This is a genomic window from Streptococcus sp. sy010 (genome assembly GCF_007859175.1).
Classification (GTDB): Bacteria; Bacillota; Bacilli; order Lactobacillales; family Streptococcaceae; genus Streptococcus.
In genome coordinates, this window is sequence record NZ_VOHO01000003.1 from 1 (window position 1) to 57,671 (window position 57,671).

53 protein-coding genes and 1 other RNA gene (1 of these 54 running past the window's edge) are annotated in these 57,671 nt (G+C 40.0%); 45 read left to right on the forward strand and 9 right to left on the reverse strand.

Going from position 1 to position 57,671, the window contains the following annotated elements; genetic code table 11:
• Both FRX51_RS03370 and manA read left to right on the forward strand, forming a co-directional pair.
• Positions 1-459 (forward strand): sigma-70 family RNA polymerase sigma factor (locus FRX51_RS03370; RefSeq protein WP_146495848.1); only part of this gene is annotated, 459 nt, incomplete at its 5' end.
• A gap of 116 nt (positions 460-575) precedes the next feature.
• Positions 576-1,523 carry a mannose-6-phosphate isomerase, class I gene (gene manA, locus FRX51_RS03375; RefSeq protein ID WP_146495850.1) on the forward strand — a complete coding sequence of 316 codons (948 nt, stop codon included), beginning with the start codon at positions 576-578 and terminating at the stop codon, positions 1,521-1,523.
• Positions 1,524-1,556: 33 nt separating this feature from the next.
• Here the strand turns inward: manA and FRX51_RS03380 are convergent, their stop codons facing one another.
• Together FRX51_RS03380 and FRX51_RS03385 are read right to left on the reverse strand one after the other, a co-directional pair.
• Positions 1,557-2,285: a pseudouridine synthase gene (locus FRX51_RS03380; RefSeq protein WP_146495852.1), complete on the reverse strand. Its 729-nt coding sequence runs from the start codon at positions 2,283-2,285 to the stop codon at positions 1,557-1,559.
• 1 nt (position 2,286) lies between these two features.
• The gene (locus FRX51_RS03385; protein ID WP_146495854.1) at positions 2,287-3,447 is read right to left on the reverse strand and encodes an MFS transporter; all 1,161 of its coding nucleotides are present in this window, start codon (positions 3,445-3,447) and stop codon (positions 2,287-2,289) included.
• A 184-nt stretch (positions 3,448-3,631) separates the two neighbouring features.
• Here FRX51_RS03385 and secA point away from each other — a divergent pair, with 184 nt between their 5' ends.
• The 6 genes from secA (at position 3,632) to FRX51_RS03415 (ending at position 10,539) form a co-directional block, all read left to right on the forward strand.
• A complete protein-coding gene (gene secA / locus FRX51_RS03390; protein ID WP_146495856.1) occupies positions 3,632-6,160 on the forward strand; it encodes a preprotein translocase subunit SecA in 2,529 nt (842 codons plus the stop codon).
• A gap of 52 nt (positions 6,161-6,212) precedes the next feature.
• On the forward strand, positions 6,213-6,578 hold the full coding sequence (gene acpS, locus FRX51_RS03395; protein ID WP_146496109.1) for a holo-ACP synthase: 366 nt from the start codon (positions 6,213-6,215) through the stop codon (positions 6,576-6,578).
• Positions 6,565-7,698, forward strand: a complete 1,134-nt coding sequence (gene alr / locus FRX51_RS03400; RefSeq protein WP_146495858.1) for an alanine racemase — start codon at positions 6,565-6,567, stop codon at positions 7,696-7,698. Before acpS ends, alr begins: the two co-directional genes overlap by 14 nt.
• Positions 7,685-9,700: an ATP-dependent DNA helicase RecG gene (gene recG / locus FRX51_RS03405; protein WP_146495860.1), complete on the forward strand. Its 2,016-nt coding sequence runs from the start codon at positions 7,685-7,687 to the stop codon at positions 9,698-9,700. The genes alr and recG overlap by 14 nt, the downstream gene beginning before the upstream one ends.
• A gap of 159 nt (positions 9,701-9,859) precedes the next feature.
• Positions 9,860-10,321 carry a hypothetical protein gene (locus tag FRX51_RS03410; RefSeq protein ID WP_146495862.1) on the forward strand — a complete coding sequence of 154 codons (462 nt, stop codon included), beginning with the start codon at positions 9,860-9,862 and terminating at the stop codon, positions 10,319-10,321.
• 8 nt (positions 10,322-10,329) lie between these two features.
• Positions 10,330-10,539 carry a helix-turn-helix transcriptional regulator gene (locus tag FRX51_RS03415; RefSeq protein WP_146495864.1) on the forward strand — a complete coding sequence of 70 codons (210 nt, stop codon included), beginning with the start codon at positions 10,330-10,332 and terminating at the stop codon, positions 10,537-10,539.
• A 65-nt stretch (positions 10,540-10,604) separates the two neighbouring features.
• Here FRX51_RS03415 and FRX51_RS03420 read toward each other — a convergent pair whose 3' ends face one another.
• On the reverse strand, positions 10,605-11,564 hold the full coding sequence (locus FRX51_RS03420; RefSeq protein ID WP_146495866.1) for an asparaginase: 960 nt from the start codon (positions 11,562-11,564) through the stop codon (positions 10,605-10,607).
• A gap of 84 nt (positions 11,565-11,648) precedes the next feature.
• Between FRX51_RS03420 and FRX51_RS03425 the strand changes: the two genes are divergently transcribed.
• From FRX51_RS03425 to traF, 9 genes are all read left to right on the forward strand, one after another.
• On the forward strand, positions 11,649-13,046 hold the full coding sequence (locus tag FRX51_RS03425; RefSeq protein ID WP_146495868.1) for a Cof-type HAD-IIB family hydrolase: 1,398 nt from the start codon (positions 11,649-11,651) through the stop codon (positions 13,044-13,046).
• A gap of 91 nt (positions 13,047-13,137) precedes the next feature.
• Entirely contained in the window at positions 13,138-13,698 is a 561-nt protein-coding gene (gene efp / locus FRX51_RS03430; protein ID WP_146461710.1) for an elongation factor P, read from the forward strand.
• 55 nt (positions 13,699-13,753) lie between these two features.
• Positions 13,754-14,143: an Asp23/Gls24 family envelope stress response protein gene (locus FRX51_RS03435; protein ID WP_146461713.1), complete on the forward strand. Its 390-nt coding sequence runs from the start codon at positions 13,754-13,756 to the stop codon at positions 14,141-14,143.
• Entirely contained in the window at positions 14,136-14,570 is a 435-nt protein-coding gene (gene nusB, locus FRX51_RS03440; protein ID WP_146495870.1) for a transcription antitermination factor NusB, read from the forward strand. The genes FRX51_RS03435 and nusB overlap by 8 nt, the downstream gene beginning before the upstream one ends.
• Before the next feature lie 105 nt (positions 14,571-14,675).
• A complete protein-coding gene (locus FRX51_RS03445) occupies positions 14,676-15,122 on the forward strand; it encodes a zinc-dependent MarR family transcriptional regulator (protein ID WP_146495872.1) in 447 nt (148 codons plus the stop codon).
• A complete protein-coding gene (locus FRX51_RS03450; RefSeq protein ID WP_146461718.1) occupies positions 15,119-15,805 on the forward strand; it encodes a metal ABC transporter ATP-binding protein in 687 nt (228 codons plus the stop codon). The genes FRX51_RS03445 and FRX51_RS03450 overlap by 4 nt, the downstream gene beginning before the upstream one ends.
• An 11-nt stretch (positions 15,806-15,816) precedes the next feature.
• A complete protein-coding gene (locus FRX51_RS03455) occupies positions 15,817-16,626 on the forward strand; it encodes a metal ABC transporter permease (protein ID WP_146495874.1) in 810 nt (269 codons plus the stop codon).
• A 75-nt stretch (positions 16,627-16,701) separates the two neighbouring features.
• Positions 16,702-17,703 (forward strand): UDP-glucose 4-epimerase GalE, encoded by a 1,002-nt coding sequence (galE, locus tag FRX51_RS03460; RefSeq protein WP_146495876.1) that lies wholly within the window; start codon positions 16,702-16,704, stop codon positions 17,701-17,703.
• Between the two features lie 14 nt (positions 17,704-17,717).
• The gene (traF, locus tag FRX51_RS03465; RefSeq protein ID WP_146461723.1) at positions 17,718-18,062 is read left to right on the forward strand and encodes a conjugal transfer protein TraF; all 345 of its coding nucleotides are present in this window, start codon (positions 17,718-17,720) and stop codon (positions 18,060-18,062) included.
• Positions 18,063-18,136: 74 nt separating this feature from the next.
• Here traF and FRX51_RS03470 read toward each other — a convergent pair whose 3' ends face one another.
• Together FRX51_RS03470 and FRX51_RS03475 are read right to left on the reverse strand one after the other, a co-directional pair.
• Positions 18,137-19,171 carry a M42 family metallopeptidase gene (locus tag FRX51_RS03470; RefSeq protein WP_146495878.1) on the reverse strand — a complete coding sequence of 345 codons (1,035 nt, stop codon included), beginning with the start codon at positions 19,169-19,171 and terminating at the stop codon, positions 18,137-18,139.
• A complete protein-coding gene (locus tag FRX51_RS03475; protein WP_146495880.1) occupies positions 19,168-21,690 on the reverse strand; it encodes a bifunctional 2',3'-cyclic-nucleotide 2'-phosphodiesterase/3'-nucleotidase in 2,523 nt (840 codons plus the stop codon). The genes FRX51_RS03470 and FRX51_RS03475 overlap by 4 nt, the downstream gene beginning before the upstream one ends.
• A gap of 198 nt (positions 21,691-21,888) precedes the next feature.
• Here FRX51_RS03475 and FRX51_RS03480 point away from each other — a divergent pair, with 198 nt between their 5' ends.
• Together FRX51_RS03480 and dtd are read left to right on the forward strand one after the other, a co-directional pair.
• On the forward strand, positions 21,889-24,108 hold the full coding sequence (locus FRX51_RS03480) for a bifunctional (p)ppGpp synthetase/guanosine-3',5'-bis(diphosphate) 3'-pyrophosphohydrolase (protein ID WP_146495882.1): 2,220 nt from the start codon (positions 21,889-21,891) through the stop codon (positions 24,106-24,108).
• Positions 24,109-24,113: 5 nt separating this feature from the next.
• On the forward strand, positions 24,114-24,557 hold the full coding sequence (dtd, locus tag FRX51_RS03485; protein WP_146495884.1) for a D-aminoacyl-tRNA deacylase: 444 nt from the start codon (positions 24,114-24,116) through the stop codon (positions 24,555-24,557).
• A gap of 15 nt (positions 24,558-24,572) precedes the next feature.
• On the opposite strand, the gene treR is transcribed toward dtd, so the two are convergent.
• Positions 24,573-25,283, reverse strand: a complete 711-nt coding sequence (gene treR, locus FRX51_RS03490) for a trehalose operon repressor (RefSeq protein ID WP_146495886.1) — start codon at positions 25,281-25,283, stop codon at positions 24,573-24,575.
• 176 nt (positions 25,284-25,459) lie between these two features.
• Between treR and treP the strand changes: the two genes are divergently transcribed.
• The 13 genes from treP (at position 25,460) to FRX51_RS03555 (ending at position 40,942) form a co-directional block, all read left to right on the forward strand.
• On the forward strand, positions 25,460-27,421 hold the full coding sequence (gene treP / locus FRX51_RS03495; RefSeq protein WP_146495888.1) for a PTS system trehalose-specific EIIBC component: 1,962 nt from the start codon (positions 25,460-25,462) through the stop codon (positions 27,419-27,421).
• Between the two features lie 102 nt (positions 27,422-27,523).
• The gene (gene treC / locus FRX51_RS03500) at positions 27,524-29,146 is read left to right on the forward strand and encodes an alpha,alpha-phosphotrehalase (RefSeq protein ID WP_146495890.1); all 1,623 of its coding nucleotides are present in this window, start codon (positions 27,524-27,526) and stop codon (positions 29,144-29,146) included.
• A gap of 61 nt (positions 29,147-29,207) precedes the next feature.
• Positions 29,208-31,106 (forward strand): M13 family metallopeptidase, encoded by a 1,899-nt coding sequence (locus FRX51_RS03505; protein ID WP_146495892.1) that lies wholly within the window; start codon positions 29,208-29,210, stop codon positions 31,104-31,106.
• Between the two features lie 528 nt (positions 31,107-31,634).
• On the forward strand, positions 31,635-32,978 hold the full coding sequence (locus FRX51_RS03510; protein ID WP_146495894.1) for a DEAD/DEAH box helicase: 1,344 nt from the start codon (positions 31,635-31,637) through the stop codon (positions 32,976-32,978).
• Positions 32,979-33,090: 112 nt separating this feature from the next.
• Complete coding sequence (locus FRX51_RS03515) at positions 33,091-33,903, forward strand: transporter substrate-binding domain-containing protein (RefSeq protein WP_146495896.1); 813 nt, start codon at positions 33,091-33,093, stop codon at positions 33,901-33,903.
• Positions 33,904-33,912: 9 nt separating this feature from the next.
• Entirely contained in the window at positions 33,913-34,701 is a 789-nt protein-coding gene (locus FRX51_RS03520; protein ID WP_146495898.1) for an amino acid ABC transporter permease, read from the forward strand.
• Entirely contained in the window at positions 34,694-35,437 is a 744-nt protein-coding gene (locus tag FRX51_RS03525; protein WP_146495900.1) for an amino acid ABC transporter ATP-binding protein, read from the forward strand. The genes FRX51_RS03520 and FRX51_RS03525 overlap by 8 nt, the downstream gene beginning before the upstream one ends.
• A 7-nt stretch (positions 35,438-35,444) precedes the next feature.
• Positions 35,445-35,669, forward strand: coding sequence for a DUF4059 family protein (locus FRX51_RS03530; RefSeq protein ID WP_146461751.1), 225 nt, complete (start codon positions 35,445-35,447; stop codon positions 35,667-35,669).
• Between the two features lie 25 nt (positions 35,670-35,694).
• A complete protein-coding gene (gene trxB / locus FRX51_RS03535) occupies positions 35,695-36,609 on the forward strand; it encodes a thioredoxin-disulfide reductase (protein WP_146495902.1) in 915 nt (304 codons plus the stop codon).
• Positions 36,610-36,733: 124 nt separating this feature from the next.
• Complete coding sequence (locus FRX51_RS03540; protein WP_146495904.1) at positions 36,734-37,411, forward strand: hypothetical protein; 678 nt, start codon at positions 36,734-36,736, stop codon at positions 37,409-37,411.
• 63 nt (positions 37,412-37,474) lie between these two features.
• Positions 37,475-38,935 (forward strand): nicotinate phosphoribosyltransferase, encoded by a 1,461-nt coding sequence (locus FRX51_RS03545; RefSeq protein WP_146496111.1) that lies wholly within the window; start codon positions 37,475-37,477, stop codon positions 38,933-38,935.
• Positions 38,935-39,759 carry an ammonia-dependent NAD(+) synthetase gene (gene nadE / locus FRX51_RS03550; RefSeq protein WP_146495906.1) on the forward strand — a complete coding sequence of 275 codons (825 nt, stop codon included), beginning with the start codon at positions 38,935-38,937 and terminating at the stop codon, positions 39,757-39,759. The genes FRX51_RS03545 and nadE overlap by 1 nt, the downstream gene beginning before the upstream one ends.
• A 127-nt stretch (positions 39,760-39,886) precedes the next feature.
• On the forward strand, positions 39,887-40,942 hold the full coding sequence (locus FRX51_RS03555) for a zinc-dependent alcohol dehydrogenase family protein (RefSeq protein WP_146495908.1): 1,056 nt from the start codon (positions 39,887-39,889) through the stop codon (positions 40,940-40,942).
• A 44-nt stretch (positions 40,943-40,986) separates the two neighbouring features.
• On the opposite strand, the gene pbp1a is transcribed toward FRX51_RS03555, so the two are convergent.
• Together pbp1a and recU are read right to left on the reverse strand one after the other, a co-directional pair.
• Complete coding sequence (pbp1a, locus tag FRX51_RS03560) at positions 40,987-43,278, reverse strand: penicillin-binding protein PBP1A (RefSeq protein WP_146495910.1); 2,292 nt, start codon at positions 43,276-43,278, stop codon at positions 40,987-40,989.
• Between the two features lie 3 nt (positions 43,279-43,281).
• A complete protein-coding gene (gene recU, locus FRX51_RS03565; RefSeq protein WP_146461765.1) occupies positions 43,282-43,869 on the reverse strand; it encodes a Holliday junction resolvase RecU in 588 nt (195 codons plus the stop codon).
• Positions 43,870-43,943: 74 nt separating this feature from the next.
• Between recU and FRX51_RS03570 the strand changes: the two genes are divergently transcribed.
• From FRX51_RS03570 to FRX51_RS03590, 5 genes are all read left to right on the forward strand, one after another.
• Positions 43,944-44,468, forward strand: coding sequence for a DUF1273 domain-containing protein (locus tag FRX51_RS03570; RefSeq protein ID WP_146495912.1), 525 nt, complete (start codon positions 43,944-43,946; stop codon positions 44,466-44,468).
• 95 nt (positions 44,469-44,563) lie between these two features.
• On the forward strand, positions 44,564-44,896 hold the full coding sequence (gene gpsB / locus FRX51_RS03575; protein ID WP_146495914.1) for a cell division regulator GpsB: 333 nt from the start codon (positions 44,564-44,566) through the stop codon (positions 44,894-44,896).
• Positions 44,897-44,907: 11 nt separating this feature from the next.
• An RNA gene (rnpB, locus tag FRX51_RS03580) (RNase P RNA component class B) lies at positions 44,908-45,288 on the forward strand.
• 59 nt (positions 45,289-45,347) lie between these two features.
• Positions 45,348-46,508 carry a class I SAM-dependent RNA methyltransferase gene (locus tag FRX51_RS03585; RefSeq protein ID WP_146495915.1) on the forward strand — a complete coding sequence of 387 codons (1,161 nt, stop codon included), beginning with the start codon at positions 45,348-45,350 and terminating at the stop codon, positions 46,506-46,508.
• A 13-nt stretch (positions 46,509-46,521) separates the two neighbouring features.
• On the forward strand, positions 46,522-48,063 hold the full coding sequence (locus tag FRX51_RS03590; protein ID WP_146495917.1) for a cell division site-positioning protein MapZ family protein: 1,542 nt from the start codon (positions 46,522-46,524) through the stop codon (positions 48,061-48,063).
• Positions 48,064-48,087: 24 nt separating this feature from the next.
• Here FRX51_RS03590 and FRX51_RS03595 read toward each other — a convergent pair whose 3' ends face one another.
• Complete coding sequence (locus tag FRX51_RS03595; protein ID WP_146495919.1) at positions 48,088-48,570, reverse strand: S-ribosylhomocysteine lyase; 483 nt, start codon at positions 48,568-48,570, stop codon at positions 48,088-48,090.
• Between the two features lie 134 nt (positions 48,571-48,704).
• Between FRX51_RS03595 and FRX51_RS03600 the strand changes: the two genes are divergently transcribed.
• The 8 genes from FRX51_RS03600 to pknB all read left to right on the forward strand — a co-directional run.
• Positions 48,705-50,312: a ribonuclease Y gene (locus tag FRX51_RS03600; protein WP_146495921.1), complete on the forward strand. Its 1,608-nt coding sequence runs from the start codon at positions 48,705-48,707 to the stop codon at positions 50,310-50,312.
• A 134-nt stretch (positions 50,313-50,446) separates the two neighbouring features.
• On the forward strand, positions 50,447-51,073 hold the full coding sequence (gmk, locus tag FRX51_RS03605; protein WP_146495923.1) for a guanylate kinase: 627 nt from the start codon (positions 50,447-50,449) through the stop codon (positions 51,071-51,073).
• Between the two features lie 20 nt (positions 51,074-51,093).
• Entirely contained in the window at positions 51,094-51,411 is a 318-nt protein-coding gene (rpoZ, locus tag FRX51_RS03610; protein WP_186603346.1) for a DNA-directed RNA polymerase subunit omega, read from the forward strand.
• A gap of 39 nt (positions 51,412-51,450) precedes the next feature.
• The gene (locus FRX51_RS03615) at positions 51,451-53,835 is read left to right on the forward strand and encodes a primosomal protein N' (RefSeq protein ID WP_146495925.1); all 2,385 of its coding nucleotides are present in this window, start codon (positions 51,451-51,453) and stop codon (positions 53,833-53,835) included.
• A gap of 84 nt (positions 53,836-53,919) precedes the next feature.
• The gene (fmt, locus tag FRX51_RS03620; protein ID WP_146495927.1) at positions 53,920-54,855 is read left to right on the forward strand and encodes a methionyl-tRNA formyltransferase; all 936 of its coding nucleotides are present in this window, start codon (positions 53,920-53,922) and stop codon (positions 54,853-54,855) included.
• Positions 54,845-56,167: a 16S rRNA (cytosine(967)-C(5))-methyltransferase RsmB gene (gene rsmB / locus FRX51_RS03625; protein WP_146495929.1), complete on the forward strand. Its 1,323-nt coding sequence runs from the start codon at positions 54,845-54,847 to the stop codon at positions 56,165-56,167. The genes fmt and rsmB overlap by 11 nt, the downstream gene beginning before the upstream one ends.
• 35 nt (positions 56,168-56,202) lie before the next feature.
• A complete protein-coding gene (locus tag FRX51_RS03630) occupies positions 56,203-56,940 on the forward strand; it encodes a Stp1/IreP family PP2C-type Ser/Thr phosphatase (RefSeq protein WP_146495931.1) in 738 nt (245 codons plus the stop codon).
• Positions 56,940-57,671, forward strand: partial view of a Stk1 family PASTA domain-containing Ser/Thr kinase gene (gene pknB, locus FRX51_RS03635; protein ID WP_146495933.1) — the beginning only. Its footprint extends 1,221 nt past the window's final position; the window shows 732 of its 1,953 coding nt (coding positions 1-732); it begins with the start codon at positions 56,940-56,942; its stop codon lies off the right edge, out of view. The genes FRX51_RS03630 and pknB overlap by 1 nt, the downstream gene beginning before the upstream one ends.

Below are 57,671 nucleotides of genomic sequence, written 5' to 3' on the forward strand. Positions count from 1 at the left end.
GAGGAATTATATGATAAAGTGAAGCCGATAGTGACTAAGTTGGAGAGAACTTATCAGATAAGAATTTGGCTGCATGATGATTGGGAGCAAGAAGCGATGATTAGTCTGTATCATTTGTGTCAATCTTGCCCTCAAGTCTTGTGGGATGAACATTGTTTACGAATTTATTTCAAGACGAAATTTTCTAATCATGTGAAGGATGTTTTACGCAAACAATGTAGTGTGAAGCGCCAGTTTAATCAAATGACTTATGAGGAAATTGGTGAAGTTGGTCATGCAGTGAGAGCAGAAGGTATGTTATTGGAAGATTATGTGAGCTTTAAATCTTGGTTAGAAGTAATTAGAGAGAATTTAAGTATCAAAGAACAAGTGCAATTGGATAGGTTAATTAGGGGAGAACGTTTTGCGGGGAGAAAAGCCTTACTTAAACAACTTAAAGAACGTTTAGTAGAAGAATAAAAAGTAGATTAGGTAACTAATCTACTTTTAGCTATTAGAGAGAGAAAAGATTAAGTATTGCAGAAGAGAGTGTTGTGGTGTTATAATGAAACTGAATTAAGATAAGGAGAAATAAGATGAAACAACCATTATTTTTACAAGGGACATTGCATGAGAAGATTTGGGGAGGTAATCGACTTGGTACAGTTTTTAATTATGAGCTTAATAGTGATAAGACAGGTGAATATTGGGCTATCTCAGCTCATGGTAACGGTGTTTCACAAATCTTAAATGGTCGCTTTGAAGGAATGGGTTTGGATCAACTATATCACTTAGAACCGGCTCTTTTTGGTTATCCCAAAAGTAAAGTTTTTCCTTTGTTAATTAAGATTTTAGATGCTAATGATTGGCTTAGTGTGCAAGTACATCCGGATGATGCTTATGCTTTAGCCCATGAAGATGAATTGGGTAAGACTGAATGTTGGTATGTCTTGGAAGCTGATGAAGGAGCCGAAATTATCTATGGGCATGCGGCTAAGACTAAAGAGGATTTGAAAGAAATGATTATGACAGGTCAATGGGATAAGTTATTGACACGAGTTTCAGTTAAGGCAGGTGATTTTTTCTATGTGCCAAGTGGAACGATGCATGCCATTGGTCGTGGGATTTTAATTTTGGAAACTCAACAATCAAGCGATACGACCTATCGTGTCTATGATTTTGACCGTCCTGATAAAAGTGGGCAATTGAGAGAATTGCATTTGAAAGAGTCCATAGATGTGTTGACACTTGCTGAGCCAAAAAATAGTCAATCTGTGGATCTTAAAGTAGGAGATTTAATGTCCACGCTTTTGGTTAGCAATGAGTTCTTTACAGTATATAAATGGGAAGTTAAAGGGCAAGCTAGTTTTGCGCAAACAGCACCTTATTATTTGATGAGTGTAATTGAAGGTGCGGGAGATTTACTAATAGACAATGACACTTATTCTTTGAAAAAGGGAGATCATTTTATTCTACCAAATCATGTCACATCATGGGAGTTTTCTGGAGATTTAACCCTGATTGTGAGCTATAGTAATGATTAAAAAAATAGCAGAGAGATAACTCTTTCTGCTATTTTATAATGCCACGTTAAAAATGTCCAAGCTAGTTATTTCTTTTGGAGTTAGACGGCGATAGTCACCTAGTGCTAAATTGGGATCCAGTTGCAAGGGGCCCATGCTTAAACGTTGTAAGTCAGTTACGGTTTTACCACAGGCTTTTACCATACGTTTGACTTGGTGGAATTTACCTTCTTTGATGGTAATTTGAACGAGGCTGGTGTTTTCTTTTTTGCTGGTTGAAAGAATAGTCAAATGGGCAGGTTGGCAGGTGAAATCTTTAAGTATGATACCTTGAGCAAATGCTTGGACATCATCTTGGGTCATGACCCCATCAATCTTGGCTTGATAGCATTTATCCACATGTTTTTTTGGCGATAGCATAGCATGAGCTAGCTGGCCGTTATTGGTTAAGAGAAGAAGACCGTGGGTATCAATGTCCAAGCGACCAACAGGGAAAACGTCTTTATGACGAGCGGTTTCATCAAGTAAATCAAGAACAGTAGTATGGTATTCATCTTGAGTGGCTGAAATAACTCCTTGGGGTTTATTGAGTAAATAATAAACAAATTTTTCATGGGTTAAGGTCTGTCCATTTATGGTGATGTGGTCATTTTGTTCATCAATTTGTTGTTTAGCCAGAGTTGAAATTTCTCCATTTACTAGAACTTGTTTTGTTTTTAAGAGTTTTTTGATTTCATTTCGGCTACCGATGCCACAATCTACTAAAAATTTATCTAGTCGCATGTTAGACTCTCTTTATTTCTTTGACTAATAGCAAAGCACTGATTATTCCACAAGCGATGGTATAAATACCAAAGGCACCAAGACTTGGGTTGATTTTTTCTAAAAAGTTGGGAAGTAAGGCGGCGGTTGCTCCACCGATATTACAACCCATAAGAACGATAGTCATGACAGTATTATCAAGTGGTTTTGGAGCAAGGCCGGCTGCTCGACTAAAAATAATGGTTAAAATGGTACTATAGAAGAATCCTGAAATCATTGCTCCTAATCCCAGTAACCAAAGATTATGGGCAAAGGTAATCCCAACAACGGATAGTCCAAAAATGGTATAGGCTATCCCTAACAGCCAGTGTTTAAAGCGACCAATCAATAAACTAAACAATGTTCCAGCTAAGATTCCCATCATTTGCATTAAGCTGAGAACATAACTAGCTTCTTGAGCTGTTCCGATTCCAGATGTGACAACGATTTGAGGAATTCTCATGGTGAGGAAGGTATTAACATTGATGACAAAAAAGGCTAGAAAAGCGAGATAAAGACTGGTTTGCCATAGGTGTTTTGTTAATTTAGGTTTAGAGAAAGAGGTATCCGTATCAGTTTGTTCTTGACCTAGGTTTTCCTTAGGCACAAAAAGAACAAAGAGCAATAAAATAACTAGGGCAAATAGATAGGCTGCAAAAGCAAATTGCCAGCCAAAACCTAAGAGATAACCAACAAGGGTAGTCAAGCTGGCGCTACCTAATACTTCAGCTGAGCTGCGTAAGCCCATCATCTGTACCCCTTCTTGACCTGTAAAAAAATGTCCAATGATGTTGATGGCACGAGCATTGATGAGTCCGATTCCCAAGCCAAGTAAAATTCTGGCAAAAAGAACTAGCGTAAAGCTAGGAAAAAGAACTGGCATCGAGCCACCAATTGCCATTAAAAATAAACCTAAAATGATGATAGAGCGCTCTGATAAAAATCGGACGATAAGACCGTTTGATAAAAGGCTGACCATAATGGCAAAAGACGTAATCGTAATGAGGTTTTCTACTTGACTAGACGAAATCCCTTCTTTTGCAAAATGACCAATCATTTGGGGCAAGGCAGGGGAAACGGCAAAAGTGGATACTAGCATGGTAGAGAGTGCTAGTAGGCTGATTTTTTCTAAAATTCGTTTCATGGAATCTCCTTTTTAATTGATAGTTATTATTAGTATAACAAATTTCAATGAGATGAGATAGGGACTTGGGACAAGAAGTTTCAAAGAGAAAGGATTGCTTAGCGACATTATAGCCCACTCTTGAATAGCAGTTTATTTCGTGGTATAATAACATGATAATGTATCGTAATTGAGAGGAACTAAAATGGCAAATATGCTACGCACACTTATTGAAAATGATAAGGGTGAAGTGAAAAAATTAAGAAAAATAGCAAAGAAAGTTGAATCTTATGCCGATGAGATGGAAAGCCTGTCTGATGAGGCATTGAAGGCTAAGACGGAAGAATTTAAAAAACGTTATAATTATGGCGAAACCTTAGATGATTTACTGCCAGAAGCTTTTGCTGTTGTACGTGAAGCTGCCAAACGTGTTTTGGGGTTGTTTCCTTATACAGTTCAAATCATGGGGGGAATTGTTCTTCATCATGGTGATGTTCCTGAAATGCGTACTGGTGAAGGTAAGACTCTAACGGCTACCATGCCAGTTTACTTAAATGCCATTTCGGGAGAAGGTGTCCACGTTGTTACGGTCAATGAGTATCTGGCAACTCGTGACGCCATGGAGATGGGTGAGGTTTACAGTTGGCTTGGTTTGTCAGTTGGGATTAACTTGGCTGCAAAATCGTCTTTGGAAAAACGTGAAGCCTATAACTGTGATATTACTTATTCAACCAACTCAGAAATTGGATTCGATTATCTTCGTGATAACATGGTGCAACGTCGAGAAGATATGGTGCAACGCCCGTTGAACTTTGCCTTGGTCGATGAAGTTGACTCAGTCTTGATTGATGAGGCGCGTACACCATTGATCGTTTCAGGTGCTGGTGGAGCAGATATTGATCAGCTTTATATCCGAGCAGATATGTTCGTTAAGACCCTTAAACGTGAAGATTACGCCATTGATGTACCGACTAAGACCATTGGTCTAAAAGATTCTGGTATTGACAAAGCTGAGCAGTATTTCAATTTGGATAACCTTTATGACCTTGAAAATGTGGCCTTGACCCATTATATTGACAATGCTCTTCGTGCCAATTATATTATGACCTTGGATGTGGATTATGTGGTCAGTGAAGAGGGTGAGATTTTAATCGTTGACCAATTTACAGGTCGTACCATGGAAGGTCGTCGTTTCTCTGATGGTCTTCACCAAGCCATTGAAGCCAAGGAAGGTGTCGAGGTTCAAGAAGAAACCAAGACAAGCGCGTCAATCACCTACCAAAACATGTTCCGTATGTATAAAAAATTGGCAGGGATGACAGGTACTGGTAAGACGGAGGAAGAAGAATTCCGTGAAATTTACAACATGCGAATCATTCCAATTCCAACGAATCGTCCAGTCCAACGTATTGACCATCCAGATTTGCTTTATCCAACCTTAGATGCGAAGTTTCGTGCGGTTGTAGCTGATGTCAAAAAGCGTTATCAGACAGGTCAACCTATTCTAGTCGGAACAGCTTCTGTTGATACTAGTGATTTGCTGTCAAAAATGTTGGTTAAAGAAGGTATTCCACATGAAGTTTTGAATGCCAAGAACCATTTTAAAGAAGCACAAATCATTATGAATGCCGGTCAACGTGGAGCAGTTACTATTGCCACCAATATGGCTGGTCGTGGTACCGACATCAAGTTGGGAGAGGGTGTACTAGACCTTGGTGGTCTTTGTGTTATCGGAACAGAGCGTCATGAGAGTCGCCGTATTGATAATCAGTTGCGTGGTCGTGCCGGACGTCAAGGAGATAAGGGAGAATCTCAATTCTATCTATCTTTAGAAGATGACTTGATGAAACGTTTTGGTTCAGAGCGTATTAAAGCCTTCCTTGACCGTATGAATCTCGATGAAGAAGATGCTGTTATCAAGTCTAGCTTGTTGACCAAACAAGTGGAAAGTGCCCAAAAACGTGTTGAGGGTAATAACTATGACGCTCGTAAACAAGTCTTGCAGTATGATGATGTCATGCGCGAGCAACGGGAAATTATTTACGCTAACCGTTATGAAGTCATTACAGCTATTCGTGACTTAGGACCAGAAATTAAGGCCATGATTCAACGTACGATTGATCGTCAAGTTGATGCTCATAGTCGTTTGGATAAGGATGAAGCCCTAGAGGCGATTGTGACCTTTGCTCAAAATAATCTGTTGGATGAAGAAGATATTAACGTGTCTGACTTACAATCATTGAGCTTTACGGAAATTAAAGAAGAATTATATGATCGTGCTATGGAAGTTTATCAACGACAAATGGCAAGATTAAAAGATGAAGACAAGATTCTAGAATTCCAAAAAGTACTTATTTTGATGGTTGTGGATAATCGTTGGACCAGTCATATCGATGCCTTGGATCAATTGAGAAGTGCGGTCGGTTTGCGTGGTTATGCTCAAAACAATCCAATTGTTGAGTACCAATCAGAAGGTTTCCGCATGTTCCAAGATATGATTAGCACAATTGAGTTTGATGTGACGCGTACGATGATGAAGACACAAATTCATGAACAAGAGCGTGAGCATGTGTCACAAAATGCGAGAACAACTGCTCAAGGTAATATTGCAGCTCAAAAGCTTGATTTTGATAGCTTAACTGAGTATGACTTTACTGGTGTGCGCCGTAATGATGCTTGTCCATGTCAATCTGGTAAGAAATTTAAGAATTGTCACGGACGTCAAAAATTTTAAAATAGAAAAGAAGAGAGCGGGCATGGTCTTAGCTCTTTTCTTGGAGAGAAAGATGATTGTAGGGCATGGGATTGATTTGCAAGAGATTTCTGCCATTGAAAAGGCTTATGATAAGCGGCCCAATTTTGTAAAAAAAGTACTGACACCTAAGGAATTAGTTAGGTTTGATCAATTACCTAAAAAAAGGGCAATGGCCTATCTAGCAGGTCGCTGGGCAGCCAAGGAAGCCTTTGCTAAGGCAATGGGAACAGGAATTGGAAAACTAAACTTTTTAGCTATTGAAATCCTATCTGATGAGAAGGGAGCACCAGTAGTGACCCAGTCACTATTTCCTGGTCATGTTTTTGTTTCCATCAGTCATAGTGGTCAATTGGCTCAAGCCAGTGTTATTTTGGAGGAAGAAAATGGTAGCAAGTAAGCATAGACCAACGAGAGCGATTGTTGATTTGGCAGCAATTCAAGCCAATGTTGAGGTTATTAAAAGTTGTCTAAGAGAAAAGGTACAGACCTTTGCAGTGGTCAAGGCTAATGCCTATGGTCATGGTGCGGTAGAGGTTGCGAAGAGCTTGCAATCTTTTGTTGATGGTTATTGTGTGTCGAATTTGGACGAGGCTTTGGAGTTACGACAGGCAGGTTTAACACAAGCTATTTTGATTTTGGGAGTGATTGAAGCTGAAGATGTGGGCCTAGCAATTCGTCATAATCTCATGCTAACGGTAACGAGTCAGGAATGGTTGGACCGTCTTTTGTCAACGCAAGACCAACAAGATTTAGAGGGCTTGCAAGTACATCTTAAGATTGATTCAGGTATGGGACGTGTTGGTTTTCGTGAAGCTGATGAGATCAACAAATCTATGTCTGCCTTAGATAAGGTTGGTGCTAGAGTTGTAGGGATTTTCACGCATTTTGCAACGGCTGATGAGGCAGACGATAGCAAGTTTCAAGAACAATTAGCACGCTTTAAGAGCATCTTGTCAAACTTGACTCAAATTCCTGAATTGGTTCATGCTAGTAATTCAGCCACTACGCTTTGGCATAAGGACGGTATTTTTAATGCCGTTCGCTTAGGTGTGGCGATTTATGGTCAGAATCCTAGTGGGCTAGAGCTGCCACTTCCTTTTGACTTAAAACTAGCCTTACGTTTGGAGAGCCAGTTGGTTCAAGTCAAACAAATGAAGGCTGGTCAGTCAGTTGGGTATGGTGCAACCTATGTCGCTTGTGAAGATGAGATTATTGCGACGGTACCGATAGGTTATGCAGATGGCTGGTTGCGGCGTTTACAAGGAGCAAAAGTTTTAGTGGATGGTCAATTTTGTGAAATTGTTGGTCGTGTTTCCATGGATCAGATAACACTCCGATTACCCAAGGTATATCCTTTGGGAACAAAAGTGACATTGATTGGTCAAGATAAGGACCAACTTATTACGGCAACTGACTTAGCACAATTTTCTCAGACCATCAATTACGAAATTCTATGTTTGATTAGTGAACGCGTGCCAAGAATTTATCAACAAGGATCGGCTCATGAAATTGGATGATCAAATAGCGAACTTGAAAGGTTTTGGGCCTAAAACGGCTGAAAACTTTCTCAAACTTGGGATTGAGACCATTGAAGATTTGCTCTGCTATTATCCCTTTCGTTATGAGGATTTTCAGCGTCGGTCAGTAGCTGAGCTGGTGGATGGAGAAAAGGCGCTCGTCTTAGGAACTGTTGTGACACCAGCAGTCGTGCAATATTATGGTTTTAAGCGTAATCGTCTAGCCTTTAAGATAAAGCAAGATGAACATGTTTTGGCAGTTAATTTTTTCAATCAACCCTATTGGCAGGACAAGATTCAACTGGGGCAAGAAGTGGCTGTTTTTGGCAAATGGGATAGTAAAAAAGCCAGTTTAACTGGCATTAAGGTACTTGCTCAAGTTAGTGACGAGTTGCAGCCCGTTTATCATCTAGTTAAGGGAATATCGCAGACAAGTTTGGTTAAGGCGATAAAATCAGCCTTGGATATGGGTTATTTAGAGTTATTACCAGAAAATCTCCCCCAGTATTTGTTGGATAAATACCGTTTGTTAGATCGTCAAACCGCCGTTTTAGCCATGCATTTTCCAACGGATTTAACCTATTATAAACAGGCTTTAAGGCGATTAAAGTTTGAAGAATTTTTCTATTTTCAATTGAAATTACAAATCTTAAAAGCGAGTCATCAAGTGGAAAATTCAGGTACGGTGTTAGCCTATGATGAGCGTCGATTAGCAGAGCGTCTGTCTAATTTGCCCTTTACCTTAACCTCGGCTCAAGAACGTAGTTTATCTGAGATCTTAGCTGACATGAAATCAAATAAGCACATGAACCGACTGTTACAAGGAGATGTGGGTTCAGGCAAGACGATTATCGCTAGTTTAGCCATGTATGCCGCCCACACAGCGGGCTATCAGTCAGCTTTAATGGTGCCAACAGAGATTTTAGCAGAACAGCATTACATGACTTTGTCTGACCTTTTTCCTGATTTGACCATAGCACTTTTAACGTCTGGCATGAAGGCGGCAGCTCGTCGAACGGTATTGGCAGGCATTGCTGAGGGTTCGATTGATTTGGTTGTGGGTACTCACGCGCTAATTCAAGAAGGGGTATCGTATCATCGTTTAGGTTTGGTGATTACAGATGAGCAACATCGATTTGGTGTGAAACAACGTCGTTTATTTAGGGAAAAAGGAGTTAATCCAGATGTTTTAATGATGACTGCAACGCCGATTCCACGAACTTTGGCAATCACAGCTTTTGGTGATATGGACGTTTCGATCATCGATCAATTACCTGCTGGTCGAAAACCCATTATCACACGATGGGTTAAGCATGAACAGTTAGCTCAAGTTTGGGATTGGTTATTAGAAGAAGTCGCTAAACAATCCCAGATTTATATCATTTCTCCCTTGATTGAAGAATCCGAAGTGTTAGATTTGAAAAATGCAGAAACACTGCATCAAGAATTGGTCGCTTTATTTGGTGAAAAAGCTAGGGTGGCCTTGATGCACGGTCGCATGAAGTCAGATGACAAAGAGCAGATTATGACAGCCTTCAAAAATCATGAACTAGATATTTTGGTCTCAACCACAGTCATTGAGGTTGGAGTTAATGTCCCTAATGCTAGTATTATGATTATTATGGATGCTGACCGTTTTGGTTTGAGTCAACTCCACCAATTACGTGGACGTGTCGGTCGAGGAAATAAACAATCCTATGCCATTTTGGTCGCTAATCCTAAAACCGATACAGGTAAAGAACGCATGCGAATCATGTGTGAAACAACAGATGGTTTTGTACTAGCAGAAGCAGATCTCAAGATGAGAGGTTCGGGTGATGTTTTTGGTACCAAGCAGTCAGGCATTCCAGAATTTAAGTTAGCTGATTTGGTGCAGGATTATCCAATTTTGGAAGAAGCCAGAAAGGTAACACAAGCCATTGTTTCAGAAGCAAATTGGCAGGACAATCCTCGTTATGCTCCTATCCGCCCTTATCTAGTCGTTGAGAAAGAATTTGACTAGTTAAAGAGATGTTAAACATCAAAATTTATCGTTTTTCGATAAAAAATAGTTGCAAAACAAAATATTTCTGTTATACTAATAGTATCATGTGATAATTATTAAATAGAGCTCATTTAATGGTAACCCTTTATTTGTAAGATGAGAGAGGAAATATTTAAGATGAAAAATAAGGATATGTCTTATTTGAAATACGGTGTGTGGTTATGTAATATTTTGATTGCTATCCACTTGATGATTGCGATTGGCTTAGTCATTTTTAGTATGATTGGTGTCGTTAACAATGGCTATTTGACAGATTGGTTGGCTAATTTCCAAAAAACCAATGTCTTGCTATCTGGTTTATCAGTGACGATTTTTGGTGTTATTTTTATGTTGTGGAATTTGGTATTACCAATTGCTATTTTGATTTGTATTCGTCAATTTTTCAAAAACATTTTAACCAATCATGTATTTATTTTTCAAAATGTCCGTTTGGCGCGTATCTTAACAGTGTTAACCGCTGTGGTTGGTATTGTCTCAATGAACTTGACTTATGTTTTAATTGCTGGTTTGATTTGGGCAATGTCTAAGGTGATTGAGCAAGCTAATGTCATTGCAGAAGAAAATAAATTTATTATTTAGGAGTAGATATGATTATTGTCAATCTCGATGTTGAACTAGCTAAGAAAAAAATGAAGCTAGGCGAATTGGCTGAACGTATTGGTATCACCAATGCCAATCTGTCTATTCTAAAGACAGGAAAAGCCAAGGCTATTCGCTTTACAACCTTAGAGGCTATTTGTCGTGAGCTAGATTGTCAACCAGGAGATATTTTGGAATATGTCGCTGACGAACAATAGTCATCTATCATCTCAAAAAAAAACCCCTTGATACTTATCAAGGGGCTTTCTATTGTCTATTTTCATTAGCCTTCAATATAATCTTTTAATGCTTGTCCACGAAGACCAGCATTTAGGGCAATGAGTAATTTTAATCTGGCTTTTTGGGCATTGAGTTCTTTGACAAACATCACCCCTTGTTCAGCAAGTAAGACGCCACCACCCTTATAAGCATATACTGGTTCAGCAATACCGTTGAAACAACGAGATACGAGAACGACAGGGATTTGCTGTGCTAAAAGCTGACTTAAGGCAGGAATCGTATCAGGTGGCATATTGCCAGCCCCGAGTGCTTCAATAACGACCCCATCAATCTTATCAGGAGTTAATAAGCTAATGATGCCATCCCCCATGCCAGCATAGGCCTTGATGATTGGGACAGTGCCTTCAATCTTTTCCAAATCAAAACGAACCCTAGGTTCTGCTGTTTGGAAGAAAAGAACATCATGCTTCATGATAATACCCAAGGGCCCATGAGTTGGTGTTTGAAAGGTAGATACATTAGTCGTATGGGTTTTGGTCACATACTTAGCTGCGTGAATTTCATCATTCATAACAACCAAGACTCCCTTATCATAAGCCTTGTCATGACTGGCAACACGAAGAGCAGAAAGATAATTATAAATGCCATCACTTCCCAGTTCATTGGATGAACGCATAGCTCCTGTAATGACAATTGGGATTTGTGGAAGAGTCATGGTATCCAAAAAATAAGCCGTTTCTTCCAAAGTATCTGTCCCGTGAGTAATAACCACTCCATCAATCTGTTTTGCCTTTTCTTTAATCAATTGATAAAGTTTTAGCATGTGACTGGGTCTAACATGTGGACTGGGTAAGTTAAACAGGTCTAGAACTTCCAAGTCTAGATTATCAAGAGTCAGTCCCACATGGTTCATAGGGTTAGTGGTTTCAGGTCTGACCTTCCCAGTGTCATCAGCTTGCATAGAAATGGTGCCACCTGTATGGAGCACAAGAATTTTTTTCATAAGTCTTCTTTCAATTCCTAAAATATGTTATTATTATTGTAACATATCGTAAAAAAAGTGTGAAGCAAGAGATGAGGGATTGAAATGGCAATAAAAGCAGTATTTTTTGATATTGACGGCACTTTGCTGAACGATGTTAAATCTGTGCAAAAATCCACACAAGCAGCCATTAAAGACTTACATCGTCAAGGTATTTTGGTTGGTGTGGCAACTGGTCGTGGACCAGGTTTTATCAATCGCTTTATGGAAAATCTAGAGTTAGATTTTGCTGTTGCTTATAATGGTCAGTATATTTTTACAAGAGATCGCGTCCTTTATACTAACCCCCTACCCAAATCTGCTGTTTATCGAACCATTAAATATGCTTCTGGCAGAAAGCGTGAAATTTCCTTGGGAACAGCAACTGGTTTGGTTGGTTCTAACATTATTAACCTAGGCACCAGTCGTTTTGGCCAAGTTATCAGTCGTGTGGTGCCTAAAAGCTGGGCTAAGATGGTGCAAAAAACGTTTAAGCATGCGATTAGACGCTTTAAACCTCAACGTCCTGCTGACTTATTGACCATCATGAAAGAGCCGATTTATCAGGTAGTCTTAGTTGCGACTCAAGATGAAACCGATCAATTAAAAGAGAAATTTCCACAATTGACCATCACAAGAAGTAGCCCCTACTCAGCCGATTTGATTGCTAAGGGGATGTCGAAATTAAAAGGTATTGAGAAGGTCGGTGAATTTTTTGGTTTTGCCATTAACGAGGTCATGGCTTTTGGTGATTCCGATAATGATTTAGAAATGCTATCAGGTGTGGGAATTGGTGTGGCGATGGGAAATGGTAGTCAAGAAGCCAAACAAACTGCAACCTATACAACAACTAGTAACAATCAGGATGGCATTGCTAAGGCATTAGCCCACTATGGTTTGATTCATTTAGGAAGCGAGTCTAATTTTACAAGTAGTGATGATAATTTCAATAAGGTTCGTGATTTCCATGAACTGATGGATGGCAGTTTGCGTGATTTACCAAAAGCATTTGATAATCATGAGGCTAGTCGTCGAGTTAATTTCAAAGCAGAAGAGCTCGTTGAGTTTCTATATGCTAGTCAATCTAGTCTAGATGCTTTTCAAGAGCAAGTGGCAGCCCTACATCAAGCGATTGATCAGGCTGTCGTTAAAGTTAGTCAAAAACCAGCAACAGATGATCAGATGGTTGGTCAAGTAGATGCTCTAGCAGATCTTTTGTATTTTACTTATGGGTCGTTTACGCTGATGGGTATTGATCCTAAACCCATCTTTGATACGGTTCATGAGGCCAATATTGGCAAAATTTTTCCAGATGGCAAGCCTCATTTTGACCCAGTAACGCATAAGATTTTGAAACCTGACCAATGGCGAGAACCAGAGCCTGCAATTAAGTTAGAGTTGGATCGCCAAATCCGTAAGGCTCAGGCGCGACAAATCCAAAAAGAAAAGTCACTAAAGAACTGACTAAGGGTGTCTTATTTTATTAAAACATTTGAGTCTTGATGGTTTTTGTGGTAAAATGAAGTGATAATAATTTGAATAAAGAGGTATCATTATGATTGAAGCAAGTAAATTAAAGGCAGGAATGACCTTTGTAACAACAGATGGCAAGTTGATTAAAGTATTAGAAGCTAGCCACCATAAACCAGGTAAGGGAAATACCATCATGCGAATGAAATTGCGTGATATCCGTAGTGGTTCAACTTTTGATACGAGCTATCGTCCAGAGGAAAAATTTGAGCAAGCGATTATTGAAACACGTCCAGCTCAATACCTTTACAAGATGGACGACACAGCCTACTTCATGGATACTGAAAGCTACGAACAATATGAAATTCCAGTAGCTAACGTGGAAAATGAATTACTTTACATTCTAGAAAATTCAGATGTGAAAATCCAATTCTACGGTACAGAAGTTATCGGTGTGACCATTCCAACAACAGTTGAATTGACGGTTGCTGAAACTCAACCATCAATCAAGGGTGCAACCGTGACAGGTTCAGGTAAACCAGCGACTATGGAAACAGGTCTTGTTGTCAATGTACCAGATTTCATCGAGGCTGGTCAAAAATTGGTCATCAATACAGCTGAAGGGACTTATGTCTCACGCGCTTAATTAGTCAAGGATTGGAGCAATTCCAATCCTTATTCAGAAGTGAAAGGATTATGCTATGACAAAGGAAGTAATTGGAGATATTATTATTTCTCCACGTGTACTAGAAGTCATTACAGGTATTGCGACAAGCAAGGTAGAAGGGGTTCATTCTCTGCAAAATAAAAAAATGGCAGATGGTTTGAGCAAAAAAAGTTTGGGTCGTGGTGTCTATCTTGAAACCGCTGAAGATGGTAGTTTAACGGTTGATTTATATGTTGATTTGCAATATGGTGTTACAGTGCCAACCGTCTGCCTTGCCATTCAACAAGCTGTCAAATCAGCTATCTATGATATGGCAGAGGTAGTGGTTAATCAAGTCAATGTTCATGTCGTTGGTATTGTGCCAGAAAAAACACCTAAGCCAGATGTGAAATCATTGTTTGATGAGGATTTCTTGAATGACTAAGTTATTTGATAATTCAAGACGAGATTTGCGTGAGCGTGCTTTTCAAACCCTATTTGCTCTTGAGTTTGGTGGTCAGACTCTTGACCAATCTCAGTTTGCTTATAGTTATGATAAGGATTTAGCTGAGGATGATGTTCTGGATACACCTGCTTTTATTCTCAATTTGGTGACAGGTGTCTGTGATCATTTGGAACCATTGGATCAGGTGATTACGCAACATCTTAAGTCAGATTGGTCCTTGGAACGTTTAACCTTGACAGATAAAACCCTCTTACGTTTGGGACTTTATGAAATGACTTATTTTGACGAAACGCCTACGCGTGTGGCCCTTAATGAGATTATTGAAATAGCTAAAAAATACTCTGATGAAACGTCTTCACGTTTTATCAACGGGCTATTGAGTCAGTTTGTCGAAGATGAAAACTAAAGGCTGGTAAAACCAGTCTTTTTTTTTTATTGACTGGTATTTGAAGATACCGTTCTGTTTTTGATTATGATATAATTAACTGGTTAAGTAAAAGGAGAAAGTTATATGGAATTAGCAACTTCTATTGACCATTTGGTTAATAGTATTTTACTCAAAGCAGAAAATCAGCATGAATTTCTTATTGGTGCTTGTCAAAGTGAGTGGAGATTGACCAGTACACAAGAGCATATTCTCATGCTTTTAACTCAGGAAAGTTTGACAAATTCTGACTTGGCCAAGTGTTTATCTATTAGTCAAGCAGCAGTCACGAAGGCCGTCAAAGGACTTATTGCCCAAGGACTTTTAGAAAGTCAAAAAGCTAGTAGTGATGCGAGAAGTAATCAGTATCTTTTGACAGAACAAGCTCTTTTCATTGCTCAAGAACATGCTAACCATCATCACCAGACGCTTTTAGCTTATCAAGAAATCATAGACAAGTTTTCTCAAAGTGAACAAGAAGTTTTATCACGATTTATGGAAGCCTTGGTGCTTAGATTGGAGAAGTCATCATGAGATATATGACGGTGAGTGGACTTAGTTTTCAATATGACCATAATCCTGTTTTAGATGAGATCAATTACCATTTAGACAGTGGTGAATTTGTGACCTTGACAGGAGAAAATGGAGCCGCTAAATCAACCTTGATTAAGGCAAGTCTTGGTTTGCTTAATTTGCAAAAGGGACAAGTAACCATATCTGATACCAATATTAAAGGAAAAAAGCTACGTTTAGCCTATTTACCACAACAAATTGCCAGTTTTAATGCAGGATTTCCTAGTACAGTAGAAGAATTTGTTCGTTCAGGTCGTTATCCAAGAAAAGGTTGGTTTAGTCGTCTAGATGCCCATGATGAAGAACATGTGCGAGCTAGTTTGGAATCAGTTGGAATGTGGGAAAGTCGTCAAAAAAGAATTGGGCAATTATCAGGTGGTCAAAAGCAGCGTGTTGTGATTGCTCGACTGTTTGCTTCTGATCCAGATGTCTTTGTTCTTGATGAGCCGACAACAGGAATGGATGCAGGAACCAGTCAGAGTTTTTATGACCTCTTACACCATAATGTCAAGCATCATAGCAAGTCTGTGTTGATGATTACTCATGACCCAGATGATTTGGCACCCTATGCGGACCGTAACATTCATCTGGTGCGTAATCAGAATTTGCCTTGGCGTTGCTTTAACGTGCATAAGGAAGAGTAAGAGGAGAGATAATGTTTGACTTATTAACCTATGATTTTATGTTGCGGGCTTTTTTAGCAGTGCTTGCCATGAGTTTGTTTGCTCCTATTTTAGGTGTCTTTTTGATTTTGCGTAGCCAGAGTTTAATGAGTGATACACTTAGTCATGTGTCCTTGGCAGGTGTAGCAATAGGCGTGGCAATGGGTCTATCACCTACTTGGACAACTCTAATAATTGTTAGTTTAGCAGCCATTTTTTTAGAATATCTGCGAAGTGTCTATCAGCATTATATGGAAATTGCGACAGCTATTTTAATGTCTGCTGGTTTGGCCCTGTCTTTAATGATTATGAGTAAGGAGGCAAATGCTTCCAGTCTGAGTTTAGACCAGTATCTTTTTGGTTCCATTATTACCATTAGTCACCATCAGGTTTTAGCTCTTTTTGCCCTAGCCTTTCTGATCTTACTCTTAACTGGTTTGTTTATTCGTCCCATGTATTTACTAACTTTTGATGAAGACACTGCCTTGGTTGATGGTTTACCAGTTAGATTGATGTCTATTTTGTTTAATATAATCACAGGTATTGCTATTGCTTTGATGATTCCAGCTGCAGGAGCACTCCTTGTTTCTACCATCATGGTCTTGCCAGCCAGTATTGCCATGCGTTTGGGAAATAGTTTTCGTCAAGTCTTGCTGATAGCCTTATTGACCAGTTTTACGGGGATGGTTAGTGGTCTTTTATTGTCGTATCATTTGGAAACACCAGCTAGTGCGACCATTACTATGGTATTTGTTAGTTTATTTCTTTTAGTTAGTGGTATTAAAAGAGGCGCTAAGGCTTAGTCTATTAGTTCTTTTAGTTGAAGAATTAGGCTTAAATGAGTATAATGAAAGTAAAAGTATTCAAAGGAGAAATAGATGACAGTATTGATTTTAGGTGGAGCAGGCTATATCGGCTCACACATGGTTGATCGTTTGATTGAAACTGGAAAAGAAAAGGTTGTTGTCGTTGACAACTTGGTCACAGGTCACCGTGCAGCCATTCATCCAGCTGCTCTGTTTTATGAGGGAGATTTGGCTGATAAGATATTTATGCGTCGTGTCTTGACAGAAAATCCAGATATTGATGCGGTGATTCACTTTGCAGCCTATTCTTTAGTGGCAGAATCTATGGAAAATCCGCTTAAGTATTTTGATAATAACACGGCTGGTATGGTTAGTCTATTAGAAGTGATGAATGAGTTTGGCATTAAAAATATTGTCTTTTCATCGACTGCTGCAACCTATGGTATTCCAGAAGAACTTCCAATTAAAGAAACAACCCCTCAACGCCCAATCAATCCGTATGGTGAAAGCAAGCTCATGATGGAAACCATGATGAAGTGGGCAGATCAAGCTTATGGGACAAAATTTGTTGCCCTACGCTATTTCAATGTGGCAGGAGCTAAGCCAGATGGCAGCATTGGAGAAGATCATGGTCCAGAAACGCATCTCTTGCCAATTGTCTTACAAGTGGCTCAAGGAACACGTGATAAAATTATGATTTATGGTGATGATTATAATACACCAGATGGTACCAATGTTCGTGATTATGTTCATCCTTTTGATTTGGCAGATGCTCATATTTTAGCTGTGGATTACTTGCGTTCAGGGAATCCTTCGTCAGCCTTCAATCTCGGTTCGTCAACAGGATTTTCTAATTTAGAAATTCTTGAGGCAGCTCGTCAAGTGACGGGTCATCCGATTCCAGCTGAGATGGCAGATCGTCGCCCTGGCGATCCAGATACCTTGATTGCTGAGTCAAGCAGAGCCCGTGAAGTGTTAGGCTGGAAACCAGAATTTGATGATATTAAGAAGATCATTGAAACAGCTTGGGCTTGGCATGCTAGCCATCCAAATGGTTACGATGATCGTGATTAAGGTAAGGAGAATAAATGAAAACTTTTGCAGAAATTGTTAGTAACTTCAATCCTACAACTGTGGAAACTCTCCAATCAAAGTTTGTCCAGGGTGAAAAAGTGGTGCTTTTCTTAGGTCGTGCGACCTGTCCTTATTGTCAACGTTTTGCTCCTAAATTGGCCAATGTCGTTGAAGCAGATGGTCTGACTATTGATTTTATCAACAGTGAAGAGGCAACTCAGTTAGAGTCCATTCAAAACTTTCGTCATCAGTACGAGATAAAGACAGTTCCAGCACTCTTGGTTGCAGAAAATGGTCAAGTTAAGGTGGTTTGTGATTCTTCTTTATCAGAAGACGAGATTCGTACGTTTATTGGATAACATAGAAAAACTGACTTGATTGAATAATCAAGTCAGTTTTTAATAGAAAGGCTAGGGTAACTGTCCTAGTTTTTTTATTGACTGAGAGGGCTGTTTAGATAGATGTCAATCAATTGTTCGGTGGCTTGAATTGAGTCTAAGTGTGTTCGCTCATAAGCGTGGCTTGATTCAATTCCTGCTCCTAAGAGAGCGTGTCGCACCTCAGCACCTGCCGTCATAGCAGCAGACGCATCACTTCCATAGTAAGGATAGATGTCTAGTTGATAGGGGATTTGCTGTTTTTCTGCTAATTGAACCAAATGTTGACGCAAGCCAAAATGGTATGGGCCAGAAGCATCTTTGACGCAGATTGATACAGAATATTCATCTGTAGCTTGATCATCACCAATAGCGCCCATATCAACAGCCAAATATTCGACCACTTCCTTGGGGAGACTAGAGTTTGCTCCATGCCCAACCTCTTCAAAACTAGAAAAGTAAAAATGAGTGGTGTAGGGAAGGAGCGTGCTTTCCTTGGCATAATTTTTTAATAAATTAAGTAAAATGGCAGCTGATACCTTATCATCTAGGTGACGTGATTTGACAAAACCACTAGTGGTCACTTGGGTACGGGGATCAAATGAGATAAAATCTCCAACCCGAATCCCAAGAGCTGATGTTTCATCAGCAGATGTTACTTTTTCATCCAAACGAACTTCCATATTATCTTGATTGCGTTCCAATTTGCCTGAATCTCGGTAAACATGGACACTGGTTTGATGTAGGAGAATAGTACCGCTGATTTCTTTACCATTTTGGGCAAGATGAACGGTGCAATTTTCTCCCTCAATCGCATTGTAATTAAAGCCACCAACTAAGGCGATTTTCAAGCGACCATCTGGCTTAATGGCTCTAACCATGGCTCCCAAGGTATCCAGATGAGCAGTGACTAAGCGATGTTCTTTTTGATTTTGACCGTCTAAGCTAACGAGAACACCATCTTTGGCAGTGCGTTTAGGATGATAGCCAAGTCTAGTTAATTCCTCCACCAAATAATCCATAATGGACTTGGTGTAACCAGTCGGTGACGGAATACTAGTTAGTTTGGTTAAGTAGTCTAAAGTTGTCATTTATTGTCTTTCTTTTTGTAACCAAATTTTGCGGCTAGACCAATCAAACTTAATCCCATGACTTGAAGAAGGGCGGATGTACTTGTACCTGTATTTGGTAGGCTGTGTTTTTCAGCTCGTGAATAATTAACAGGTTTAGCAAGGTCTTTACTTGAGCTTGTCTGATGTGCAACTAATGGTTGTTTTTCAGGAACAACCCCCATGTTTGTCATAGGTGTCTTAGTTGGTTTTCCTGGAGTTGTTACGGTTGTTTGGTCTTGTTTTGGCGTGCTAACTTCTACAGCCTGTTCTGGAGTTTTGACTTCCACACTTGGTTTTGGAGTGGTTGGTGTGTTTTCTGTATTTTCAATCACTTCTTCAGTCACAGTTTCTTGTGGCTCAAGATAAGTGAATCGGAAAGTACCAAAACCTTCTAAACTGTTTGGTTCTAAATAGCTAATGCTTTGATCGGTACCAAGTAAGCTCTTAGCATAATCAGCAGTTCTAAAGCGTAAATCAAGTCCCTTGATAGTATCAGCAAAACGCCAGTTATTGTCAGCACTTGGGTTGATCATTTTCTCAGAAACGATGTAGTTGATAATAGCTTGGCGATTTTCCAAGTTAAGGATGCGGTTTAGACTCGCATTTTTCACACCAGGGAAAGTACCGCTAGCACGATAGTTGTTAGTGACTACAATAAATTCTTGTGCGTCGTCAATTTCTTTACCTTGGTAACGAAGATTTTTCACACGGTTAGCTGTTTCGTTAACCAATTTACCATCACGGTCATATTTGTTTGGTTGAGTGATGTCATATTCATAAGTCAAACCGTCAATGATGTCAAAGTTATAGGTACGGTAGTCAGTATTAACCAAATCTTGTGGTTCAGTTTTGTTTGGATCCACTTGGTTGAATTGACCAGCAGACATTTCTAACCATTCACGAAGGTCGGCACCTGTCACTTTAAGAATAGCAGTGACATTGTCATAAACATAAAGGTCAGCAACATTTTTGATTGCCAATGGTCCAGCTGGAATGTCTGTGTAGGCTGTTGGATCATTACGGGCACCAGCCTTAAATGGTGCAGCAGCAGAAAGGAGTGGCAATTCGCCTTCAGGAGTACCAGCTAGTTCTTGTTTAACATACCAAAGTTGAGCATTATTAACGATTTGAACAGATGGGTCATCTTGAACAAGAGCAAAGTAGCTGGTGATTGGAGCAGTTGTTGTTCCGACTTGTTGACGAACATAAGCAACTGTTTTGTCATGTGTTTCTTGAGCCATTTGAACAAGTCTTTCATCAACGACTTCTGACTTGTTATCAATTTTACGTAGGCTACCTTGGCTCAACTCTTTATTGACTTGCCATTTACCATCAGTATAAGTCACATTAAGATCAATGACTCCTAGACGGTCGCCGTATTTACCAGCCATGACAACAGGTGTTCCATTGATCGTTCCTTTTTCTAGGTCAACACCTGCAAATTGGCCGTAATAACTAGATGGAAATTCCGCGTGAGAGTGTCCTGTTACAAGCGCATCAACACCTTCTAGACTAGCTAGCTGGTAGCTGACATTTTCTTCCCCAACTGTGTATTCTTCATCTCCGATACCTGAATGGGCAGTGACTAAAACGAGATCTGCCCCAGCTTCACGCATGGTTGGAATCAATTCTTTAACGGCTTCAACAGCATCGCGAACAAGAACTTTACCTTCAAGGTTAGCCTTGTCCCAGTTCATGATTTGTGGTGGTACAATGCCTGTAATGCCGACTTTAAGTGAAACTTTTTTGCCATCAACATCTGTGAAGGTCTTAGTGACGACTTCATAAGTCTTAAAGATTGGTTCGTTGGTTTTCGCATCAATGACATTGGCATTGAGAATAGGTAGTGAAGAAGCTCCTACTACGCTCTTTAAAAATTCTAAACCGTAGTTGAATTCATGGTTACCGATATTGGCAGCATCATAATTTAATAATTCCATAGCAGCATACATAGGATGTTTTTCCCCTTCTTTGACAGGGTCAACTGTCGCTGCATAAGTTCCTAGTGGTGTTCCTTGAATAGTATCTCCACTATCGATTAGGATTGTATTGCTATTTTCAGCCTTGGCTTCGTCAATTAGGACAGAAGTTTTTGCCAAACCGATATTTTGTGAGGTTTTATCTTGGTAGTAGTCGTAGTTGATGAGGTTGGTGTGGAGGTCAGTTGTCGAGAGAACACGAACATTGACATTTTGCCCTTCAACAGGTGCTAAATCTTCAGTTTCAGCTTCGGTAACAGCCATTGTAGTAACGACAGGCTCTGCTGATGTGCTTTCTTCTGTCACAGGTGTGTCACTGTCTGTACTAGCCGTTGAACTTTCAACTACTGGACTAGGGTTATCAACTGTTTCAGCTGTAGTGCTCATTTCATTGGTAACAGATGTAGGTGGTGTCGTTGTATCCGTTATTTCTTGAGCTTGAACCAACTGGCTTGCTCCCATACTGGCAGCTACCAAGGATAAGAGTAAGGCACTCTTAGATAGATAGTATTTTGACATATAAAGCCTCCTTAAAATTTTCTTAACACCTCTATTTTAATCCTAAATGACGAAATTAGCAACTACTTTTTAGAAAACGATTTCATTTTTTATCTGGTCTTGATTTTTGGCAAGAATAACATGATTTTTTATCATAAAAATGGTAAAATAGTCTATTATCAATCAAGAAGAAGACCTATTTGAAGGAGCCTATGCCAAATGGTAAAAGAAAAGAATTTAACAGGACAAGAAGTGGTTGAATTAACGGCAAGCTACTTGAGTGAAACAGATGTTGCTTTTGTTGAGAAAGCTATGAACTATGCGGTAGCTGCCCATACTGGCCAGTTTCGCAAATCAGGTGAGCCTTATATTATTCATCCTATTCAAGTGGCGGGTATTTTGGCAAACTTGCATTTGGATGCGGTAACAGTGGCCTGTGGCTTTTTGCATGATGTGGTAGAAGATACTGATATTAGTCTGGACGATTTGGCCTTTGACTTTGGTTCAGACGTTCGTGTCATTATTGATGGTGTAACTAAGCTTGGTAAGGTTGAATACAAATCTCACGAAGAGCAGTTGGCTGAAAATCATCGCAAGATGCTCATGGCAATGTCTAAGGATATTCGTGTGATCTTGGTAAAACTGGCTGACCGTTTGCATAATATGCAGACCCTTAAACACTTGCGTAAGGATAAGCAAGAGCGTATTTCGCGTGAAACGATGGAAATCTATGCACCGCTAGCTCATCGCTTGGGAATTAGCCGAATTAAGTGGGAGTTAGAGGACATGTCGTTTCGTTATTTGAACGAGACAGAGTTCTATAGAATTTCTCACATGATGAAAGAAAAAAGGCGAGAGCGTGAGGCCTTGGTTGAAGAGATTGTTGGGCGGATTACTTCTTACACTAATGAACAAGGCCTTTATGGTGACATTTACGGTCGTCCCAAACACATCTACTCGATTTACCGTAAGATGCGCGATAAGAAAAAACGCTTTGACCAAATTTATGATTTGATTGCCATTCGTTGTGTCATGGAAACGGCTAGTGATGTCTATGCCATGGTCGGTTATATTCACGAACTTTGGCGTCCTATGCCAGGGCGGTTTAAGGATTACATCGCAGTACCTAAGGCCAACGGTTACCAGTCTATTCATACTACAGTTTATGGTCCCAATGGCCCGATTGAGATTCAAATTCGGACTAAGGACATGCACCAAGTGGCTGAATATGGTGTGGCAGCCCATTGGGCTTATAAAAAGGGCATAACTGGCAAGGTCAATCAGGCTGAACAAGCTGCTGGCATGAACTGGATTAAAGAGTTGGTTGAGTTACAGGATGATTCCAGTGGTGATGCGCGTGAATTTGTAGATTCTGTTAAGGAAGATATTTTTACTGAACGCATTTACGTTTTTACACCAACTGGAGCTGTCCAAGAATTGCCAAAAGATTCTGGGCCAATTGATTTTGCTTATGCCATTCATACCCAAGTAGGTGAAAAGGCGACTGGTGCCAAAGTCAATGGTCGAATGGTGCCTTTGACTGCTAAGCTTAAAACAGGCGATGTGGTGGAAATCATCACGAATAGTAATTCCTTTGGGCCGAGTCGTGATTGGATTAAAATTGTTAAGACCAATAAGGCCAGAAATAAGATTCGCCAGTTTTTCAAAAATCAAGACCGTGAGTTGTCTATCAATAAAGGACGAGAGTTGCTAGTTGCTTATTTTCAAGAGCAAGGCTATGTGGCTAGTCGATTCTTGGATAAAAAGCATATTGACATGATTTTGCCTCGCTTGAGTGTCAAAAGTGAGGAAGCTCTGTATGCAGCCATTGGTTTTGGCGAACTAAGTGCCATTAGCGTCTTTAATAAATTGACCGAAAAAGAGCGCCAAGAGGCTGAACGAGCTAAGGCCAAGGCAGAAGCTGATGAGTTGGTTAATGGCGGCGAAATCAAACAAGACAATCGTGAAGTCTTAAAGGTGCGTAGTGAAAATGGCGTCATCATCCAAGGGGCAAGTGGTTTGTTGATGCGGATTGCCAAGTGTTGTAATCCAGTCCCAGGTGATAGAATTGACGGCTACATTACCAAAGGACGTGGAGTGGCGATTCACCGTAGTGATTGTAACAATATCAAGAGTCAAGACGGCTACAATGAACGTTTAATCGAGGTCGAGTGGGACGGTCAGGATAATCATAAAGAATATGTGGCAAACATTGATATTTACGGTCTGAATCGTAGTGGGCTTCTCAATGATGTTCTCCAAATCCTATCGACCAGAACCAAGAGCATTTCCTCGGTCAATGCTCAATCCACTAAGGATATGAAATTTGTCAATATTCACTTGAGTTTTAGCATCCCGAACCTAGCTACCTTGATGGCTATTGTGGATAAGATTAAGGTTGTGCCAGATGTTTATAGTGTGAAACGAACGAACGGGTAAGTAAGATGAAAATTATTGTGCAACGTGTCAAAGCTGCCAGCGTTCATGTGGCAGAACAAGAAATCTCAAGTATTGACCAAGGTTTACTACTTTTGGTTGGTATTGGTCCTGATGATAATCAAGATGACTTGGCTTATGCTGTTCGTAAATTAGTGCATATGCGAATTTTTGCTGATGAGGCAGATAAGATGAATCGATCTGTTCAAGATATTGGCGGTCAGATTTTATCGGTGTCCCAGTTTACGCTTTTTGCCGATACTAAAAAAGGCAATCGCCCAGCATTTACAGGAGCAGCCAGTCCAGACTTTGCTAAAACATTTTATGAAACGTTTAATCAGCAACTCTCCCAATACGTTCCAGTTAAAGCTGGTATCTTTGGTGCTGATATGCAAGTCAGTCTGGTTAACGATGGCCCAGTGACCATTATTTTAGATACAAAAAACAGGTAAGTTAATTTACCTGTTTTATTTTTTTCGTTTAGCAAAGTCAACAAATTTGAACTTGTCGAGCTTATGTCGGCTTTCAGTAAATTGAAATTGTTGACCATCAGCGAGAAATACTTTGGATTTGACAGAAACTACATGCTGATCGCCATGTAAATCAAGATAAATCTGATCGGTAGCTGTCACTTGCTCAATCGTGATTTCTTTTTGAGCGTAGGCAATATCTAGTTTTAACATATGTTCCAAGTAGGCATAGATAGAATATTGGGCAATATCTTTATTGATATTTGGTACCAGTTGCTTATCCAAGTAATCAATATCTAATACGGAAGCAACTCCATCTACCTGTCTTTGACGAGTGATTCGCCAAACGATTGCCTTGTTGGTAAAACCAGTTGTTTGAGCTTGCTTATCATCAAGGATAACCTTGTCCAAACTGATGACTCGTGTTTTTGAAGGCATGCCTAGATGTTGGACTAATTCTTGATAGCTGGTCAATTCAGAAATTGGAAATTGAATCTGCTGTCTGTGAATGACCTTAGTGCCCACACCTTGTGTGCTTTCAACAAGACCGGCCTCATTCAACAGGCGAAGCGCCTTTCTGATGGTGTCACGACTGGCTGAATAGGTTTTAGTTAGGGTCAATTCAGAAGGTAAATACTGATCAACAGGATAGTGTTGTTTTTTAATCTTATCTTGTAAGTCCTTAAAAATGATTTCGTATTTTTTCATTTGTTTCTCTCAATGATTACTTGTCTGTTTTTTAGCAGACAAGAGTTTTATTTTACCAAAAAAATGATAAAAAATAAAGCATACAAGTTGCATACAGAAATAAAATCGCTTACAATAGGGTTAGAAGTAACTTTATAGACCATTTTTGGTTGTTAAAAAATATGAGGAGTCATCAAATGGGAAAATTTGAAAAAGAAGCCAAATTGCTGCTTGATGCAGTAGGTGGCAAGGATAATATTTCTGCTGTATCGCATTGTGCCACACGGATGCGTTTTGTGTTGTTTGACGATAGTAAAGCTAATGTAGCAGCGATTGAAAAAATTTCAGCCGTTAAGGGGACCTTTACCAATGCAGGACAGTTTCAAGTCATTATTGGTAATGATGTGCCAATTTTTTACAATGACTTTACAGCCGTTTCAGGTATTGAAGGGGTGTCAAAAGAGGCAGCTAAGGCAGCAGCCAAGAGCAATCAGAATGCTATTCAGCGTGTGATGACCATGTTGGCTGAGATTTTCACGCCAATTATTCCAGCCATTATCGTCGGTGGTTTGATTCTAGGTTTCCGTAATGTCCTAGAAGGTGTACAATGGTCATCTCTAGGGGGTAAAACCATTGTTGATGTATCGCCATTTTGGAGTGGTGTCAATCATTTCCTTTGGTTGCCAGGTGAGGCTATTTTCCACTTCCTACCAGTTGGAATTACTTGGTCAGTAGCACGTAAGATGGGAACCACTCAGATTTTGGGAATTGTCCTTGGGATCTGTTTGGTGTCGCCACAGTTGCTGAATGCCTATGCCGTAGCAGGCACACCAGCTAAAGAGATTGCAGAAAACTGGGTGTGGAACTTTGGTTCGTTTACTATCAACCGTATTGGTTATCAAGCACAAGTTATTCCAGCCCTTTTGGCAGGTTTGTCATTGTCATATCTAGAAATCTTCTGGCGTAAACGCATTCCAGAAGTGGTATCGATGATTTTTGTGCCATTCTTGTCTTTGATTCCAGCCTTGATTTTGGCTCATACGGTCTTAGGACCATTTGGTTGGGCAGTTGGTAAAGGTTTGTCAGCGATTGTTTTAGCAGGTTTGACAGGTTCTTTGAAATGGTTGTTCGGTGCAATTTTTGGAGCTCTGTATGCACCGTTTGTTATCACAGGCCTACATCACATGACCAATGCGATTGATTCGCAGTTGATTGCTGATGCAGGTGGTACAGCTCTTTGGCCAATGATTGCCTTATCAAATATCGCTCAGGGTTCAGCCGTATTGGCTTACTACTGGATGAATCGTAAAAATGAACGTGAAGCACAAATTTCGCTACCAGCGACCATTTCAGCCTACCTTGGGGTAACTGAGCCAGCTCTTTTTGGGGTGAATGTCAAATACATCTACCCATTTGTAGCCGGGATGATTGGTTCAGGTCTAGCAGGTTTATTGTCAACTATGTTCAATGTGACTGCTAATGCCATTGGTATCGGTGGTATTCCTGGTATCTTGTCAATTCAGCCAAAATACATGCTTGCTTTTGCAGGTATTATGTTGGTGGCGATTGCCGTACCATTTATTCTAACTGTATTCTTCCGTAAAGCTGGTATCTTAACTAAGGTAGAAGATGCTGCAATGAAACTAAGTCAGGAAGAAGCAGTTGCCGAAGCTAAAAAAGAATCTACTTCAGTGGGACATCTCGTTGACTTGTATAGCCCAATGGCAGGTGAAATCAAGCCTTTGAGTCAAGCAACAGATCCAGTTTTTGCTTCAGGTGTGATGGGGCAAGGGGTTCTTATTGAACCAAGTGATGGTAAAGTCGTTGCGCCATTTGATGGAACGGTGTCAGTCTTATTCCCAACCAAGCATGCGATTGGTTTAGTATCCGATGCAGGAGTAGAAGTGCTGATTCATATTGGTATGGATACCGTTAGCTTGGATGGCAAAGGCTTTGAAGCTTATGTCAAACAAGGTGAGCGTGTCGCGGCAGGTGATACCTTAATTAACTTTGATTTGAATGTGATTAAAGCTGCCAATCTAGTTAGTGAAACACCAATTATTGTAACCAATCAAGAACAATTCCAACCAGATGTTGTTGGTCAACTACCTCGCCAAATTAAACGTGGTGAAAGCTTGCTAACAGCTAGTCGTATTTAAGTGATTAGCTAGCATTTAAAAAGAAAGAGGGTCAAGATGTCGATAGTGGCTTCGCCATATCGCCTTGGCCCTTTTGAAATGAATAAGGAGAAAAATACAAACATGGCATTTGATAAAAGTCAGGTAGTTTATCAAATTTATCCCAAATCTTTTAAAGATACTACTGGAAATGGTGTCGGAGATTTACGAGGCATCATTGAAAAACTTCCCTACCTCGCCGAATTAGGAATCGATATGGTCTGGCTCAATCCATTTTATCCTAGTCCACAACGGGATAATGGTTATGACATCTCAGATTACAAAGCAGTCAACTCCCTTTTTGGCACGATGGCTGATTTTGAAGAGATGATTGCCAAAGGTCGAGAATATGGTATTAACTTTATGTTGGACATGGTACTCAACCATTGTTCAACGGAGCACGAATGGTTTCAAAAGGCCTTGGCTGGCGATAAATTTTATCAAGATTTTTTCATTCTTCGAGATGAACCGACAGATTGGGTGTCAAAATTTGGTGGCAATGCTTGGTCACCTTTTGGTGATACTGGCAAGTATTATCTTCATCTATTTGATAAAACGCAGGCAGATCTCAACTGGCGTAATCCCAATGTGCGACAAGAATTGATTGATGTTGTTAATTTTTGGAAGGCAAAAGGGGTTAAAGGGTTTCGTTTTGATGTGATTAACTTGATTGGTAAAGATGAAGTTTTAGAAGATTGCCCAATCAATGATGGCAAGCCAGCCTATACTGATCGTCCGATTACCCATGATTACCTTCACGAACTTAATCAGGCAAGTTTTGGCACAGAAGAAGGGTTTATGACAGTAGGCGAGATGTCAGCAACAACCATTGAAAACTGCCTGCTTTACACAGCCCCAGAACGAGAAGAACTCTCTATGGCCTTTAATTTCCATCATCTCAAGGTGGATTATGACCAAGGTCAAAAATGGACGATTAAAGCCTTTGATTTCAAGGAATTGCAAGGACTTTTCCACAGCTGGGGACAAGAAATGAGTGAGGGAAATGGTTGGAATGCTCTCTTTTATAACAACCATGACCAGCCACGAGCCCTTAATCGCTTTGTTGATGTTAAGAACTTCCGTGAGGAAGGAGCAACCATGCTGGCAGCGTCAATTCATCTCTCACGAGGGACACCCTACATCTATATGGGCGAAGAAATTGGCATGCTAGATCCTGATTATGATAGCATGGCTGATTATGTTGATGTTGAAAGCATCAATGCCTATCAAATGTTATTAGAGCAAGGTTTATCAGAAGATGAGGCTTTTACTATCATCAAGGCCAAGTCTCGTGATAATTCACGCACACCAATGCAATGGGATAGTAGTAAGCACGCAGGGTTTTCAACCACGACACCATGGCTTAAGGTCGGTAAGACCTATCAAACCATCAATGTGGAAACAGAAAAACAAGGCAAGATTTTTCCATTTTATCAAGACTTGATTCGCTTGCGTAAAACCATGCCTTTAATTGCTGAGGGAGAATATCGGGCTGCTTATGTCGATAGTAATGAAATCTACGCCTTTGAACGTCATTTAGGGCAAGAACAGTTACTGGTGTTGAATAATTTCTTTGGTCATGACGTGACAGTAAATCTTTTGACAGACTATCAAGGCGGTCAAGTGCTTTTAAGCAACTATTCAGATGTGGTTTTAGGTGAAAAAATAACCTTGAAACCTTATCAAACCCTGGCAATTTTAAATTAAAAACGGTCAGTAATTGAAAATTTTGATAAAATAGGTCTAAGACAAAACAAGGAGGCTATTTATGGTACGTTTACAAGATGATTTTTATCAAGCGGTCAATGGAGCTTGGGCTGAAACAGCAGTGATTCCAGATGACAAACCAGCGACAGGGGGATTTGTTGAGCTGCACAATGAGATTGAAGAACTCATGCTAGAAACAACAGAGAATTGGTTGGCCGGTAAAGATTTGCCAAAAGATAATCCTATTTTAGAGAACTTTGTCAAATACCACCGACTCATCAGTGATTTTGAAACTCGAGAACAGTTAGGTGTGACACCTGTCCTACCCTTGATTAAGGAAATGCAGGAACTGACTTCTTTTGCTGATTTTACCAGTAAGATTGCTGAATATGAACTAGCCGGCAAACCCAATCTCTTTCCCTTTGGTGTAGCACCAGACTTCATGGATGCTACAACAAATGTCCTTTGGGCAGAAGCTCCAAGTCTGATTCTGCCAGATGTGACTTATTATGAAGAAGGGCATGAAAAAGGTCAGGAATTGTTAACCGTGTGGCGTCAAGCGGCAACAGACTTACTTAGTCAATTTCCATTTTCACAAGAAGAAATAGCTAAGATTTTAGATCAGCTTATTGCCCTAGATGCCAAGCTAGCCAACTATGTCCTATCCAATGAAGAAAGTTCTGAGTATGCCAAACTCTATCATCCTTATGATTGGGCTGATTTTACCAAGTTAGTACCAGAATTGCCATTGGATGAGATTTTCTCTAAGATTTTGGGGCAACTACCTGATCGGGTAATTGTGCCAGAAGAACGTTTTTGGTTAGCGTTTGCTAAGGATTATTTCTCAGAAGAAAATTGGCCAGCCTTACAGGCATCTTTAATCTATAGTGCAGCAACCCAGTGGACTAGTTATTTGACAGATGACATCCGTGTCCTAGCAGGAGCTTATCGTAGGGCCTTATCGGGTACACCAGAGGCTATGAATCCGCAAAAAGCAGCCTATTATTTGGCAGAAGGGCCATATAGTCAAGCCTTGGGGCTTTGGTATGTTGATAAAAAATTCTCCAAGGAAGCCAAGGCTGATGTTGAAGCAAAAGTAGCGACCATGATTGAGGTGTACAAGGAACGACTAGCTAAGAATGACTGGTTGGCTCGAGAAACCATTGAGCAGGCCATCGTTAAACTGAATGGCATAACAGCCCATATTGGTTATCCAGAAAAGTTGCCAGAAACCTACGCTCAAAAAATGATTGACGACAATCAGTCACTCTTAGAAAATGCTCAAAAATTGGCGCAAATCTCTATCCAGCATAGTTGGAGCAAGTGGAATCAACCTGTTGACCGTGATATCTGGCATATGTCAGCCCATGTGGTCAATGCTTATTATTCACCACAACAAAATCAGATTGTTTTTCCAGCAGCGATTTTGCAGGCACCTTTTTATTCACTAAATCAATCATCATCCGCCAATTATGGTGGGATTGGTGCGGTGATTGCCCATGAAATTTCCCATGCTTTTGATACCAATGGCGCATCCTTTGATGAACATGGTAGCTTGAGAAACTGGTGGACAGATGAGGATTACCAAGCCTTTACTCAAAGAACCGATCAAGTGGTCGCTCAGTTTGATGGTTTGGATTCTTATGGTGCCAAGGTGAATGGTAAATTAACGGTTTCTGAGAATGTTGCTGATTTGGGTGGCTTGGCAGCGTCTTTAGAGGCAGCCAAACAAGACAAGGATTTTTCAGCAGTTGATTATTTTACTAATTTTGCGAAGATTTGGCGACTCAAAGCTCGTCCAGAGTTTATGCAGATGCTAGCGAGTGTGGATGTTCACGCACCTGGTCATTTGCGTACCAATGTTCAATTACCAAACTTTGCTGACTTCCACCAAGCCTTTGACATTAAGGAAACAGACGGCATGTGGCGAGCAGAAAAAGATCGTGTGATTATTTGGTAAGCCATTTATTGATACAAAATAAAAAGAGAGTTTTCCTAGCTCTCTTTTTATTCTTGTTTTTCCAAACGGGTTTTATCTCCTCACAGTAGTGATAAGTATATTTCCAAAAGGTTTTACTCATCTCACAAGTTATTTTAGTTCTGCCCCTTTTGGGCAGAGCTGCTCACAAGACTTTTGTGCTTTTCCCAAAAAGGGCAGACATCCTCACAGCTGTGAGGAGCATATTTCCAAGGGAAGTTGTCCATCTCACAAGGTTTTTGTGTTTGTCCCCAAATGGCCAAGTTAGCTTGCCGTATATTTTTCTTCATTTCCAAAAGAGGTTCATGAATTTATTTGATTTTTGCAATCAAGTGTTTTAAGAAATAGTGGCTAGGAAAAGTAATGCGTGGAGTTATAGTAAAGATTCTTCGTCAAAAGGTCTAATCATCAAATCAATCAAGCAGGTACTTGCTTTTTTATCAGCAATTTTCTAGCTGAATAAAGCCTAAAGTTTTTGGTTTATCAGCTTTTTTTGTTATAATCAAAGGTATGAAGTTTACAGATTTTAAGTTTAAATCCTATATTCAAGAGGCTTTGGCTGACTTGAATTTCCAAGAACCAACGCCAGTTCAGGAAAAATTGATTCCCTTGGTGCTATCAGGTCGTGACATTGTTGGCGAATCGAAGACAGGGTCAGGTAAGACCCATACCTTCTTATTGCCGATTTTCCAGAGCTTAGACGAAGATAGTTCTGAGGTGCAGGCGGTTATTACGGCACCTAGTCGTGAATTGGCAACACAGATTTACAAGGCTTGTCAGCAGTTAGCAGCTTTTTCATCAGTTGATGTTCGCTTGGCTAACTATGTTGGTGGGACAGATAAGGCTAGACAGGTTGAGCGTTTACAGAGCCATCAGCCGCATATTGTTATTGGTACTCCTGGACGCATTTATGATTTGGTGCAATCAGGTCACCTTGATATTCATCGTGCTAAGACCTTTGTGGTTGATGAAGCAGACATGACCTTAGATATGGGCTTTTTAGATACCGTAGATCGTATTGCTGCTCGTTTGGCTAAGGATGTGCAGATTTTGGTCTTTTCAGCGACGATTCCACAAAAACTCCAGCCTTTCTTAAAAAAATATCTGACCAATCCAATTATGGAAAAAATCAAGACACAAACAGTCATTGCAGATACCATTGACAACTGGTTGGTGTCAACCAAGGGACGTGATAAGAATGGTCAAATTCTTGAAGTGATTCAGTCAATGCAGCCCTATTTGGCGATGATTTTTGTCAACACCAAAACTCGTGCAGAAGAACTCCATCAGTTCTTGATTAGCAATGGTTTGAAAGTGGCGAAGATTCATGGGGATGTTCCACCGCGTGAACGTAAGCGTATCATGAATCAAGTCAAAAATCTGGATTATCAATATATTGTGGCAACTGATTTAGCAGCCCGAGGCATTGATATTGAAGGCGTCAGCCATGTCATCAATGATGAAATTCCACAAGATTTGAGTTTTTTTGTTCACCGTGTGGGACGTACAGGTCGTAATGGTTTAAGTGGCACAGCCATTACCCTATATAAACCAAGTGATGACTCGGACATTCGTGAGTTGGAGAAACTGGGCATTAGTTTTGTCCCTAAAATGCTAAAAGATGGACAATTCCAAGACACCTATGACCGTGACCGTCGTTTGAACCGTGAAAAAACACGTCAAAAACTCGATACTGAAATGATTGGTTTGGTTAAAAAGAAGAAGAAAAAGATTAAGCCAGGTTACAAGAAAAAAATTCAGTGGGCAGTTAATGAGAAAAGACGCAAGGAAAAACGAGCAGAATTACGAGCTAAGGGTCGTGCTGAACGTAAGGCGAAAAAACAAACTTTTTAAGCTAATCATGGCTTGATAATCAATTGTTATCACCTCCATAAAAAAATCTTATTGGGCAAGAAGAAACTCTTGTGCTATACTAAGAACACTGATAAAAGGAGGGTCGTCGATAATGAAAAAGTTACTCAAGTTAACATTGCTGATAGGTGTGTTGGGACTTAGTCTATGTCGTCAAGTGTCAGTGGCTGCAAAGACAGAAGTTGTCGTAGCAACCGATTCAGATACGGCTCCTTTTACTTTTAAGGACGAGAGTCGTTTTACTGGCTATGATATTGATGTTTTACGAGCTGTTTTTCAAAATCAAAAGGATTATCAACTGACTTTTGAAACAGTCCCTTTCTCGTCTATTTTGACAGGCTTGGATGCAGGTCTCTATCAACTGGCTGCCAATAATTTTAATTATAGTTCAGAACGAGCAGCAAAGTACTTGTATTCCACACCAATTTCTAAGTCCAATTACGCCATTGCTAGTCAAGATGGTTATGCTAGCTTGACTGAGTTGTCTGGTAAGTCAACCTCGGCTTATACTGGTGCCAACTACACCAAGGTCTTAGAAGATTGGAATCAAGCCAATCCTGATAAAGAACCGATTGAGATCAATTATGTTGCCAATAGTGTGCCTTTGGCACAACGTTTACAAGATGTGGAATCGGGTAAGATTGATTTTACCTTATTTGATGCCATTTCGCTCCAAACCCTCAGTCAAGATCAAGGGATTGATGTGACGATTAAAACCGTTACAGACCAAGTTGGGACAGATAAAGATGGCTTAGAATATTTTCTCTTTGCCAAGGATAAGGAAGGCAAGGCCCTACAAGCCTTTGTCAATCAACGTTTGGCGATTTTAGAAAAAAATGGCGTCTTACAAAAACTCAGTCGTCAGTACTTTGGTGATGATTTTGTGACACCAATTAAGAAAAAATAAAGGAAAAATATGGATAAATTAGTTGCAGCAGGTTGGTATGCCAATCTGGTAGCCGGTCTGCCTGATGGAAAATTATTTAGTTGGCGAGCAGTTTTTAATGCTATTCCAAGTATTTTGGAGCAGTTGCCCATTACCTTGGGACTGACTCTAGGTGGAGCTGTTTTTGGTCTGCTTCTAGCCTTACTTTTTGCCATTGTTAAAATCAATCGGACAAAAGTGCTTTATCCGATTCAAGCAGTTGTGGTTAGTTTCTTACGTGGAACGCCGATTTTGGTGCAACTCATGTTGAGTTATTATGGGATTCCCCTGTTGTTGAAAGCTCTTAATCAATCTTATGGTTTGAACTGGAATGTTAACAGTATTCCAGCTTCTGTGTTTGCCATTACGGCCTTTGCCTTTAATGAAGCGGCCTATACGAGTGAAACCATTCGTGCAGCCATTCAAGCGGTCAATAGTGGTGAGATTGAAGCAGCTAAAAGTTTAGGGATGACATCTACTCAGATTTACCGTCGTGTCATTATTCCCAATGCAGCCGTGATTGCAACACCAACCTTGATTAACACCCTAATTGGTTTGACCAAGGGGACATCTCTGGCATTTAATGCGGGAATCGTGGAAATGTTTGCTCAGGCTCAAATCCTTGGTGGGCGAGATTACCGTTATTTTGAACGTTTTATCTCGGTAGCTATGATTTATTGGTTGGTCAATATTGTGATTGAATCTGTTGGTCGTTTCTTGGAGAAGAAAATGGCTATTCCATCACCAGAACAGGTCAAACAAGGAGGTCGTCATGATTAAAATTAGTCATTTGACCAAGGAATTTTCAGGTCAAAAGGTCTTGAATGACTTGAATTTAGAGATTAAAAAGGGTGAAGTCATTGCTTTGGTAGGGGCATCAGGTGCTGGAAAATCAACCTTTCTACGTAGCCTAAACTACTTGGAACAAGCTGATTCTGGCACCATTGAAATTGAAGATTTCAAGGTAGATTTCACCAACATTAGCAAAGACGACATCATTACCTTGCGTCGTAAGTTGGCCATGGTTTTCCAACAATTCAATCTGTTTGAACGCCGTACAGCCCTAGACAATGTCAAGGAAGGTCTAAAGATTGTCAAAAAATTATCAGATGAAGAAGCAACTCAAATTGCCAAAGTAGAATTGGCAAAGGTTGGTCTGTCTGATCGTGAAAATCATTACCCCCGTCACCTATCGGGTGGGCAAAAGCAACGGGTGGCGCTAGCTCGTGCCCTTGCCATGAAACCAGATGTACTTTTACTTGACGAACCCACGTCTGCCCTTGACCCTGAGTTAGTCGGTGAGGTGGAAAAATCAATTGCTGACGCAGCCAAGGCAGGTCAAACCATGGTTTTGGTTAGTCATGACATGAATTTTGTCTATCAAGTGGCAGATAAGGTGCTATTTTTAGAAAAGGGACATATCTTGGAACAAGGTAGCCCAGAAGAGATTTTCCGTAACCCTAAAGAAGCTAGAACCAAGGAATTTTTCGCTTCTTATAACAAACAATACATTTAATACACTTATGCTCATCAATATTTTTAATTTTTATTTACAAGGTCTGTTGTGGGCGATTGTCTTTACGCTTGTTGTTGCGATTATTTGGCTACTTTATCGGGTCAATCGCAAGTTAGATCCGACAGTAAAGGAAAGACAGGCTGCCCTGTATGACACCATGATGATGGTTTTGATTAGTATTCCCATTTTATCATTTGCCTTTATGGCCCTGATTTTGATGATTAAGGCTTAGAAACTGGTTAAGAAAAGGAGAAAGCATGTACGACACGCTAGTTATTGGTGCAGGTCCAGCTGGGATGACTGCAGCCCTTTATGCAGCTAGAAGTAACCTCAAGGTAGGTCTGTTAGAACAGGGAGCACCTGGGGGGCAGATGAATAATACGGCTGATATTGAAAATTATCCTGGTTTTGACTTGATTTCTGGACCAGAGCTATCGATGAAGATGTTTGACCCCTTAGAAAAACTGGGTGTTGAACACCTCTATGGTATTGTGACGACCATTCAAGACTTGGGTCAAAGTAAATTGGTCAAGACCATGGATGGTGAATTTGAGGCCAAGACTGTGATTCTTGCAACAGGTGCCAAACACCGCTTACTTCAGGTGCCAGGTGAAGACACCTATGCCAGTCGAGGGGTTTCCTACTGTGCAGTCTGTGATGGTGCATTTTTCCGAGATCAAGATCTTCTTGTTGTTGGTGGAGGTGATTCGGCAGTTGAAGAAGCTCTATTTTTGACACGTTTTGCCAAATCAGTGACCATTGTTCATCGCCGTGATCAACTCAGAGCCCAAAAACTTCTACAAGACCGAGCTCTTGCCAATGAAAAAATCAACTTCATTTGGGATAGCGTGGTCAAAGAAATCAAGGGGAACGATGTTAAAGTGACTAGCGTTGACATTGAGAATGTCAAGACTGGTCAAGTGACCAATCACGCCTTTGCAGGTGTTTTTATCTACATCGGACTTGATCCAGTATCGCAGATGGTAGCTGACTTGCAAATGACAGATGACAATGGTTGGATTCCAACAGACGATAAAATGGCAACCAAGGTGCCAGGTATCTTTGCCATTGGTGACGTTCGCCAAAAAGACCTACGTCAGATTACGACAGCTGTCGGTGACGGAGCGATCGCAGGTATTTCAGCCTATCACTACCTAACAGAACACAATTAAAGCAGAGAAAACTCTGCTTTTTTTGATGTGAAAGAGTTGACAAAAGAATTACTCAGTAGAATGTTAATAAACCTTTCTAACCGCCTTAAAATATGCTATGCTTAAAGAAAGGGAGGTGCTTTTAATGATTGATTATTTATTTGTTTCTCCACTTGGCTGGAGTCAACATGTTTGGGACAAGTTGTTAAAATTTCCAGTTTTCGCTAAGGGTAAATGCGATTTTGTTAATTTTTTAGATGAATCTTTTTCAGCAATTACTCAAGAAGAAGTAGAAGCAAGTTTATTGGAAAAAATGAAAAACTTATCTTCTAGTGGGACAGTGATTGCTTCTTCTTATGGCAGTTTAGTCACCTTATCTGTTTTGGCAAAAGCCCAGTTGCCGATTGCTCGCTTGGTTTTAATTTCAGGATTAGAAGAAGTGCCATCACAAGTAGATTTGGATGAGATGTTTCAAAAGGTTGTTGACGAAAGTTATACCGACATATCAGGGTATTTGGACATGATGTTGACAGGAGAAGAACAAAAAGACAGTATTCTTTGTCAGATTCTTGAGTATAATTTACAGAAAAAAGAAGAAAGTTTCCAACCACTTCTTAGTCAATCTAATATCTATGCTTACTTGAGTATTTATGCTGGACTTAATCCTAGCTATCTTTTGGAACAAGTGAATCAACTGGTTAAGCAGCTAACAGTTTTTTCAGAGCAGACTTTGACCGTTTCTCATATTAAGATTCTTCCAGAAGATCATCTGTTGATGTTAACTCAACCTAAACTTTTGTATCACCATCTCATCAACCCTTAGCGTCTATTTTTCACTTAAATTATGCTATAATGATAAGGATAAGGAGAAGATTGACAACTTATGATATATACAGATGATAGTTTGACCCTACATACGGATCTGTATCAGATTAACATGATGCAGGTTTATTTTAATCAAGGGATTCACAATAAAAAAGCCGTTTTTGAGCTTTATTTTAGAAAATTACCTTTTGCCAATGGCTATGCTGTTTTTGCAGGTCTGGAGCGAATTGTCCGATATTTAGAAAATCTCAAGTTTTCAGAAACAGACCTTGCCTACTTGCGTGAGCTAGGCTACCAAGAAGATTTCTTGACCTATCTTAAAAATTTCAAGTTGGAGTTATCCATAAAGTCAGCCCAAGAGGGAGATTTGGTTTTTGCCAATGAACCCTTAGTTCAAGTTGAAGGTCCACTTGCTCAAGGACAATTACTAGAAACAGCTCTTTTGAATATTGTAAACTTCCAAACGTTGATTGCCACTAAGGCTGCACGAATTAAGTCAGTGATTGAAGATGAGCCACTTTTGGAATTTGGTACTCGTAGGGCTCAAGAAATGGACGCAGCCCTTTGGGGAACTAGGGCTGCTATGATTGGTGGTGCTGACGCTACCAGTAATGTTCGAGCGGGTAAAATTTTTGGGATTCCAGTTTCTGGAACCCACGCGCACGCCCTTGTTCAAGCCTATGGCAATGATTACGACGCTTTTAAGGCCTATGCCAGCACTCATAAAGACTGTATCTTTTTGGTTGATACCTATGACACGCTTCGCCTAGGTGTGCCTGCTGCGATTAAGGTTGCCAAGGAATTTGGCGATAAGATCAACTTCAAAGGTGTGCGAATTGACTCAGGTGATATGGCTTATTTGTCTAAGAAAGTCAGAAAGCAACTAGATGATGCCGGCTATCCTGATGCTAAGATTTATGCGTCTAATGATTTAGATGAAAATACCATTCTCAACCTTAAAATGCAAAAAGCTAAGATTGATGTTTGGGGTGTGGGAACAAAGCTCATTACAGCCTATGATCAACCCGCCTTGGGAGCCGTTTATAAGATTGTGTCCATCGAAGATGACAAGGGGCAAATGCAAGACACCATTAAGTTGTCTAATAACGCTGAAAAAGTTTCTACCCCTGGTAAAAAACAAGTTTGGCGAATTACCAGTCGTGCAAAAGGCAAGTCAGAGGGTGACTATTTAACTTTTTCTGATGTTGATGTTAACCAATTAGACGAAATCCACATGTTCCACCCAACCTATACCTATATTGACAAGTGGGTCAAGGACTTTGATGCTGTGCCACTCTTAGTTGATATTTATGACCAAGGAAAATTGGTCTATGACTTGCCAAGTTTGACCGAAATTAAGGCCTATGCCAAGAAAGAACTCGATGCCTTATGGGACGAATACAAACGTGTACTTAATCCACAGGAGTATCCAGTGGACTTGGCAGGCGATGTGTGGAAGAATAAGATGGATCTGATTGACCGAGTGCGTAAGGAAGCATTGAGTAGAGGAGTGGAGGTCTGATGTCACTACAAAGAGAAATCGTTAAAGCCTTAGGCGTAAAAGCGCAAATTGACCCCAAAGAAGAAATTAGAAAATCTATTGATTTTCTCAAAAGTTATCTATATAAACACCCCTTCTTGAAAACCTTTGTTTTGGGCATTTCTGGTGGTCAAGATTCAACCTTGGCTGGCCGACTCGCCCAGCTAACCATGGCAGAAATGCGAGCTGAAACCAAAGATGACAGTTATCAATTTATTGCAGTTCGTCTGCCTTATGGGGTACAGGCTGACGAAGCAGATGCCCAAAAAGCTTTGGATTTTATTCAACCAGACCAACTGCTGACAGTCAACATTAAAGAGGCAGTTGATGGCCAAGTGGCAGAACTAGCTAGGGCAGGTGTGAGCATTTCTGATTTTAATAAGGGAAATATCAAGGCTCGTCAGCGTATGATTACCCAGTATGCCATTGCAGGCCAATATCAAGGAGCTGTTATTGGGACTGATCATGCTGCAGAAAATATTACTGGTTTCTTTACCAAATTTGGTGATGGTGGTGCAGACATCTTGCCCCTATTTCGCCTAAACAAACGTCAAGGAAAAGCTCTCTTGAAAGAGTTAGGAGCAGAAGCAAGTCTTTACAACAAGATTCCTATTGCTGATTTGGAAGAAGATAAACCAGGCTTGGCAGATGAAGTGGCTTTAGGAGTGACCTATAACAATATCGATGATTACTTGGAAGGGAAAAAAATTACGTCCCAAGCCCAAGAGATCATTGAAAATTGGTGGCAAAAAACAGCCCATAAACGTCACCTGCCGATTACGATTTTTGATGATTTTTGGAAATAAAGTAAATTCTACTAACTGGTTTAGTAGAATTTTTTTTGAAGAAAATACAAAAAACTGTTGCAAACGCTTTCCAAAAATGCTATAATAAGATTGTTAAAAAGATAACAAACTATAGAGGAGGCTTACTATGAAAGCAGCAACTTATGTCAATAAAGGTCAATTAGAATTAGTTGAACAACCTAAACCAACGATTGTTAATCCAACTGATGCTATTGTACGAATTGTGAAAACCACGATTTGTGGAACGGATCTTCATATTTTAGGTGGAGATGTACCAGCTTGTAAACCAGGAACAATCTTGGGTCATGAGGGAATTGGAATCGTAGAAGAAGTCGGAGAGGCAGTTAGCAATTTCAAGGTTGGTGATAAAGTTATTGTTTCTTGTATCACTTCTTGTAACACTTGCTACTATTGTAAGCGTCAGTTGCCATCTCACTGTGAAAGTGGTGGATGGATTTTAGGACATCTCATCAATGGTACACAGTCTGAGTATGTTCATATTCCTCATGCAGACGGTAGTCTTTATCATGCACCTAAGACAGTAGAAGATGATGCTCTTGTAATGTTGTCTGATATTTTCCCAACTTCCTATGAAATTGGTGTTCAGCCATCTCATGTTAAACCAGGAGATAGCGTGTGTATCGTCGGTGCAGGTCCAGTTGGTTTAGCAGCCTTGTTGACAGTTCAATTCTATTCTCCAGCTAAGATTATTATGGTTGATTTGTCTGAATCTCGTCTTGAAGCCGCTAAGAAATTTGGTGCAACACATACGATTTGTTCATCTGATGTGGAAGAAATCAAGGCTAAGATTGATGAGTTGACAGATGGTCGTGGTGTTGATGTTAGTATGGAGTGTGTTGGTTATCCAGAAACCTTTGATGTTTGTCAAAATGTTGTAGCTATCGGTGGTCACATTGCCAACTTGGGTGTTCATGGTAAGCCAGTTGACTTTGCTTTGCAAGATTTATGGATTAAGAATGTGACTTTATCAACTGGTTTGGTTAATGCTAATACCACTGAAATGTTGCTTAACGTTGTGAAATCAGGAAAAATTGATGCAGGCCAGTTAGTAACACACCACTTCAAACTATCTGAAATTGAAAAAGCCTATGAAGTCTTTAAGAATGCTGGTAAAAACGAAGCACTTAAAGTTATCATTGAAAATGATATTACACCAGCTTAGTTACAGTTGACCAAAGAAAAAATCCCTCAGATGAGGGATTTTCTTTATTCTTCAATTTCTTCTTCATAGAATGGAACAGTTTCTGTTGCTGAACTAGAAGTGTTTTCTCTAGTTGTTGCATTACTTGAAGCAATTGATGTCGATGCAACGGCTTCAAGTTCATCTTCAGTTTCGGTATCTGTTTCTGAGGCTTTACTAGAAGAAGTTGAGCTACTTTCTTTTGAAGAGCTACTTGTTTCATTCTGACTACTACTGCTGATTTCGTTAGTAGTGACAGTTGTAGAACTTGTTGTGTGATTGCTACGATTATTAGTTGCCCGTGAGTTAGAATAATAATCTCTATTATTAGTACTATAACCATCTAAATAAAGCATACCATTGCTACGATATAGTCCTTCAGGCATTTCCCAATCATCACTATAACCACCAGTGAGATAATACATGACTGTTCGATAGATTTGAGCAGAGATTTTTAGCCCATTACCATAAAGTGGGGTTAGACGGTTTTTATAACCCGTCCAAACAGCCATTGAGTATTGTGAGGTGTAGCCGACAAAGTTAGAATCTGGTGCAATTGTTCCAACATTTTGTGTGTAAAGTCCAGTTTCTGCAGCAATAATATCTAACTCGTCATCACTGTAGTTTGATGTTCCTGTTTTACCAGCTTGTGGCATTGAACCAATTGCAGCTTCTGTACCTGTTCCGTAAGTTAGAACGGTTTTCAGCATATCTGTCATCATGTAGGCTGTAGTTTCTTTCATCGCACGAGAGCCTTCAGGTTTGTAAGATTGACTTGAACCGTCATTAAATTCAATCTTATTGACGTATTGTGGCTTATAATAAGTACCACCATTTGCAAAAGCAGCATAGGCAGCAGCCATCTTCTCGCTACTAGCACCGTACTTAGAATCATTGACGGTTGTGTTACTAGAGATGGCGTTAGAATATAGCATTTCAGGATAATCAATTCCTAATTTGTTAAGGAATTTGAGAGAGGTTTCTAATCCAGCCGCTTCCAAAGCTCGAATTGCTGGAATGTTACGCGATTGCATCAAAGCTGTTTGAATGGTCATCCAGCCATAGTATTGACGATCCCAGTTATAGACTTGGGTATAAGTACCAGGCCAATAGTAGATAGAATCGTTAGTTGATTGAGCGGTAGAGGTATAGACTCCACTATCAAGAGCAGGCCCATAGTCTGTGATTGGTTTCATGGTTGACGCCCAGTCACGATCGGTTAAAACAGCTTGATTGGTACCAAATGAGATATCATCGTTTTGATTTCTAGCGCCTAGTTGGGCAATGACTTGACCAGTGTTAACATCCATGATGGTTGAAGCTACTTGCATTTCATCATCTGGATAAGCGATGTAGTCATAGGTGTTATAAACATCCCATAGGTAGCTTTGTAAGTTTGAATTAACATTCGTATAAACTTTTAAACCAGACGTAAAGATGTCTTTACCTGTTTTTTCTTCAACTTCTTGAATGACTTGTTTGAGATAGTTATCTAGATATTTTTCATAGCTAACTTTCTTTTGTAATGGTTTAAGGCCATCAGTAACAGGAGTAGCTAAGGCTTCCTCATAGACCTCTTTACTAATCTTACCGTAATTAAGCATTTGAGATAGCACAGTATCGCGTCGAGCTTGAGCGGTTTCGGCATTGGTATAAGGGTCATATTGGCTAGGAGCTTGTGGAATACCAGCAAGTAAAGCTAATTGAGCGATAGACAATTCTGGCAAATCTTTGCCATAATAGTTTTTAGCTGCTGTTCGCATACCATAGTAACCATTTCCCATATAAACCTTGTTAATATAGAAGGTTAGAATTTCTTGCTTGGTATATTTTTTCTCCATTTGTAGTGATAACCAAGCTTCTTGAGCCTTACGTTTAAGGTTTTGGTCACGTTCAGTGGTTGAGAAATATGCTAGCTTAATCAATTGTTGATCAAGGGTTGACCCACCTTGAGTGGTGTTGCTGGTTAAATTATGCCAAGCAGAACCTAGGATACGGAAAATATCAATTCCTCGATGTTCAAAGAAACGGCGATCTTCAATAGCTGTTACAGCATTGACCAAATCAATTGGAATGCTATCAGCCGTTACGCTCTCACGTTGTTCAGATCCTAAATCAGCAATTTGATTCCCCTCGCTATCAAATACCAAGCTGGAATTAACAGCCCTCAATTTGTCTTCAGAGAGAGACGGAGCGGTAAGGACAAAAAAGCCAAAAACTAAGGCACCTATAACAACTAGGAAAATGATAAAACTGAGTAGTGCTCCTACTGCATATTTAATAAGGTTTAAAAGAGATTTCGATTTGATAGTAATCACCGCCTAAAAGAATTTTTCAATAATATCAAGATAAGGGACTTGAGGAAGAATAGAGTCAGCTATGCGATAGCCTTGTTTTTTGATATAATCAAGTGGCATAGATTTGCTTCCTTGGTCACGTTTGTAGTGGTCAATTAAAGCTTGAGCTGGTAAGAAATAGGTTTCTTTCAACGAAGAAAAATGCAAGAGAACAAAGCAAATGCCATCTTGTCGAAGCACTTGTTTCATGTGTTCAATCTGATGCTCGTGAAAATTTTTCATGGGCATGGCAGTTTTTTGCCGGGTTTCCTTGGCTTCAAAATCAATGTAACGTCCCTTATAGACACCAGAATAGTCAGTGGTTGAGGCTTGTCTAAAATAAGCTTCAACAATTTTCGCCCGACTGCGTTTAGGGTAATCGACTTTGACGATCTGAACGGGTGTCGGTTTTTTATGAATGACTGCTAGTTCTCGTGTCAAATAGTAGGCGTTAGTCGCATTGATACTGGCTTCAAAAGACATGCCACGATTGGCAAAGTCAGTTTGAGAACGGTTCTGTTTCAAGTGTTTTGAAACAGCTTGTCGCTTTAATCGATGAGGGTAGTTAACCATATCGCTCCTAATCGCTTAATTAAAATAACACATTTCAACCTATTATAGCATATTTTTAGAAAGGATAGCAAAAAATGTCCACAATTCTTGTCTCAGGTTACCGAAATTTTGATTTGGGTATTTTTCAAGAAACAGACCCACGGCTACAAGTGATTAAAAAAGCTATTGAAAAAGATTTGGAGTATCTGTGTGAACAAGGCTTAGAGTGGTTGATTTTCACAGGTAATTTGGGTTTTGAATATTGGGTTTTGGAGGTTGCTAAAAACATGCAGAAGGACTACAGGTTTCAGATGGGGGTCATTTTTCCATTTGAAGACCATGGTCAAAGTTGGAACGACAATAATCAAATGGTTTTAACTGCTTTTAAGCAACTGGATTTTGTCAAATATAGTTACCCTAGTTATCAAAGCCCACAGCAGTTAAAAGCTTATCAAGATTTTTTGCTTAACCATACAGATGGAGCTTATCTCTTTTATGACGAGGAGCATGAAACCAATTTGAAATATTTATTTAATCGAATAAAAACGTTGTTAAATTACGACATCAAACGCTTAGATTTTGGTCGTCTTAATGATTTGGCACAGGAAATAGAGTCTTAACTCAATTAAGTAAAATTCTTGATTTTTCTTCTATCTTCTTGTATAATCAAAAATGAGTGAATGCTCTTTTAGATTGATTAGTATGGAGAAATAGAATGGCAAGTATTATTTTGAGTCCAAAAGACATTTTTGAACAAGAATTTAAGACCGTGATGCGTGGCTTTGATAAAAAAGAAGTGGATGAGTTTTTGGATGATGTGATTAAAGACTATGAAACCTTTAGTGCTCAGATAGCTGCCCTTCGTGAAGAAAATCAAGCTTTGAAGAAACAATTGGCGAATAGTTCTACTGAAGTTAAGACACAACCTGCAGTAACAGTAGCACCAACTAGTCAGTTTAGTAGTCATCAGACGGCGACAAATCTTGATATTCTCAAGCGTATTAGCCGTTTAGAAAAAGAAGTTTTCGGCAAACAGATTGTAGAATAAAATAATGTGCAATTTTTGGATAATCGCATGGTAAATGAGTTGCCATGAGGAAAGTCCATGCTAGCACTGGCTGTGATGCCGGTAGTGTTTGTGCTAGGCGAACCAATAAGCCTAGGGACTTGTCCTTGAGATGAGTTACGGCGGATAAAATGGCTAAGTCTTTGATATGCCAGAGTCATCCTGAAAGTGCCACAGTGACGTAGTTTTCATGGAAACGTGAAAAATGGAACGCGGTAAACCCCTCAAGCTAGCAACCCAAACTTTGGTCGGGGCATGAAATAGCTGGAATCCGAACAGACTATTTTGACTGCAAGTTTATCCTTGTAGTAGACAGATGATTATCAAGGGAGGCAAGGCCTAGTTGCCTCCTGAACAAAACATGGCTTATAGAAAATTGCATAATAGGTGAGCTAGCACTTGCTAGCTTTTATTGTAGATTATGAAAGAAGATATGAAAACATCATTTAAATTAGTGGCCACAGCTGCAGCAGGTTTAGAGGCTGTTGTTGGCCGTGAAATTCGAGCGTTAGGCATTGATTGTCAGGTAGAAAATGGGAAAGTCTTGTTCCAAGGTGATTTGGAAACGATTATCAAAACAAATTTATGGTTAAGAGCAGCTGATCGCATCAAGATTATCGTTGGTCAATTTCCAGCGCGTACCTTTGAGGAACTGTTTCAAGGGGTTTTGGCATTAGATTGGGAAAATTATCTGCCTTTGGGAGCGAAGTTTCCGATTAGTAAGGCAAAATGTGTGCGTTCTAAATTGCACAATGAACCAAGTGTTCAAGCCATTACCAAAAAAGCAGTGGTTAAAAAATTACAAAAACACTACCATCGTCCTGAAGGAGTACCTTTACAGGAGATTGGTGCAGAGTTTAAGATTGAAGTGTCGATTCTGAAAGACCAGGCAACCGTAATGATTGACACTAGTGGTGATAGTTTGTTCAAACGGGGCTATCGAACGGAAAAAGGTGGTGCGCCGATCAAGGAAAATATGGCGGCGGCAATCTTACAACTATCTAATTGGTTTCCAGATAAGCCTTTGATTGATCCGACTTGTGGTTCTGGTACTTTCTGTATTGAGGCAGCGATGATGGCCATGAATATTGCACCAGGCTTTAATCGCCAGTTTGCTTTTGAAAAATGGGACTGGGTAGATAAGAAACTGGTACAAGAGGTTCGTGATCAGGCTGAGAATGAAGCTAAATATGATCTTGTTTTAGATATTTCTGGTTTTGATATTGATGCCAGAATGATTGAAATCGCAAAAAGAAATGCAGAAGAAGTGGGTTTGGCAGATGCCATTACCTTTAAGCAAATGCGATTGCAGGATTTACGAACAGAGAAAATCAATGGGGTTATTATCTCTAATCCCCCTTATGGTGAACGTTTGCTCAAGAGTGAGGAAGTTGATGACCTCTATGCTGATATGGGACGTGTGTTTGCTCCACTCAAAACATGGAGTAAGTTTATTTTGACTAGTGATGAAGCTTTTGAACAAAAATATGGTACGCCAGCTGATAAGAAGCGAAAACTCTATAACGGTACTTTAAAAGTTGATTTGTATCAATACTTTGGTCAACGTGTTAAACGATCAGAAATGAAGCAGTAAGAAAGGAAGTATGATGACAAAAAATAAGAAAAATATGTTTAAAAATAAGGACGGTTTGGATTTAAATCGTGTAAAAGATTTAACGGTAGAAGAAACGATTCGTAAGGAATCTGAAATCAAGGCAGGTATTACAGATACTGATGGTATTTTAGACAAATATATTAAACAAAACCGTGAAAAAGTTGAATCAAAGAAATTTGATAAGATTGATTTAGAGTCATTGGATACAGGTGTTTTAGATAATTTTATCAAACAACAACGTGAAGAATTGGCTCAAGCTGGCTTGATTGAAGATACCGTTGTCGCTGATACAGTAGATACGGTTGAGGAGGTGGCCTTGACTGATTCTGTTACACCAACACCAGTTTCAACGAAAAGCTCAATTTTTGATGAAGTGGAATTGACCGAGACATCTGCTCCTATGACTAAGGAAGTTGATGATTTTGTTTTAGGTGACGCAGATGATGTGCAACCAGTTTACAAAAACAAAAAATGGATTATTGGTGGTCTAGCAGCTTTGGTACTTGGTATTTTTGGGGCAGGTTATGGCCTTAATCAATTAAGTAAACAAGCCACTTCGGTTACCTCGACAAGTAGTAGTTCAACTAGTTCTTCGTCGTCATCTAACCAAAGCAGTACAGATACGGCGACTGCAAAAGCTGATTATAATAGCTTTACGGAGCTATATGGAACATTTTTCGCAGATAGCGAAAAGACCAAGTTGAAAAATAGCGAATTTGCTAATTTACCCAACTTAGAAACAGCTCTTAATAAGCTCAAAGGAACTAGCTATTATGACAAGGCTAAGGCAGATTATGATAAATTGAGCAAATCAATCGCAGCAGTTCAAGCTATTAACAGTAAATTTGAAACAGACGCGATTGTAGATGGTGAAAAAGTGGCAACTAGCTTGAAAGCAGATGCTAATCTTGATGATTTATCAAGTGATGTCTTAAATACAGGTAACGCCTCGCTTGATACACTGTTGCAATCAGTCGTTTCAGAAGCAAGAACCAATGCAGGAATTGTGTCAGCCTCTGTTAACACAGATACAGAAACGGCTACAAGTGGTGATGCGGCAATGACTGATCAAGCGACAACTGAACAAACTACTGTTGCTGCAGACCAAGTTGCGACAACGCAAACTCCTGCAACTGAAAATACAGCAACAACTTCAGAGCAAACCACAACAGCTCAAGCTGGTGTGACAACAGACGCAGCAACCAGTGCAGCGACAACGAGCGTGATTGGGTCAGATTCGTCTGTACTTCAACGTAACTTGACTCGTGTGCCGTATAATGATACAGCTATTGCGGATACTAACAATCCAGCATGGGCCTTTAATCCAGGTGTTTTGGAAAATATCATCAACATTTCACGAGCTCGCGGTTACTTTACAGATAACAACTACTATGTTGAACCGGTTAATATTATTAACGGTAATGGCTATTACAACATGTTCAAATCTGACGGAACTTATCTCTTCTCAATCAATGCCAAGACAGGTTACTTTGTTGGAAATGCCCCAGGTAATGCTGATAACTTAGACTATTAAAAAAGAAGCCTATTGGCTTCTTTTTTAAATCACTCGACGTTCAAAGGGGTCAGTCGAGATGCCTTGTTCAAGAATCAATTTCGCCCATTCTTTTGCAGAAAATAGGCTGTGGTCTTTGTAGTTACCACAAGATTCAATGGTTGTACCAGGGACATCTTCCCAGCTAGTCACTTGAGCGATTTCTTCTAGTGATTCTTTAATGACTTTGGCGATGGTGTCTGAACTATGACGTCCCCACATAATTAAGTGGAATCCAGTACGGCATCCAAAAGGTGAACAGTCAATCATGCCATCAATGCGTTGACGAATCAGCTTAGCAAGCAGATGTTCAATGGTATGAAGGCCACTGGTTGGCATGGCATCTTGGTTGGGTTGAACTAAACGAATATCAAAGTTGGTGATGACATCTCCAACAGGGCCACTTTCTTCAGAAATCAAGCGAACATAGGGGGCTTTAACAGCCGTGTGATCTAATTCAAAACTTTCTACAATAACTTCTTTTGTCATGAGAACTCCTTATTTTATTTTACCTTATCATAACATAAAGTTGGTCAGTCAATCTAGTTTTAGATTGAGAAAAAAGTTAAATTGTGTTAGAATGTAATTTGGCTTATGCCAAAAAATAAATTGAGGTAAAAAACATGTTACAACTAATTTTAGGCCTTGTTTCTTCCCTCATTGGTTTGTTGATTGGTTATGTAGTGATTTCGGCTAAGATGAAAACGGCCAAAGAAACTGCAGAACTGACTCTTTTGAATGCAGAACAAGATGCAGTGAATCTGAGAGGTTTAGCAGAAGCAGAGGCTGACCAGATTAGACAAGCTGCCCAGCGTGATGGTAATGCTCAACGAAAAGAATTACTCATCGAAGCACGAGAAGAGGCTAGACGTTATCGTGAAGCCATTGACCAAGAATTTAAGACTGAGCGACAGGAGTTGAAGCAGATGGATAACCGTCTGACTCAGCGTGCCAGCTCACTTGACCGTAAGGATGAAAACTTGGCCAATAAAGAAAGACTTTTGGAACAAAAGGAACAAAGTCTGTCTGATAGGTCTAGGCATATTGATGAGCGTGAAGAAGAAGTTGCTCAATTGGAGTCGCAAAAATCAGAAGAATTGCAACGTGTGGCTCACATGTCTATCGCTGAAGCACGAGAGATTATTTTGACAGAAACAGAAAATAATCTCACTCAGGATATTGCCAATCGTATTAAGGCGGCTGAACAGGAAGTTAAGGATCGAGCTGATAAGACAGCTAAGGAACTACTCTCTCAAGCCATGCAACGTTTGGCGGGGGACTATGTGACTGAACAGACGATTACGACGGTTCATCTGCCTGATGATAGCATGAAGGGACGTATTATTGGTCGAGAAGGCCGTAATATTCGTACTTTGGAGAGTTTGACGGGAATTGATATTATCATTGATGACACACCAGAAGTGGTCATGTTATCTGGATTTGATCCGATTCGCCGTGAAATTGCTCGGCTAACTTTAGAAGCTTTGATTAAAGACGGTCGTATCCATCCAGCTCGTATTGAAGAGTTGGTGGAGAAAAATCGTCTGGAACTTGATCAACGTATTCGTGAGTATGGTGAAGCAGCAGCTTATGAAATTGGCGCACTTAATCTTCATCCAGATTTGATTAAGATTATGGGCCGTTTGCATTTTAGAACTAGCTATGGGCAAAATGTTCTTCGTCACTCGGTTGAAGTTGGTAAGCTAGCAGGTATTTTAGCAGGTGAGTTAGGTGAAAATGTTGCCCTAGCTCGTCGTGCAGGTTTCTTGCATGATATGGGCAAGGCCATTGACAAGGAAGTCGAAGGTAGCCATGTTGAGATTGGCACGGAATTTGCACGTAAATACAAGGAACATCCTGTGATTGTCAATACCATCGCGAGTCATCATGGCGATGTGGAAGCAGAAAGCGTCATTGCGGTCTTAGTAGCGGCAGCAGATGCTCTAAGTTCAGCTCGACCAGGTGCTCGTAATGAGTCTATCGAAAACTACATCAAGCGTCTGCGTGATTTGGAAGACATTGCGACTAACTTCAAGGGAGTTAAGCAAAGTTATGCCCTCCAGGCAGGTCGTGAGATTCGAATTATGGTTGAACCAGAACGTGTATCGGATAAACAAGTCACCATCTTAGCCCATCAGGTGCGTAAGAAGATTGAAAATGAACTGAATTACCCAGGTAATATTAAGGTAACAGTCATTCGTGAATTGCGAGCAGTAGATTATGCCAAATAAAAGAAGCTGAGATTTTCTCAGTTTCTTTTTTAATAAAAAACTGCTTGGTGAAAGCTAGACTTTTCTTGATATTGTCTTGAAAAAATACTTAGATTTTGTTAAACTGTTAAGTGAGAACAAACAAGGAGTGTAAGATGTCTGAACGTGGGCTGTTAGTTGTTTTCTCGGGACCTTCGGGTGTCGGTAAAGGGACAGTGAGGCAAGAAATTTTTTCAACCCCAGATCATAAATTTGAGTATTCGGTATCAATGACCACCCGTCCGCAACGTCCAGGTGAGGTTGATGGCGTTGATTATTTTTTCCGTAGTCGTGAAGAATTTGAAGAGCTAATTCGTCAGGGGCAAATGCTGGAATATGCAGAGTATGTCGGTAACTACTATGGAACACCATTGACCTATGTTAATGAAACTTTGGATAAGGGCATTGATGTTTTTTTAGAAATCGAGGTACAAGGTGCCTTGCAGGTCAAAAAGAAAGTTCCAGATGGAGTCTTTATTTTCCTAACGCCACCAGACTTAGAGGAGTTGCAAAACCGTTTGGTTGGTCGAGGGACAGACAGTCAAGAAGTGATTGCTCAACGAATCGAGCGAGCTAAGGAAGAAATCGCTTTGATGCGAGAATATGACTATGTGGTTGTTAATGATGAAGTGTCACTAGCTGCTGAAAGAGTCAAACGTATTATTGAAACGGAGCATTTTCGTGTCGAGCGTGTGATTGGTCATTACGATCAAATCATTAAAGCGACAACAGCCAAGAGATAAAGTTAGAAAGAGTAAATCTTATGATGTTAAAACCGTCGATTGATACCTTATTGGATAAGGTACCGTCAAAGTATTCGTTAGTCATGTTGCAAGCTAAACGAGCTCATGAATTAGAGGCTGGAGCTGAGGCAACAATGACATTCACCTCAGTTAAGTCAACCTTGCAAGCCTTGGAAGAAATTGAGGCAGGTTTGGTCACTGTGCACCCCAATCCAGAAGAAAAACGTGCACAAGCACTTTTGAAAAAAGAACAAGAACGTCTTTTCCGTGAAGCTGAAGAGCAACGGATTAAAGAGCAAATTGCTAAAGAAAAAGAAGAAGAAGGTGGAAAAATCTAAGATTTTAATCTTAGATTTTTCATTATATAGGGAGGATAAATGAAAGTTGCCCAAGTTATTGTGGATATTCCCTTGATGCAGACGGATAGACCCTATTCTTATTTGATTCCAGATGAGCTTTTGTCCAATATTGAGTTGGGGAGCCGAGTGCATGTCCCATTTGGTCGTGGCAATCGTTTGCTACAGGGGTTTGTGGTTGATATTACAGAGAATCAGTCATCTCAAGACTTAAAAGCAATTGTGGCTGTCCTTGATTTTTGGCCAGTATTGACAAGTGAACAGCTGTATTTGGCTAATCAGCTGCGTCATTCAGTCTTTTCTTATAAAATTTCGATTTTGAAAGCCATGCTGCCCAATCTTTTGAATTCTAATTATGACCGATTGTTGCAACCGACAGACCAGTTACTACCAGAAGATAGGCAGGCTATTTTTGGTGATAAGACTGAAATACCTTGGTCCAAGGTAAATCCTGTTTTACAGACTAAGGTCAATCAATTGGTTAAGCAAGGTCAAATCATCACTTCCTATCAGGCAAAAGATAGAAAAACCTTGAAAATAGAACGTTATTACCGAGTTAAATTAGACCATTTACTTGACTTGGAAATTTCTAAACGGGCTAAGAAACGCTTGGAATTGCGTGATTATCTAACAACTCATTCAGATGGTTTACTTAAATCTCTTTATCATGATTTTTCTCGAGATCAGGTGGGCTATTTTATTGATAAGGGTGCTTTGGAGATTTCAGAAAAAGAAGTTAGTCGTAGTCAATTCTATTTTGAGCAAGTTGAATCGTCAAGACCCCTTCAACTGAATGTGGAACAACAGAAGGCTTTTGAACGAATTGTCGCTAAAATAGGTCAAACCGTGCAGACGCCAGTTTTATTACAAGGCATTACTGGCAGTGGTAAAACGGAAGTTTATTTGCAGGTGATTGCTGAGGTCTTAAAAGCATCTAAAACAGCGATTGTCTTGGTTCCTGAGATTTCCTTGACTCCTCAAATGACCAGTCGGTTCATTTCACGATTTGGTCAGCAGGTCGCTATTTTACATTCAGCCTTATCAGACGGCGAAAAATTTGACGAATGGCGAAAGATAAAAACAGGTCAAGCCAAAGTGGTTGTGGGAGCTCGTTCAGCCATTTTTGCGCCTTTGGATAATATTGGTGCGATCATTATTGATGAAGAACATGAAGCCAGTTATAAACAAGAATCCAATCCTCGTTATCATGCGAGAGATGTGGCTCTTTTGCGAGCCAAATATCATCAAGCGGTATTGGTTTTGGGTTCGGCAACGCCTAGTTTAGAAAGTCGAGCCAGAGCCAGTCGTGATGTCTATGATTTGGTCTATCTTAAAGAACGAGCCAATCCTAAGGCTAGTTTGCCTACCGTTCAAATCGTGGACTTTCGTGACTATCTTGGTCAACAAGAAATGGCTAATGTCACCCCTCTTTTGCTAGATAAGATTAAAGAGCGGCTGGCTAAAAATGAACAGGTGGTTTTACTACTCAACCGTCGAGGTTATTCTAGTTTTGTCATGTGTCGTGAATGTGGTCAAGTAGAAAATTGTTCTAATTGCGATTTATCGCTTACCTTGCACATGGACACGAGATCTTTAAAATGCCATTATTGTGGCTGGCAGAAAGGCATTCCTAAAACATGTCGTCATTGTGGCAGTAGCCATATTCGTTACTATGGCAGTGGGACTCAAAAAGCCTACGATGAATTGCAACAGTTGCTACCGACAGCCAAGATTTTACGCATGGATGTTGATACAACTAAGAAAAAAGGAGACCATCAACGTATTTTACAGGCCTTTGGAGAACATAAGGCAGATATTCTTTTGGGGACACAAATGATTGCCAAGGGGTTAGATTTTGCTAATGTGACTCTAGTTGGTGTGCTCAATGCTGATACAGCCATCAATTTACCAGACTTTCGAGCGGCTGAGCGCACCTTTCAACTCTTGACCCAAGTAGCTGGTCGAGCTGGTAGGGCAGAGAAAAAAGGGGAGGTCCTTATTCAGACCTATAATCCTAAGAATTTTGCTATTCAATTTGCCAAAAATCAAGATTATGAAGGGTTTTACGCCTATGAAATGCAAAACAGAAAACAGCTAAGCTATCCTCCTTATTACTATACAGTGGTGCTAAATATTTCTCATAAAACAGAAGAAGTCGCTATTGAAAAGTCTTACGAAGTCCTAAGCTATCTTAAAAATGTTCTATCTGATCAAGTTCGATTTTTGGGCCCTACCCCAAAAGCAGTGGCTCGAACCCACAATCTTTATCATTATCAAATTTTGATCAAATATCGTTTTGAATCTAAGTTGGAAGAAGCTCTGAACCATATTTTAGCCTTAACGCAGTTACCAGAAAATCGCGAGTTGCGTCTAGTGATTGATAGTGAACCCCAACAGTTACTATAATCATCTTTTAGGTGCTAATTTTTAAAAATTATGCTAAAATGAGTAGATATTATAATAGCTAATTTAGTAAGATAAGGAGTAGGAATGACCAAACTAATCTTTATGGGAACCCCAACATTTTCTGCCACGGTTTTAGAAGGTCTTTTAGCTGATGACCGTTACCAAGTGCTTGCTGTTGTAACGCAGCCGGATCGCCTAGTCGGGCGTAAAAAGGAATTAAAAGAAACGCCAGTTAAAGAAGTGGCACGTCGTTATGATTTGCCGTGCTATCAGCCTGAAAAATTATCGGGTAGTAAAGAGATGGCTGATTTGATGAATTTGGGAGCAGATGGGATTATAACGGCTGCTTTTGGTCAGTTTTTACCTGAAAAATTGTTGCAGTCGGTAAGTTTTTCTGTCAATGTTCATGCGTCGCTGCTACCCAAGTACCGTGGTGGCGCACCGATTCATTATGCCCTTATCAATGGTGAAAAAGAAGTTGGGATCACCATTATGGAAATGGTCAAAAAGATGGATGCAGGTGACATGATTTCTAAAGCTAGTATTCCCATTTTAGATGAGGATAATGTGGGCACGCTTTTTGACAAGCTAGCTGTGGTTGGTCGTGACTTACTCTTGAAAACCTTACCCGCATATCTTTCTGGTGACTTAAAACCAGAACCTCAAGATGAGAGTCAAGTGTCCTTTGCTCCTAATATCAAACCTGAAGAAGAAATCTTGGATTGGAATAAGCCCGCAAGGAACTTGTTTAATCAAGTACGAGGGATGAATCCTTGGCCAGTCGCCCATACTTTCTTGGCCGGTCAACGCTTCAAAATTCATCAAGTAACAGTGGTTGACGGTCGAGGTCAGCCTGGGCAAATTATTGAAAAAACCAAAAAGAGTTTAGTGGTGGCAACTGGTCAAGGGGCGATTTCCTTAGTGACAGTTCAACCAGCAGGCAAGCCTAAGATGTTGATTAGTGATTTTCTCAATGGGCTTGGTCGAGATTTGAAGGTAGGAGATTACTTTGGTAAATAAGTGGCGAACCAGTGCGCGTGGGCTAGCTCTGATTATTTTACAAGAGATTTTAAGACAGGATGCTTACACGAATCTCGCTCTTAACAAGCATTTAGCTAATAGCCAGCTATCCTCACAGGATAAGAGTCTAGTTACAGAACTTGTTTATGGGACAGTGGCTCGTAAAATCACTTTAGAATGGTATTTGTCGCATTATTTGGCAGACCGTAATCAACTAGAAGATTGGGTTTATGACTTGCTTTTGCTGAGTAGCTATCAGTTGATTTATTTAGATAAACTGCCAGCTCATGCTATTGTCAATGAAGCCGTTGAGTTGGCTAAAGCTAAGTCAAGCCATCAAGGTGCGGACAAACTTATCAATGCGGTTTTACGGCGAATGAGTCAAGAAGAATTACCAAATCCCAAGGCGATTAAACGCGTCAATAAACGTTATTCAATTGTCTATTCCTTGCCAGTTTGGTTGGTGTCTAAGCTAATTGAACAATTTGGTCAAATTAGAGCAGAAGCTATTTTTGAGAGTTTATTGCTTAGAAGTAAGGCGAGTGTACGAGTGACCAATCCAACCAATTTAGCCAGATTGGCTCAAGAATTTGAAGCAAAAGTGTCTGTACTGTCAGAAGTAGGGCTAGTCAAGACCACTGGTTATTTTGCAGGGACAGAAGCGTTTCAAAAAGGGGAGTTGACGATTCAAGATGAGTCGAGTCAATTGGTTGCTCCAACCTTAGCCTTGCAAGGTCACGAAACAGTTCTTGACGCTTGTAGTGCCCCAGGTGGTAAGACCACGCATTTAGCGAGCTATCTTACAACAGGACAGGTGATAGCATTGGATTTGTATGACCACAAACTAGCTCTAGTAAAAGACAATGCCAAGCGTCTAGGGCTTTCAGATAAGATAGTCACCAAACGCTTAGACGCCACTCAGGTGCATCAGGTGTTTGCGCCAGATACTTTTGATAAAATTTTAGTGGATGCCCCTTGTTCAGGGATTGGTCTATTGCGTCGTAAGCCAGATATTAAATATAATAAATCGCTACAAGATTTTGCAAGTTTACAAGAAATTCAGCTCGCCATTTTAGATAGTGTTAGTCAGGTACTAAAAAAAGGTGGCTTATTGACTTATAGTACTTGTACGATTTTTAAGGAAGAAAACCAAGACGTTTTAAGACAGTTTTTGGCTAGCCATCCTAATTTTGAACAGGTGGTATTAAGTCATCCCCAAACAAATATTGAACAGGATGGTTGTTTGGTTATCACACCTGAACTATACCAAACAGATGGATTTTTTATAGGTCAGCTAAGACGAAAGTCATAGAATGAAAGGAGACTGACTCGGTCAGGAGAAAACACATGAAATTAGCACTTTTAACAGATATTGGCCAGAAACGGTCAAGTAATCAAGACTATATCAATAAATACGATAATAAAGCAGGTATCACCCTATTATTATTAGCTGATGGTATGGGTGGACATCGAGCTGGTAATATTGCCAGTGAAATGACTGTGACAGACTTGGGTCGAGAGTGGGTTAATACAGATCTGACAGATGTCAGTCAAATTCGTGACTGGCTCAATGATGTTGTTGAAAAAGAGAACCAGAAGATCTATGACTTGGGTCAGCATGATAACTATAAAGGAATGGGAACAACCATTGAAGCACTTGCTATTGTTGATAATAGTATCGTTTATGCTCACTTAGGAGATTCACGAATTGGCTTGGTTCGTCAACAAACCTACACACTCTTGACTAGTGATCATTCTTTGGTGAATGAACTGGTTAAAGCTGGTCAAATCACTCCTGAAGAAGCCGCTAATCATCCACAAAAAAATATTATTACCCAATCTATTGGGCAACATAAACCTGTTGAGTTGGAATTAGGTATGCAAACTTTGGAACCAGGTGATTATTTGGTTGTTAATAGTGATGGCTTGACCAATATGATTTCAGAACAAAACATTATTGATGTTCTTGAACAGGATATGGATTTGCAAAATAAGGCTAAATTATTAGTGTCTTTAGCTAATGAAGCAGGTGGACTTGATAATATTACAGTAGCCTTATTGCACCTAGAAAGTGAGGAAGGGTAATGATACAGATTGGCAAATTATTTGCTGGTCGTTATCGTATCCTAAAATCAATCGGACGTGGTGGTATGGCGGATGTTTATCTAGCCAAGGATCTGATTTTAGATAATGAAAGAGTAGCCATCAAGGTACTTAGAACCAATTATCAAACTGATCAGGTGGCGATTGCACGTTTTCAACGTGAGGCGCGTGCCATGGCAGAACTTAGCCACCCTAATATTGTTGCGATTCGAGATATTGGAGAAGAGGACGGTCAGCAATTCTTAGCAATGGAATATGTTGACGGTGCAGACTTGAAAAAGTATATTTCAGAGTATGCTCCCCTTTCTAATCAAGAAGTGGTGCGAATCATGAAAGAAGTCCTATCAGCGATGACTAGGGCACATGAACAAGGTATTGTACACCGTGATCTTAAACCACAAAATATTTTATTGACCAAGGATGGTACGGTTAAGGTGACAGATTTTGGTATTGCTGTTGCCTTTGCTGAAACCAGCCTAACTCAGACCAATTCAATGCTAGGTAGTGTTCACTACTTGTCACCTGAACAAGCTAGAGGATCTAAAGCGACCATTCAAAGCGACATTTACGCTATGGGGATAATGCTTTTTGAAATGTTAACAGGGCAGATTCCTTATGATGGTGATAGTGCAGTGGCCATTGCTCTTAAGCATTTCCAAAACCCCTTGCCTTCTATTATTGAGCGTAACGCTCAGGTTCCTCAAGCCTTGGAA

Coding starts and splice junctions, on each gene's coding strand:
- recU (WP_146461765.1), bottom strand. CDS start 43,869: ATGGTTAACTACCCTCATCGATTAAAGCGACAAGCTGTTTCAAAACAC.
- fmt (WP_146495927.1), top strand. CDS start 53,920: ATGACCAAACTAATCTTTATGGGAACCCCAACATTTTCTGCCACGGTT.
- dtd (WP_146495884.1), top strand. CDS start 24,114: ATGAAAATTATTGTGCAACGTGTCAAAGCTGCCAGCGTTCATGTGGCA.
- FRX51_RS03470 (WP_146495878.1), bottom strand. CDS start 19,171: ATGACAACTTTAGACTACTTAACCAAACTAACTAGTATTCCGTCACCG.
- treR (WP_146495886.1), bottom strand. CDS start 25,283: ATGAAAAAATACGAAATCATTTTTAAGGACTTACAAGATAAGATTAAA.
- FRX51_RS03615 (WP_146495925.1), top strand. CDS start 51,451: ATGAAAGTTGCCCAAGTTATTGTGGATATTCCCTTGATGCAGACGGAT.
- traF (WP_146461723.1), top strand. CDS start 17,718: ATGAAAACTTTTGCAGAAATTGTTAGTAACTTCAATCCTACAACTGTG.
- trxB (WP_146495902.1), top strand. CDS start 35,695: ATGTACGACACGCTAGTTATTGGTGCAGGTCCAGCTGGGATGACTGCA.
- FRX51_RS03415 (WP_146495864.1), top strand. CDS start 10,330: ATGATTATTGTCAATCTCGATGTTGAACTAGCTAAGAAAAAAATGAAG.
- rpoZ (WP_186603346.1), top strand. CDS start 51,094: ATGATGTTAAAACCGTCGATTGATACCTTATTGGATAAGGTACCGTCA.
- FRX51_RS03455 (WP_146495874.1), top strand. CDS start 15,817: ATGTTTGACTTATTAACCTATGATTTTATGTTGCGGGCTTTTTTAGCA.
- nadE (WP_146495906.1), top strand. CDS start 38,935: ATGTCACTACAAAGAGAAATCGTTAAAGCCTTAGGCGTAAAAGCGCAA.
- FRX51_RS03410 (WP_146495862.1), top strand. CDS start 9,860: ATGAAAAATAAGGATATGTCTTATTTGAAATACGGTGTGTGGTTATGT.
- treP (WP_146495888.1), top strand. CDS start 25,460: ATGGGAAAATTTGAAAAAGAAGCCAAATTGCTGCTTGATGCAGTAGGT.
- FRX51_RS03530 (WP_146461751.1), top strand. CDS start 35,445: ATGCTCATCAATATTTTTAATTTTTATTTACAAGGTCTGTTGTGGGCG.
- acpS (WP_146496109.1), top strand. CDS start 6,213: ATGATTGTAGGGCATGGGATTGATTTGCAAGAGATTTCTGCCATTGAA.
- FRX51_RS03515 (WP_146495896.1), top strand. CDS start 33,091: ATGAAAAAGTTACTCAAGTTAACATTGCTGATAGGTGTGTTGGGACTT.
- FRX51_RS03385 (WP_146495854.1), bottom strand. CDS start 3,447: ATGAAACGAATTTTAGAAAAAATCAGCCTACTAGCACTCTCTACCATG.
- galE (WP_146495876.1), top strand. CDS start 16,702: ATGACAGTATTGATTTTAGGTGGAGCAGGCTATATCGGCTCACACATG.
- FRX51_RS03590 (WP_146495917.1), top strand. CDS start 46,522: ATGACAAAAAATAAGAAAAATATGTTTAAAAATAAGGACGGTTTGGAT.
- FRX51_RS03480 (WP_146495882.1), top strand. CDS start 21,889: ATGGTAAAAGAAAAGAATTTAACAGGACAAGAAGTGGTTGAATTAACG.
- efp (WP_146461710.1), top strand. CDS start 13,138: ATGATTGAAGCAAGTAAATTAAAGGCAGGAATGACCTTTGTAACAACA.
- FRX51_RS03555 (WP_146495908.1), top strand. CDS start 39,887: ATGAAAGCAGCAACTTATGTCAATAAAGGTCAATTAGAATTAGTTGAA.
- FRX51_RS03475 (WP_146495880.1), bottom strand. CDS start 21,690: ATGTCAAAATACTATCTATCTAAGAGTGCCTTACTCTTATCCTTGGTA.
- treC (WP_146495890.1), top strand. CDS start 27,524: ATGGCATTTGATAAAAGTCAGGTAGTTTATCAAATTTATCCCAAATCT.
- FRX51_RS03630 (WP_146495931.1), top strand. CDS start 56,203: ATGAAATTAGCACTTTTAACAGATATTGGCCAGAAACGGTCAAGTAAT.
- FRX51_RS03510 (WP_146495894.1), top strand. CDS start 31,635: ATGAAGTTTACAGATTTTAAGTTTAAATCCTATATTCAAGAGGCTTTG.
- FRX51_RS03570 (WP_146495912.1), top strand. CDS start 43,944: ATGTCCACAATTCTTGTCTCAGGTTACCGAAATTTTGATTTGGGTATT.
- FRX51_RS03595 (WP_146495919.1), bottom strand. CDS start 48,570: ATGACAAAAGAAGTTATTGTAGAAAGTTTTGAATTAGATCACACGGCT.
- FRX51_RS03525 (WP_146495900.1), top strand. CDS start 34,694: ATGATTAAAATTAGTCATTTGACCAAGGAATTTTCAGGTCAAAAGGTC.
- FRX51_RS03380 (WP_146495852.1), bottom strand. CDS start 2,285: ATGCGACTAGATAAATTTTTAGTAGATTGTGGCATCGGTAGCCGAAAT.
- secA (WP_146495856.1), top strand. CDS start 3,632: ATGGCAAATATGCTACGCACACTTATTGAAAATGATAAGGGTGAAGTG.
- FRX51_RS03600 (WP_146495921.1), top strand. CDS start 48,705: ATGTTACAACTAATTTTAGGCCTTGTTTCTTCCCTCATTGGTTTGTTG.
- FRX51_RS03435 (WP_146461713.1), top strand. CDS start 13,754: ATGACAAAGGAAGTAATTGGAGATATTATTATTTCTCCACGTGTACTA.
- FRX51_RS03450 (WP_146461718.1), top strand. CDS start 15,119: ATGAGATATATGACGGTGAGTGGACTTAGTTTTCAATATGACCATAAT.
- nusB (WP_146495870.1), top strand. CDS start 14,136: ATGACTAAGTTATTTGATAATTCAAGACGAGATTTGCGTGAGCGTGCT.
- recG (WP_146495860.1), top strand. CDS start 7,685: ATGAAATTGGATGATCAAATAGCGAACTTGAAAGGTTTTGGGCCTAAA.
- FRX51_RS03420 (WP_146495866.1), bottom strand. CDS start 11,564: ATGAAAAAAATTCTTGTGCTCCATACAGGTGGCACCATTTCTATGCAA.
- FRX51_RS03445 (WP_146495872.1), top strand. CDS start 14,676: ATGGAATTAGCAACTTCTATTGACCATTTGGTTAATAGTATTTTACTC.
- FRX51_RS03425 (WP_146495868.1), top strand. CDS start 11,649: ATGGCAATAAAAGCAGTATTTTTTGATATTGACGGCACTTTGCTGAAC.
- FRX51_RS03505 (WP_146495892.1), top strand. CDS start 29,208: ATGGTACGTTTACAAGATGATTTTTATCAAGCGGTCAATGGAGCTTGG.
- gpsB (WP_146495914.1), top strand. CDS start 44,564: ATGGCAAGTATTATTTTGAGTCCAAAAGACATTTTTGAACAAGAATTT.
- alr (WP_146495858.1), top strand. CDS start 6,565: ATGGTAGCAAGTAAGCATAGACCAACGAGAGCGATTGTTGATTTGGCA.
- manA (WP_146495850.1), top strand. CDS start 576: ATGAAACAACCATTATTTTTACAAGGGACATTGCATGAGAAGATTTGG.
- FRX51_RS03520 (WP_146495898.1), top strand. CDS start 33,913: ATGGATAAATTAGTTGCAGCAGGTTGGTATGCCAATCTGGTAGCCGGT.
- FRX51_RS03540 (WP_146495904.1), top strand. CDS start 36,734: ATGATTGATTATTTATTTGTTTCTCCACTTGGCTGGAGTCAACATGTT.
- gmk (WP_146495923.1), top strand. CDS start 50,447: ATGTCTGAACGTGGGCTGTTAGTTGTTTTCTCGGGACCTTCGGGTGTC.
- FRX51_RS03585 (WP_146495915.1), top strand. CDS start 45,348: ATGAAAACATCATTTAAATTAGTGGCCACAGCTGCAGCAGGTTTAGAG.